The following is a 54,616-nucleotide window of genomic DNA, read 5'->3' as shown; positions in this document are numbered from 1 at the left end:
CCTTGTATCCTGCTCGGAACGCGGCAGCAGTAAATCACGCGCCTGTGAAAAGCGGAGCAACAGATCAGCCTTCACGCACCAGCCGCAGGCCCAGATGGGTCGGCGGCTGCCCCACCGAGCAGGCGCCGCTGGAAGGGTTGCGCTCGAAGTCGGACAAAGCCGAAGGGTGGCGTCCGGCAGCCACGCGTATGCCGCAGAACTCGCTGTCGGTGCGTGAAAAGCAGGTGTCAGTCCATTCCCAGACATTTCCAGCCGCATCCAACAGGCCGTGCTCGTTGCGGCCATGGCCGCCGAAGGGTTTGAGCACTTCCGACAGGCGCTCGCGGTTGGCATTCTGCGCATACTCGGCGAGCCAGCGGCGCGCCGGGTTGCGTGGATCATCCACCATGGGCTCCTCTTCGACATAGGCCGAGGCTGCGGCCAGTATCCACTCGCCGTGCTGCGGCAACCGATAGCGACGCCCGCTGCGATGCGACAACCAGGCAGCATAAGCCTGGGCGTCCTGCCAACTCAGCCCTACTACCGGCAGTTGCGCCGCAGCCTCGTCCAGCGCCATATCCAGAGCAGGACAGCCTCCGTCATCGATGCAGGCCGCGTATTCGGCCTGGCTGACCTGCCGGCTCATGATGGCAAAGCCAGTCAGGCGCTCTTCGTGTACCTCGCTGCTGCCCGGCAAGTAGTAGCGCGCCAGGCCCGCTGGAACCTCCACCAACTCCGGCTCAATCAGCCCTTTCGTCGACTCGCCACAGGCAGCCAGCAAAGCAGCCAATAGCAGAGGTGCCGCTCGGTACACGAAGCCTTGCATGGCCTTACTCCTGCGAGGTAATCGGGCCTGGAGCCTTGACCTGTGTCATCAGCCCATCATCCCACTCGCCATCGACGACGATGTGGCCGGCGGCACCCATTTCCGCTTCGATCAGGTTGTGGTTGAGGTAGGCATAAACCCCCGGCTGGCGGAAGGTGTAGAGCGCCACCCCGGCCGAGCCACCCCGCACGAACCAGGTTTCGAGGTTCTTCAGCGGCGGGTTGTCGAACTTGCCGGTTTCCCATACCCAGTCCCCGTGGCCACCAATCAGGTGCGGACGGGAGTCACGGTTGGCTTGCGAATGGATCAACAGGACCGACTCGCCGACGCTGGCAGTCAGGGCGTTCTTGCCGGTCAGGGCACCGACCCGGCCGTTGAAGACCACGTGGCTCGGGATCAGGCCGCGCATGGTTTCCTTGCTGTCGGCATAGCTGTCGAGCAGGGTGTTGTAGTCCTTGAACTTGCCGTTCTTGTCCTTCGGTATGTACAGATCGAACTCGCCAATGGTGTAGGCGCGGTCATAGCGCAACGAATTGCCGGCCGGGTCCTTCAGGCCTTCGCGCGGCAGCACCATCAGCGTACCGCTCATGCCGGCCAGCACATGCCAGGCGACCATCCCTTCCGGTGCACAGTGATAGACGAAGGTACCGGCGCGATCGGCCTTGAAACGCAGCACCGCCTCTTCACCCGGTGCCACCAGAGTCAGCGCCGCCCCGCCCAACGCGCCGGTGGCAGCATGCAGATCGATGTTGTGCGGCATGGTGTTGGTGGCCGGGTTGACCAGGGTCAGCTCCACGAAGTCACCCTCGTGGACCACCATGGTCGGGCCAGGCATCGAGCCATTGAAAGTCATCGCCTGGAGCGTGGTGCCCTGGTCGTCAATGACCACTTTCTTTTCCTCGATGACGATACGGAACTGGACTACGCGCGGCTCCTTGGGTGCGACCTGCTCATGTGCATGCACATGTGGCGGAGGCACCAGGCCAACCTTGACGCGTTGCAGCCCATCGGTCACGTCCGCCAGAGCCTGACCGCTGACCGCCAGTGCGATGGATAGCGCCAGGTATTTGACTGTGTTCATAACTAAGCTCCTGCTGTGTTTTGTTGCGTTCATTACGCTCCAAAAGCCCGCAGGCGAACTTGAGTATCGACAAGAAATAACCGCAATTTCGGCCAAAGCGGCAATTTGCCACGCCTGGATCCTCAATTACTTGTTTGCTATTGCGCGGAGTCGGTAACGGACACCCAACTCCAGCAGCCAGTCGGGTGGCGAGTCGGGCAAGGCAATTCCTACGGACTAGCCAACTCGCTTTCGCTACAATGCCGCCCTCTTTTCGAGCTACCCCAGACACCACCGTGAGCCACGAGTCAGATCGCTTGTTCGCCAAGCCCCTCGCCCAGCCCCAGGACTTCGTTTTCAACGAGGACGTAGTGCGGGTGTTCCCCGACATGATCAAACGCTCGGTGCCGGGCTACCCCACCATCGTCGAGAACATCGGCGTGCTGGCGGCGCAATTCGCCCAGCCCAATACGCATCTGTATGACCTGGGTTGCTCGCTGGGTGCCGTGACGCAGGCGCTGCGCCGGCACGTCAGGGCTGATAATTGCCAGGTGATCGCCGTGGACAACTCCGCGGCCATGGTCGAACGCTGCCGCGAATACCTGCATGGGCAGGATTCGATGTTCCAGGAGCTGTTGCCGGTCGAGGTAGTCGAGGCGGACATTCTCAAGCTGCAGTTTCAGCCCACCTCCCTGGTGGCGCTGAACTTCACGCTGCAGTTCATTCCCCGCGAACAGCGTCCCGCCCTGTTGGCCAATATCCGCCAGGCGCTGGTTCCGGGTGGCGCGCTGATCCTCTCGGAAAAACTGCGTTTCGAGGACGAGCAGGAGCAGGATCTGCTCACCGACCTGCATATCGCCTTCAAGCGTGCCAATGGCTATAGCGAACTGGAGATCGCCCAGAAGCGCAGCGCCATTGAAAATGTGATGAAGCCCGACAGTTTGGAAACCCATCGCCAGCGCCTGCTGGACGCCGGCTTTACCAAAGTGCTGCCCTGGTTCCAGTGCCTGAATTTCGCCTCACTGATCGCCCTGCCATGAATCTCGACCTCACCCCTCTTGCCTGGCGTTTGGCCGGCACCCCGCTGGCTGCCTGGGCCAACGGCCTGCAACAGCAGCTCGACGCCAAACTTGCCATTGGCCATGGTGACCTGCCGCGCTGGCGGCGCGCGGTCGACGCGCTGCCGGATATCCAGCCGAGCGCCGTGGAGCTGCGCGACGCCTTTCGGCTGCAGGCAGACTGCGACGAGACGACACGCGCCATCACCCATGACGCATTGTTCGGCCTTTCGCCCTGGCGCAAGGGGCCGTTCGATGTGTTCGGCGTGCATGTGGACACCGAGTGGCGTTCGGACTGGAAATGGGCGCGCGTAGCGCCGCACCTGGACCTGGCCGGCAAGCGCATCCTTGATGTCGGTTGCGGCAATGGCTACTACATGTGGCGCATGCTCGGCGCCGGGGCCGACTCGGTGGTGGGCATCGACCCAAACTGGCTGTTCTTCTGCCAGTTCCATGCGCTGAAGCGCTATCTGCCTGACCTGCCCGCCTGGCATCTGCCGATGGCACTGGAGGAACTGCCGGCGAAGCTCGAAGGTTTCGACACGGTGTTTTCCATGGGTGTGCTGTACCACCGCCGCTCGCCAATCGATCACCTGCTGGAATTGAAAGATTGCCTGCTCAAGGGCGGTGAGCTGGTCCTGGAAACCCTGGTGGTCGAGGGCAATGAACACACCGCGCTGGTTCCGGAAGATCGCTACGCGCAGATGCGCAATGTCTGGTTTCTGCCTTCGGTGGCAGCCCTGGAATGCTGGCTGCGCCGAGCCGGTTTCGTCGACGTGCGCTGCGTCGACGTCAGTATTACCAGCGTTGAGGAGCAGCGCAGCACGGACTGGATGCGCTACCAGTCGCTACCCGAATTTCTCGACCCGCAGGACCACAGCAAGACCATCGAAGGGCTGCCGGCGCCCATGCGTGCGGTGATCACCGCACGCAAGCCCTGATACCGGGCCAACTCGTCCAGGCTATCAGCCCAGCTGGCAGGTCTTGTGAGCGCGCTGCCTGCGCTGTTCGGCGATGACCTGCCGCAGCGGCCGTTCGGCCTTTTCGACGATCCGTGCTCGGCTTAAATCCCGCTGTCGCAACTGCAGGTCGGTGAGCCTGAGCAGACGCTGATAAAGCCGCCTTTTACGCCAGGCGACGACCCAGTCGACTATCCGCTGCTGAAGGCCTACCGGCCACGTTGCCGGCATGTAGAGCTCCGGTATCACAGGCCGATCGGAGCTACTGGTTCCGCATATCTGCTGCCGTTTGGAATGCTGCATCATCGTCTCCCCGCCGCACGCGAGTGCATCGGCGCACCCTGGCCTGCCGACCGACTGTTGGTCGGCAAATTCAGGATGTGCCGGCTTGACGATTCAGACAAACGACTAAAATAAAACGCCCTGTTAAGCGAAATTGAAGGGTGCATCATGACCGCGATTCCCCAAGCGCTCCCGACCTGCGCAACACCCCTGCTTGAGATCGATGTATTGCGCACCTTCGTCTGCATCGCCGAAAGCGGCAGTTTCACAAGGGCAGCACAACAGATATTCCGTACCACCTCAGCCGTCAGCATGCAGATCAAACGGCTGGAAGGCCTGCTCGGCTGCAGTCTGTTTATCCGTGAGGCCCGCCACATCGCGCTGACCGATGATGGTGAGCGGTTGCTCGGCTACGCCAGGAGACTGCTCAAGTTGCACGAGGAAGCGGTCGGCGCATTCATAGCACCACGCCTGAACGGGCGGGTTCGCTTCGGCACACCGGCCGATATCGGTACGCATATCCTGCCCGGGCTGCTGTCGCAGTTTGCTCGCAGCCATCCGGGTGTCGAGGTTAACGTGTCGGTGGGTCGCACGATCGAACTGATCCAGCGCGTCGATGCCGGCGAGCTGGACGTTGCACTGTTAAGCGTCGGCAATGCGGGGCAGGACGATACGCGCGGTGAGGTTGTGCACAGCGAGCCGCTGGTATGGGCCGGTCGAGCGGGCGGTGTCGCGGTTGAGCGCAACCCACTGCCGCTGGCCCTGGCTACCCCTGACTGCGCTTGGCGACGCCTGGCACTGCAGGCGCTCGACCGCGCAGGCCGGCCATATCGTATCGCCTACTCCAGCGAGCAGTGCGCCGGGCAGGAAGCTGCGATGATTGCCGACCTGGCAATAGCACCCTACCCCTTGAGCCTGGTCAAACCACCATTGAAGCGGCTGGAGGAAGGTCCCGACCTGCCGGCGCTTGGTGAGTATCAGATCAAGCTGTTGCGCGCCGTCGAGCGCAGCGAGCCTGCGGAGGAGCTATCCCGCCAGGTCATCGCGGCACTGGCCGCCTATCGCAAATAGCGACGCAACCCGACCGGATAACCTGAACATCGGGAGACAGAATGGCGAAATGGCTGATGGCAGCAGGCGCACTGCTGCTCCTGCTGGGTGTGGCGCTGCACTACGCGCCGTGGCTGCTGAATTGGTTTGGCAAACTGCCGGGTGATATCCGCATCGAGTCGGAGCGCAGCCGCACCTTCATCCCGATTACCTCGATGATCATCCTGAGTCTGGTACTCACTGTCCTGGTAAATCTATTTCGGCGCTGAGTTCTTTCGAGGGCGACCTGCCAAAGCTGGTCGCCCCCATGTGTTAGCCCCGTGCCGCGGCGCTGAGGATAAGGTGCTTCATTTCCTTGACGGCCTGCTTGAAGCCGACAAACAGCGCATGGGCGACGATTGCATGTCCGATGTTTAGCTCGTTGATACCGGGGATCGCCGCAATCGCGTCGGCATTGTGGTAGTGCAAGCCGTGGCCAGCATTGACGATCAGGCCATGGGCCAACCCCGCCTCCACACCCTGGCGAATGCGCGCCAGCTCGACTACGCGCTCGGCAGTGCTCTGGGCATCGGCGTAACGCCCGGTATGCAGCTCGATGGCGGGCGCGCCAAGGCGCGCGGCCGCTTCGATCTGGCGCGGTTCGGCATCGATAAACAGCGAGACCTGCGCGCCGCAAGCGGCCATCCGCTCAAGGGCATCGCGAATACGCGATTCCTGCCCCGCCACATCCAATCCGCCCTCGGTGGTCAGCTCCTCGCGGGTCTCGGGAACCAGACAGACATGCTCCGGCCGCAACCGCTCAGCGAAGGACAGCATGGCCTCGGTAACGCCCATCTCGAAGTTCATGCGCGTTTGCAGCGTGTCCTTCATCAACAGGACATCGCGCTCCTGGATATGCCGGCGATCCTCGCGCAGGTGCACGGTAATGCCGTCGGCGCCGGCTTCTTCAGCATCCAGGGCAGCTTTGACCGGGTCGGGATAACGGGTACCACGCGCCTGGCGCAGAGTCGCAACGTGATCAACATTGACGCCGAGCAGAATTCGATTGGCTTCAGTCACGCTTGGGCTCCTTCATGTTCATGAACAATTCACGGCTGACCAGAGGTCGACCGCCCAGATGAGGCGCCAGTGCCTGGCGCATAAGTCGTTTGGCCGCGGCCAGGGCGCCGGGAATGCTCCAATCGGCCTCGGCCATCGCCAGCAGTTCAGCGCCGTTGAACAGACCCGGCTGAAACTGGCCTACGGGCTCCAGCCCAGTGTCGGGGACGAGCCGATAAAGGCCTGAAGGGGCGATGGGCTGGTCACTAACGTCCCGATCAAGCGCAAAACCATAGCCCAGTTCGCTCAGCAAACGCCATTCGAACGAGCGCAGCAGCGGCTCCAGCGGCCGTTTCGCCGCCAGCGCCGGCAAGGTTTGCAGGTAGTGCTCGAACAGCGCGGCCTGTGCATCTTCGGCAGGCAGCAGCCGGATCAGCAATTCGTTGAGGTACATGCCGCCGAACAGGGCGTTGCCTTCCAACCAATGGGACGGGCCGTTGGCCTCCAGCCGGGCCACGCTCTTAAGCTCGCCACGCCCACGGAACTCGACGTCCAGCGGGACGAAGGGCCTTGCCAGCGTACCGGCCTTGCCTCGCGCGCCCCGCAACACGGCGCGCAACCGTCCCTGGGGCGTAAAGAAATCCACCAGCGCACTGCTCTCGCGATAGGGCCGACTATGCAGGACGAAGGCGGATTGGACTGGGGAGGAATCCATAGCTAGCACTGGCAGAGGCTGATGTAGGGTGGCTGTCGCTCTTCACATCCACCGTCGCGCAGCTGGGTGGGGCGCCAGCAGGTGGATCGCCACCCGATGGATTGGTAAAGCATGAGCCACCCTACGCTAGAACATGCCTCGGGTATGCCCGCTCCCGACCTTCTCGCTTACTGGTAGCCCAGCGAGTGCAGCGCGCGCTCATCGTCGGACCAGCCGCCTTTGACCTTCACCCAGAGGTTGAGCATGACCTTGGAGTCGAACAGCACTTCCATGTCCTTGCGGGCTTCCTGGCCGATGCGTTTGATGCGCTCGCCCTTGTCGCCAATGATGATCTTCTTCTGCCCGTCACGCTCTACCAGAATCAGTGCGTGTATATGCAGCACATGGCCCTGCTGCTTGAAATCCTCGATCTCGACCGTGATCTGGTACGGCACTTCCGCGCCCAGCTGGCGCATGATCTTCTCGCGCACCAGTTCGGCGGCCAGAAAACGGCTGCTGCGATCGGTGATCTGGTCTTCCGGAAAAAAATGCTCGCTTTCAGGCAGATGAGACGCCACCAGCTTCTCGAACAGATCGAGGTTCTGCCCGTGCTGCGCGGAAATCGGCACGATCTCGGCGTTGGGCAGCTGCTGCGACAGCCACTCGAAGTGCGGCAGCAGCTCGCTCTTGTCCTCGACGCGATCGGTCTTGTTCACCGCCACGATCACCGGACCTTCTACATACTGAACTCGCTCAAGCACCAACTGGTCTTCTTCGGTCCAGCGCGTGCGATCGACGACGAATACCACCACGTCGACATCCTTGAGTGCCGACGCCGCCGTACGGTTCATATAGCGGTTCAGAGCAGTCTCGCCGCCCGTGTGTATGCCAGGGGTGTCGACATAGACAGCCTGAACGGCACCCTCGGTCTTGATCCCGAGCATGTTGTGGCGAGTGGTCTGCGGCTTGCGCGAGGTAATGGCGAGCTTCTGCCCGAGGACATGGTTGAGCAGCGTCGATTTGCCGACATTGGGTCGGCCCACGATGGCCACATAGCCACAGCGGCTGACTGCATCTTCTGTCTGTTGCTCAATCATTACCATTCTCCACACCCAAGGCGATCAGGGCCGATGCGGCCGCAACCTGTTCTGCAATGCGCCGGCTGGCGCCCTGCCCTTGCGTCTTCTCGTTAAGCAGCGCCACCTGACATTCGACGAAGAAGGTGCGGCAATGCGGTTCGCCTTCGATAGCCACCACTTCATAGCGCGGCAGCTCGCAGGCACGTGATTGCAGAAACTCCTGCAAACGGGTCTTCGGATCCTTGTTGGTGTCGACCAGCGTCAACCCTTGCAGTTCGTTGGCCAGCCAGGCCAGCACGCGATCACGTGCCGCTTCCATGCCGGAGTCAAGATAGATGGCGCCAATCAGCGCTTCCAGCGTGTCGGCCAGGATCGATTCGCGGCGAAAGCCACCGCTCTTCAACTCGCCCGAGCCCAGGCGCAGATAGTCGCCCAGCTCAAAGCCGCGGGCCAGCACCGCCAGCGTTTCACCTTTGACCAGGCGCGAGCGCAATCGGGACAGCTGCCCTTCTTTGGCTTGGGGAAAATGCGTGAACAACGCCTCCCCGGCGACGAAATTGAGAATGGCATCGCCAAGAAACTCCAGACGCTCATTGTTGCGTCCGGCATAGCTGCGATGTGTAAGAGCCAGGAGCATCAGCTCCTGATCCTTGAATTGATAACCGAGCTTGCGCTCGAGACGGGCTAACGAAGTGCTCACGGCATCCTTAGACGATATTCTTTGTCGAAGTTAGCCACCAGATCCAGGTTGCGGATCAGCGGCTCGCGCTTTTCGTAATTCAGATGAACCCTGAATTCGTTGTTTTCAATCTCGACCTTCAGCGCCTCTTCCAGGTCCAGGCCGCGAATGCCGTTGACGTCCATGCCTCGACTGACATGAGTATAGAAGTCGCGCACGCTACGCACTTCAGTAGCCTTGTCACTTTCCACCCCGGAAATGATCTTGTCCATGGACATATAGTCAAAATAATGCGGCAGCATCTTGAATGCCGTGCTGGCGACAAACGCCACCAATGCAAGCATCACGATCCAGCTCAGCATGGACAAGCCTTTTTGCGAACGAGCGAAACTCATGTCGACCTCTATGTCGTGCGTTACCCACCGATCGGGGCTGGACAAATATAGCGGGACGGGCCGCAGGAACCGGGCCGTGATTCACAGACTCAGTGAATCAGGCCGACTCGGGAAAAGTTTGGCAGATTGCTGAGTTTCGGATCAGGCCAGCTCATCCAGATCGCAAATGCCTTGCCGACGATATTGCGGTCGGGAACCATGCCCGCCAGCTCAGCAGGAATCACTGAGTCCTGCCAGTAGCGGCTGTCATTGGAGTTGTCGCGGTTGTCACCCATCATGAAATAGTGACCTTCCGGCACACGCCACTCGCGGCCAGGCTCAACCTGATAACGGCGCATTTCCTTGCGGATCATGTGTTCGGTTTCGCCCAATTTTTCCTGATACATCTTGGCGCTGCCCAAGCTGCCAGGCTCATCGCCCACCAACATCTCGGGCACCAGCTGGCCGTTGATGGTCAGACGGCGGTCGCTGCTATAGCGCACCACATCTCCCGGCAGGCCTATGACACGCTTGATGTAATTGATATTCGGGTCGTTGGGATAGCGGAACACCATGACGTCGCCACGCTTGGGATCGCTGACGTCGATGATCTTGGTGTCCACCACCGGCAGACGGATGCCGTAGGCGAACTTGTTCACCAGGATGAAATCGCCCACTTCCAGCGTCGGAATCATCGAGCCGGATGGAATCTGAAATGGTTCGATCAGAAAGGAACGCAGCACCAGCACGATGGCCAGTACCGGAAAGAAGGATTTGCCGTACTCGATCAGCACCGGCTCCCGGCTCAAGGCTTCCAGCGTGCTTGGATCGGGCTCGCCAGCGCGGCTCTCGTAGCTGGCTATCGCGCCGCGTCGACGCGGCGCGAAAAACACCACGTCGAGCAGCACGAGAAAACCGCATACCGCAACGGCAATCACCAGCAACAGCGGGAAATTGATCGACATATCAACTATCTACCTTGAGCACTGCAAGGAACGCTTCCTGCGGGATTTCCACGTTGCCCACCTGCTTCATGCGCTTCTTGCCGGCCTTCTGCTTTTCCAGCAATTTGCGCTTGCGGCTCACGTCGCCGCCATAACACTTGGCCAGAACGTTCTTGCGCAATGCCTTGACGGTGCTCCGGGCAACGATCTGACCACCAAGGGCGGCCTGAATCGCGACGTCGAACATCTGCCGAGGGATGAGCTCCTTCATCTTCTCGACCAGAATCCGGCCCTTATAGTGAGCATTGTCGCGGTGCACGATCAACGCCAGCGCATCGACCTTGTCGCCATTGATCAAGATGTCCAAACGGGTCAGGTTGGCCGACTGGAAGCACTCGAAGCTGTAATCCAGCGAAGCGTAGCCACGGCTGACCGACTTCAGGCGGTCGAAGAAATCCAGCACCACTTCACTCATTGGCAGGTCGTAACGAACCTGTACCTGGGAACCGAGGAACTGCAGATCGCGCTGCACGCCTCGCTTTTCGATACACAGCGTGATGACGCTACCCAGATGCTCCTGCGGCACCAGAATATTGGCCCGCACGATGGGCTCGCGCATGTCTTCGATGGCGGACAGGTCCGGCAGCTTCGATGGGCTGTCGACGTAGAGCGTTTCGCCGTTCTTCAGCGCCAGCTCATAGACCACGGTCGGGGCGGTAGTGATCAGGTCCAGGTTGTATTCGCGCTCAAGACGCTCCTGGATGATCTCCATATGCAGCATGCCGAGGAAGCCGATGCGGAAGCCGAAGCCAAGGGCATCGGAGCTTTCCGGCTCGTACTGCAGCGCAGCATCGTTGAGGGTCAGCTTCTGCAGTGCATCGCGGAAATCTTCGAAGTCATCCGAGCTGACCGGGAACAGGCCGGCATAGACCTGTGGCTTGACCCGCTGGAAGCCCGGCAGCATTTCGACATCTGGAGTAGCGGCCAGGGTCAGGGTGTCGCCTACCGGCGCCCCGTGAATGTCCTTGATGCCGGCGATGATGAAGCCCACCTCGCCGGCCTTGAGGTCGGCGGTACTGGTGTGCTTGGGGTTGAACACGCCTACGCTGTCGACCTGGTGCGTCTTGCCAGTGGATTTCACCAGCACCTTGTCGCCTTTCTTGATCCGCCCGTGGCGGACCCGTACCAGCGAGACGACGCCCAGATAGTTGTCGAACCAAGAGTCGATGATCAGCGCCTGCAACGGCGCATCGATCTCGCCAGTGGGCGGCGGAATCGTGGCTACCAGGCGCTCCAGAACATCGTCTACGCCCATGCCGCTCTTGGCGCTGCAGGCTACGGCATCGGTGGCATCGATCCCGATGATGTGTTCGATTTCGGCCTTGACCTTTTCCGGGTCGGCCTGGGGCAGGTCCATCTTGTTCAGCACCGGCATGACTTCAAGGCCCTGCTCGATGGCTGTGTAGCAGTTGGCAACCGACTGCGCCTCGACACCCTGTCCGGCATCCACCACCAAGAGCGCGCCTTCACAGGCGGCCAGCGAACGGCTTACCTCGTAGGTGAAATCCACGTGGCCGGGGGTATCGATGAAATTGAGCTGATAAGTCTTACCGTCGCGTGCCGTGTAATGAAGGGTCACGCTGTGGGCTTTGATGGTGATGCCGCGCTCGCGCTCAAGGTCCATGGAGTCGAGGACCTGAGAAGCCATTTCACGCTCTGTCAGGCCACCACACATCTGGATAAAGCGGTCGGCCAGGGTCGACTTGCCATGATCAATGTGCGCGATGATGGAAAAATTGCGGATATGACTCAGGTCACTCACAGCTAAACACCCGAATATGCCGCAGGCTGATTGCCTGCCGAAAAATAGCCGCGGATTGTACCTGATCGCCTTTTCCCGCGCCACGCTGAGTCAGAGCCTCTTGGGCTGCCCAGCGAGAGCGCATCACAGGGCGACCAAGTCGCCCTGTGATCGGATGTAGCGTGCTACTCGGCAAGCTTGAAGGTAATGAAGCTGGCGCGACCCTGTCGCAAGACGCGCATGGAGACCGAGCGATTTTTCGGCAACTGGTCGGCCACGCGAGCGAAGGTCGCAGCGGAGTCAATGGCCTGGTTGTTCAGATGCGTTATCACATCACCAGGACGCAGGCCGATCATCGCGGCCGGCCCATTGAGCACCTCTGAGATGACCACGCCGCCTGAAAGGTCGAGGCTGCGCTTCTGCTCTTCACTGAGTTCTGAAACCTTGACGCCCAGGCGGTTACTGCTTTTTTCCGTGCGACTGCCCGCTGTCGCGACTTCCTCGCCTTCTTCGGGCAAGGCGCCAATGGTTACCGTCAGCGTTTCGCGATTGCCTTCGCGCACGATGCCCAGCTGCGCCTTGGTATCCGGTTTGATGGTACCGATCAAATGCGGCAGGTCGGCAGACATGTCGATGGCATTGCCATTGACACTGAGGATCACGTCACCCACTCGCAAACCTCCCTTCGCTGCCGGGCCGCCGTCCATGACCTGCGCAACCAGTGCACCGGTCGGACGCTCAAGCCCGAAGGACTCGGCCAGATCGCGGTTCACCTCCTGAATGACAACACCCAGCCAGCCTCTGCTGACTTTGCCCTCGGTGCGCAATTGCTCGGAGATATCCATCGCGACATCAATCGGGATGGCGAACGACAACCCCATAAAGCCGCCAGAGCGGGTAAATATCTGCGAGTTGATGCCAATGACCTCGCCCTGCAGGTTGAACAACGGCCCGCCCGAGTTGCCCGGGTTGATCGCAACATCAGTCTGAATGAAGGGCACATAGCTCTCATTGGGCAGGTTGCGCCCGGTGGCGCTGACTATGCCCGCCGTTACCGTATGGTCAAAGCCGAACGGCGAGCCGATGGCTAGCACCCACTCACCCGCCTTGAGCGTGCTGGATTGGCCAAGTTTGACTGTGGGCAAATCGCTGCCCTGAATCTTCAGCAGCGCCACATCAGTGCGCGGATCGGCGCCAACCAGCGTCGCTTCCAGCTCGCTGCGGTCCGGCAGACGCACGATGATCTCGTCTGCATCCGCCACCACGTGATTATTGGTCAGTACATAGCCATCGGCGGAAATGATGAAGCCCGAGCCCAGAGACTGCGCCTCGCGCTGCTGCCCCCCTCCGGGAAAGCCAGGGATACTGTGCTCGAAGAATTCGCGAAAGATAGGCGGCAGGCCTTCCAGATCGGGCAGCTGAGGATGAGCGCCACGAGTCTGCACTTTCTGCTTGGTGCTGATGTTGACGACTGCCGGCGAAGCACTTTCAACCAGAGGCCTGAAATCAGGTAGCTGAGCCTGAGCGAGCGCTGCGTGTCCAAGAACAAGTAGTGCAGCGACAAACGCGAAGAAGCTAGTGCGTTGAACCTTCAAGATCATTCCCTCTTGGCGAAAACGAACCGACTGCGCCATCAGCACCAGCCACACCCAGCATGACGCGCAGTACAACCGGCCGCAGTGCACAATCCCCTGCCGCACGCCGGCCGCGCGCGCGCACAACCAACCACGAGGACAGGAAACCGCCGAGCCCGGCCAATATCACATACGGTTCAGGCGCCGACAGCCAGGAGGCCAGCAGCGCAGCTGCAAACAGTACGATGAGCGGGAAAAGATAAACTAGCGCTGCACCACGCAGCAATGCATCTTCGCGAATACCAATGACGACCGAATCACCCACCTGCAGGCGGCCATCGGCAACGGCTCTTATCAAGCCGCGCCGCTCACGAACGCCCAGTTGATCCATCAGCCCCTGGCCACAGCCGTTTCGGACCGAGCAACCGGAACAGGTGCTTTTGCGCTGCGTCTCAACCCAGACCGCGCCAGGTTCTACTGCAACAACCCGTCCCGGTTCTTCGATCATCGTAGTGCCTGGTCCGCACCGGCGCGCATCGACAAGGCAACACGCTCGGCAGTGCCAAGCGGAACTTCGCCGACAACTGTAACCATCACGTCACCGTCGGCGGTGGTGAGGCGCTTGGAAACTGCAACCGTAGGCCCCATCTGGCTGCGTGCGTCCTCGACAACCGCGCCGCGCAAGGGCTCGAGAAATACGGAGAAGTGCGCCAATCCGTCACCGTAGATCAACCACGCCACGCGCTCATCCGAAGCGGGGCTGGGTCGCACACTGGAGTCAAGCAGTTGAAAGCCATCAGGTAGCCAATCGGAACGCCACTGCGGCGCCGTATCACCGGCCTCTTCGGCGGCCAGCGAAACGGGCTGGCAGGCTGCACCTACCTCGATATCTGCAGGCTGGACAGCATCAGGTGAAAACTGGATGAACTGGAAGCGTTCGAGCAACTGTCCGCTTTCATTGAGCAGCAACGACTTGAGCGGCAGCGCCGTCTCACGGTCAAGATGTAGTTCGTATCCGTAGCGGTGCTGGTCCTTGGGCCGAACACCAAGAGCCATAGTCGGCCGTCCTGCTACCCGCGACTCGCCAAGCAGCTGAAAGTCATACCACTGACCGAGCACCTGTGGATCGAGCTGCGCCTGCTGCCAAGGTTTCATATCCCTGACTTGGGAGGCCAGCTGCTCGCTGGCGCACTGCACTCGACCATCCACCAACAGAACTTCTGCCGCAGGCCCGTCCAGCTGTAGTAGGCGTTCATGAACTTGGTTATTTTCAGCCAGTTGCCAGACGGCATGGCTGGAGAAGCTGCCGTTGCGCTCGTACATGAAGGTGCCGTGGTAGCTCTGTCCTTCCTCAGCGGTTGCAAGTCGCTGCAACCAGGCACCAGCATCAGCAGCAAAGGCCGGCATCGATAGCCAGCCCCCGAGCACCACATAAAGCGGTATTACACGCATGTTGTTCCTTAACGATCTTCCATGCTGGCGGCGCGCGCATAGGGCAACGCACTCTCAGACTCGCTACCAAAGGCAGCCTGTTGCGCATGCTGGCGCACATACGCCGGCAGTCGCTGCTCATGCCAACCTTCAGCTGAAGCCTGGACGGAGGCCGTTTCGGCACCCACGGAACCAGCATTGTCGCTGCCATTGTAGCCTGCCAGTACTGCCGGGCCTTGAGTGGCTTGCGGTACGGCGATGCTTGGCTGCGGTGCCTGCTGTGCCATCTGCGGCCCAGCAACCTCGCTCTGATTATACAGGCGAACACCAGCCAGCACGGCCACCGTTACCGAGGCAGCGACCGCGATGCGACCCAAGTTTCGCCAGGCAGACTTACGCTGCGGCTTGGCAGCGGCAGGACTGACATTCAAGGCTGGTTCATCAGCCAGCGCGGCAGATACCGCCGAGGCAATATCCAGGCGAGGCTCGATCAACTCGCGGTGCATAGCAGCCCGCGCAAGCTGGTAACGCGACCATGTCGCACGTGTCTCACTTTCGCCGCCTGCTGCGAGCACTCGACGTAATTCTAACTCGTCCGCTTCGTTATCCATCACTGCGGACAGCGATTCATGCAGGGCTTCACGACTCATGGCGGTTCCTCTCTTGGCTGACGCCGCTGTCTCAGGACTCATGCAACAAGGGTTGCAACGATTTATCTATAGCTTCCCGCGCCCGGAATATCCGAGAGCGGACTGTACCCACCGGACATTGCATAACGTTTGCAATGTCTTCATAACTGAGACCATCAAATTCGCGCAGTGTTAGAGCGGTGCGCAAATCTTCTGGTAATTGTTGGATGGTGCGGTGGACCGTGTCTTCAATTTCATCCCTGAGAAGAGCTCGCTCCGGTGACTCGATATCCTTTAGGGCGTGATCGCCATCATAGAACTCGGCATCTTCGGAACTGACATCACTGTCTGGCGGCCGTCTCCCTCGAGCCACCAAATGATTCTTCGCCGTGTTGATTGCAATGCGATACAGCCAGGTATAAAAGGCACTGTCGCCGCGAAAATTCGCCAGCGCCCGATAGGCCTTGATGAAAGCTTCCTGCGCGACATCCTGCGCCTCATGGGAGTCATGTACGAATCGCACGATCAACCCAAGAATCTTGTGCTGGTATTTCAACACCAGCAGATCGAAAGCCCGCTTGTCGCCTCGCTGTACTCGTTCGACCAGTTGCTGGTCCTGCTCCTGGGTTAGCATAAACACTCCTTCATGGTCGGGAAGGGGTGCTGTTCCTGCCAGCGAGCTGACCTGCCAGAATAGACCCGGGCTTTACGCAAAAGTTCTCCCCCTTCCTCGAAAGCTGTACTGCACACGCCAAACGGCATGGACAGGTTACGCGACATACCTGATCGACTGACGCTTTCCTGCCCGGTAATTCACAGCAAAAACCCTCCGCCCAGTTCTTTGATGAGCGTCCGGCCTCCACAACTATGTATAGAGAGAGTCGGTAATAAAAAGTTCCTCTACGAAGGAAGAAAATGCCTAAGCGCTTTTTTGCCGCCTTAAGCACTCTATATACTGCTCGCGCCTCAAACGCGAGATATCAAAATGAGCCAGCATCCTCAATACGACGTTCTAGTCATCGGCAGCGGCGCCGCCGGCCTTACGCTGGCTCTGAACCTGCCAACCACGCTACGTGTCGCCATACTGAGCAAAGGCGATCTGGCCAACGGCTCGACCTACTGGGCCCAGGGCGGTGTTGCAGCCGTGCTGGACACTACCGACACCGTGGAATCCCATGTCGCCGATACCCTTGTCGCTGGCGCCGGACTCTGCAGCGAGGACGCCGTCCGCTTTACCGTCGAGCACAGCCGCGAAGCCATCCAGTGGCTCATTGAGCAGGGCGTGCCCTTCACCCGTGATGAGGCCGATCCCGAAGCGGGCAGCTTCGAGTATCACCTGACGCGTGAGGGCGGCCACAGCCATCGGCGCATCATCCATGCGGCCGACGCTACCGGTGCGGCGATTTTCAATACCCTGCTCGCCCGCGCCCAGGACAGAACCAATATCGACCTGTTGCAGCAGCGCGTGGCGGTCGATCTGATCACTGAACACAAGCTGGGACTGAGCGGCAGGCGCTGCCTGGGTGCCTACGTACTGAATCGCGCCTCCGGCGAAGTTGAAACCTTCCAAGCCAAGTTCGTGGTACTGGCGACCGGCGGTGCAGCCAAGGTCTACCTGTATACCAGCAACCCTGACGGCGCCTGCGGAGACGGCATCGCCATGGCCTGGCGCGCCGGCTGCCGGGTGGGCAATCTGGAGTTCAACCAGTTCCACCCAACCTGCCTTTACCATCCCCAAGCCAAGAGCTTCCTGATCACCGAAGCACTGCGCGGCGAAGGCGCCGTGCTCAAGCTACCCAACGGCGAACGCTTTATGCCGCGCTTCGATGAGCGCGCCGAACTGGCGCCTCGAGACATCGTCGCACGCGCCATCGACCATGAAATGAAACGCCTGGGTATCGACTGCGTTTACCTGGACATCAGCCATAAGCCGGCGGCGTTCATTCGGGAGCACTTCCCTACTGTCTACGAACGCTGCCTGGAGTTCGGCATCGACATCACGCGCGAGCCCATCCCCGTCGTACCCGCCGCGCACTACACCTGCGGCGGCATCGTCGTCGACCAGTCCGGCAGGACCGACATTCCCGGTCTCTATGCCATCGGTGAAACCAGCTTTACCGGCCTGCACGGAGCCAACCGCATGGCCAGCAACTCACTTCTGGAGTGTTTCGTCTATGCTCGCTCCGCCGCACAGGACATGCTCGCCGAACTACCAGACGTCGAGCAGGCGCACGCGCTGCCAGACTGGGACGCAAGCCAGGTGACCGATTCGGATGAAGACGTGATCATCGCGCACAACTGGGACGAACTACGACGCTTCATGTGGGACTACGTCGGGATTGTTCGCACCAGTAAGCGCTTGATGCGTGCGCAGCACCGGGTGCGCATGCTGCTGGGCGAGATCGACGAGTTCTACTCCAACTACAAGGTCAGCCGCGATCTGATCGAACTGCGCAACCTGGCCCTGGTGGCCGACCTGATGATCCGCTCCGCGATGCAGCGCAAGGAAAGTCGCGGCCTGCATTACACCCTGGACTACCCCGACATGCTGACCGAAGCCGTCGACACTATTCTGGTGCCGCCCACCTTCGACGACTGAATTTCAGCCGCACCCGCAGGCGCCGATGCTGCTCTGGCGGCATCGCGTCCCGCGCAATGCAAACACCGCGCGCGAACCATTGCCCAGGCACCTTGAAACGCAAGACGACCATAACCGGCAGCGCCAGGCTGTCGGGGCGCAACTGCACAGGCACCCAGCCGCTACGCCGATTCCACAGAGACCATCCCAGATGATCCCGGCGCAGCCCCCGCCAGGACCAGTCGCCCGATAGCAGAATGCGCGACGGGATCACCCAGAGCGCATGCAACAGACACAACAGCAGGCCTAGCGCCTGCAGCCACTGCGGAACCGGGACTGCCAGCAGCGTGAAGACCACCAGCATCAGGACCGCGAGATAAAGTGCCAACAACAGGCGCGATGCCTGCCAGTGGCACTCGAACTGCTGGTTATTTGGGCTGGACACGATCGAGGATCATACGAACGATAAGGCGCAGCTCCTCATCTTCAGGCTCGTTACGCTCCATAAACCAACCGAACATGTCCTGATCTTCGCAATTAAGCAGCTTGCGATAGCGTCGCTGATTTTCTTCATCCAGCTGTGGATAGATTTCCTGAGTGAAAGGCACCAGCAGGACGTCCAGCTCGAGCATGCCACGACGGCTCTGCCAGAAAAGACGGTTAAGTTCGGATTGTTCGACCATGCCATGCTCCTCGATTCAAGCGCGGCATTATAGCCACAGGCGCAGCGCCCGACACGCCTGGGCACCAGGGTCTGTTGCACGCTGTGTTTTCAAACGGTCCTGCTATGATGCTCGTCCGTTCAGCACGGTTGACCAAAGATGACCGACACTGCTTATTTCTGTGCCCTGTCGCACGAGGGCATTCTGGCCGTACGTGGTCCGGATGCCGGCAAGTTTCTGCAGGGACAACTGACCTGCAATCTCAACTACCTCGACGGCCAACGCTCGAGCCTGGGCGCGCGCTGTACGCCAAAAGGCCGCATGCAGTCGAGCTTTCGCATTGTTCCGCAAGGTGATGACTACCTGCTGGCGATGGCCAGGGAGCTGGTGGAGCCGCAACGTGCCGACCTCGCCCGTTTCGCGGTGTTTTCCAAATCCAAACTGCATGACGAAAGCGCGGAGTGGGTGCGTTTCGGTCTGTGCGGAGGCGACGGCGCTCTGGTCAGTCTGGGCCTTGATCTGTCGCAGACGGCAGACCAGGTAGCAACCGCCCACAACCTGATTGCCATCCGCCTACCCGACGGTCGCGCCGAGCTTTGGGTGCCTGCAGCAGAAGCTGAAACCATCCAGCAACGACTCGCCGCGCAACTGGCCGAAGCCTCGCTAGAGCACTGGCAGCTTGCACAGATCCGCGCCGGGATCGGTCAGGTGTTCGGCGAAACCCGCGAGCTGTTCATACCCCAGATGATCAACCTGCAAGCCCTGGGTGGCGTCAGCTTCAAGAAGGGCTGCTATACCGGGCAGGAAATCGTCGCGCGTATGCAGTACCTGGGCAAACTCAAGCGCCGTCTGCATCGCCTGGCCATCGAAAATACAGACTCACCAGTACCCGGCAGGGGAATGGAGCTCTTCTCACCGGTTCACAACTCCAGCGTCGGCGAGGTCGTTTTGGCGGCTCGCGCTGATGGAGTTTTGGAGCTTCTCGCCGTACTGCTGGAAGACGCCGCCGCCGATGGCCGCATCTTCCTCGGCTCTATCGATGGCGAGCCTCTGACCCTTCTCGACCTGCCGTACACACTGAATCCAGACCAGGAAATCCAGCGCTGACAGGCTGTGATGACTGCCAGCCTTCGTAGCCGTTTATAGGGAATAAAAGGGAAACACATGAGCACCCTTGCCGATAAAGTCCAGCGGGAACTGACCAAGGCCATTGAAGATGATCAATTGGTACTGCCGACCCTTCCGGAAGTGGCCCTGCGCGTGCGCGAAGCGGCGGAGGATCCCGACGTCAGCATCCCCACTCTGGCGAGAGTGATCGGCAACGATACCGCGCTAACCGCACGCATCATCAAGGTGGTCAACAGCCCCCTGCTACGCACCAATCGGGAAATCAACGACCTGCAAACGGCGATCAGCCGCCTGGGAATCAACTACACGTCCAACCTGGCTACCGGGCTGGCCATGGAGCAGATGTTCCAGGCGACCACCGACGCGGTTGACCGCAAGATGCGCGAAGTCTGGAACAAGAGCACCGAAATCGCGGCGATCAGCCATGTTGTATGCCGCAACTTCACCCGCCTGCCGGCCGACCAGGCGACCCTTGCTGGTCTGGTCCACCAGATCGGCGTCCTGCCGATTCTCACCTACGCGGAGGAGCACGGCGCACTGCTCGGCGACTCCATCAGCCTCAATCATGTGATCGACCGGATTCATCCGATCATTGGCGAGAAGATCCTGCGTACCTGGGAATTCCCCGAGCCGATCGCTGCCGTACCGGGCCAATACCTGAACTTCTCGCGGGCCGCCGACAAGGCCGACTACGTCGATATAGTCCAGGTCGCCACCTTGCAGAGCCATATCGGCAGCACCCATCCCTATACCCAGCTCGACTGGAATCAGATCCCGGCGTTCGCCCGACTGGGGCTCGATCCAAGCACCCTGCTGGAGGAAGACGAGGATCTGTCAGCGGCGATGGATGCTGCCATGAGCATGCTGCAGTAGCGGCTGCCAACCGACCGCTCAGCCCCTACCAGGAACCGCTTCCACGCCCTCCAGTCTCAAACTGGGACGGCATCCTGCCGTTCGGATGACTGGAGGAAATATCGTGAACAGCACAACCAAAGCATTTCTGTCAGGCACTACCGCAATCTTATTTGGCATGGCTGCAAATCTTGCCCTGGCGGCTGATGGTGAGAACTTCGTTGACGAAGCCTCTGCCAAGGGTATCGCGGAAATCGAAACCGCCAAGCTGGCGCTGGACAAGAGCGACTCTGAAGACGTCCGGTCCTTTGCCCAGAAAATGATCGATGACCACACCCAGGCCAATCAGAAACTGGCCGAAATCGCCGGCCAGCAAGAGGATCTGGAGATATCCGACAATGCCACGCTGATGGACAAGGCAAAAGCCATGATCCTCCAGTTCCGTGAAGGTGAGAATTTTGACAAGGCCTATGCAAACAACCAGGTCATGGCTCACGAGCAGACTATCAAGCTGTTTCGCGAATACGCCCAGAACGGCGAAAACGCCGAGCTGAAGCAGTTTGCCGAAACGACGCTGCCCAAGCTTGAACAGCATCTCAAGCACGCCCAGGAACTAGCCTCGACGCACGGCGCCAAACAGTAACTTCCTGCGGCGCCAACTCTGGCGCCGCTTCACACTTCTGCCGGCAGCTGCCAGTCGATAGGCTCCAAGCCGTGCTGGCGGAGAAACTGATTGGCACGACTGAAATGTCCGTTGCCGATAAACCCCCTATGGGCCGACAGCGGTGAAGGATGCACCGACTTGAGCAACAGATGGCGAGTTGGATCGATCAACTTGGCCTTGCTCTGCGCATGGGCGCCCCACAGCATGAAAACAATATTCGCTCTCTGCTCGCTGACAATCTCGATGATTCTGTCCGTCAGTCGCTGCCAGCCCATTTTTGCGTGTGACCCAGCCCGCCCCTGCTCCACCGTGAGCGAGGTGTTGAGCATCAGAACGCCCTGATCCGCCCAATGCTGCAGATAGCCGTGCCGCGGAATATCCAGATTCAGGTCGCGCTTGAGTTCCTTGTAAATATTTTGCAGCGAGGGCGGAGGTGCCACGCCCGGCTGAACCGAAAAACACAAACCGTGGGCCTGCCCCGGGCCGTGATAGGGGTCCTGGCCGAGAATCACCACCCGCACCTGATCCAGGGGCGTGGAGTCCAGCGCATTGAAAATCAGCGGACCGGGCGGATAGATGACCTTGCCGACGGCTTTCTCCCGCCGAAGAAAATCGCCGAGTTCACGCATGTACGGTTGGGCGAACTCATCGCGCAGTGCCGCCTTCCAGCTCTCTTCGAGCTTCAACCGATGATCCTGACTCATTTGTCGCTCCTGCGGAATTTACGAAACAAAGTGTCAAACCTCAAAGCATGCCGGACTGCAAAGAGCTTGATCCAGTGCACTACTAAGCCTGGGAAGGTTCCGCTAATGTTGACCAGCGCACACCTGAGGTTTCTACGACCTTAGAAAGGGTGACGGGTTGGCGCAGGCCACTGTACAAAAGCGACTCTGCCAAACAAAAAAAACATATAAAGGATCCCCCGCGATGAAACGGACTACCCTCTTGGCTCTGGGGCTGGGTTTCTGTCTTACTGCCCAAGCTGCGGACCCCATCAAGCTAGGACTCAACTATCCGCGAACCGGCCCCTACAAAGAGGAAGGCCTGTCGCAAATGCGCGGCGCTCTGCTGGCAATAGACGAGATCAACCAGCGCGGTGGCGTCCTCGGAAGGCCTCTGGAGCTGATCAGCCGCAACACAGCTTCACGCCCAGAGAAGGCGGTGGTCAACGTTGACAGACTGGCCGACGAGGGTGCGGCTATGCTCTTTGGCGGCGTCTCCAGTGCCGTGGCCATCTCCGCAGGCAAGCGTGCAAGGGAGCGTGGGCTACTGTACTTCGGCACCATCACCTATTCCAACGACACCACTGGCAGGGATGGCCACCGATACATGTTCCGCGAAAGTACCAGTGCGTGGATGAGCGCGCGGGTGCTGGGGCAATATCTGAATAAAACCATGCCTGGCAAGAACTACTTCTATATCACCGCCGACTACACCTGGGGCCACACCAGTGAAAGCTCGCTGCGCCAGGCAACCAACACCATGGACCAGTCGAAGCACCCTGGCGTCAAGACCCCCTTCCCCAACGCTCGCCTCTCCGACTTCCGCCAGGCCCTGAAACAAGCTGAGCAAAGCGGTGCCGACGTGTTGGCGCTGGTGCTTTACGGCGAGGACATGGTGCGCGCGATGCGCATTGCCGATGAGCTGGGTCTGAACAAGAAGATGCAGATAGCCGTACCCAACCTGAGCACAACCATGGTCGAATCCGCCGGCCCTGACATCATGCGTGGCGTGCTGGGTAGCGAGCCCTGGACCTGGCGAGTGCCGGAGGTCGAGGGGTCCGAGCGAGGCAAGGCCTTCGTGAAAAGCTTCAGTGAAACCTATCAGGTTCGGCCTTCCAGCTCGGCAGCAATTGCTTACACCATTGTGAACCAGTGGGCCGATGCAGTAGAGCGTGCTCGTAGCCTCGATAGCGAAAAGCTGATCGCCGCGCTGGAAAATCACCGTTACACACTGCTCAAGGATGAACAGTACTGGCGTGATTTCGACCACCAGAGCGTGCAGACGGTCTACGCTTTACGAGTCAAGCAGCGTGAAGAGGTCCTGAAGGACAAATACAGGCAGGACTATTTTGAGATCGTCCACCGGCTGTCCGGCGATGTCGCGGCGCCGTCCCTGGCGGAGTGGCAGGAAGAACGACGTTCGGCCAACCAACCGCTGCAACTGCAATAGCAACACCGCGGGAATGGTCGAACAGCCATTCCCGTTTCGGCAGGGTCATTGCACCCCGGCGCCTCGATGAACTCTGAATGCAGAGTCCTGACCACCCACGAGGATCAAGCCCATGAGCAACGCACTCGAACCCTACAAGCCCGGCATCTTCGACCTGACCCACAAGCTGACCGTCGAAAAGCACGGCCACACGGCGCTGATCACCATCAACCACCCCCCCGCCAACACATGGGATAGGGAGTCGCTGATTGGCCTCAAGCTAGTAATCGAGCATCTCAATCACGACGACGATATCTATGCTCTGGTGATTTGTGGGCAGGGCGAAAAGTTTTTCAGTGCTGGCGCTGACTTGAAGCTCTTCGCCGACGGCGATCGACTGCGGGCGCGGGAAATGGCACGCCGCTTCGGCGAAGCCTTCGAGGCCCTGCGTGATTTTCGTGGTGTTTCCATCGCAGCCATCAACGGCTTCGCCCTGGGCGGCGGCCTGGAGTGTGCACTGGCCTGCGACATTCGCATTGCCGAACGCCAGGCTCAACTGGGCCTGCCGGAAGCCTCGGTGGGACTGCTACCCTGCGCTGGCGGAACCCAAGCGCTGGCTTGGCTGGTTGGTGAAGGCTGGGCCAAGCGCATGATCCTGTGCGGTGAACGCCTCGACAGCGAAACCGCACTGCGCATTGGCCTTATCGAACAGATAGTCGAGCCCGGCGAGTCGCGTGGTCATGCGCTGCTGCTCGCCTCAAGAGTCGCCCGACAAAGCCCGGTGGCGGTCCGCGCCATCAAGCCTTTGATCGATAGTGTCCGCAGTCGCGGCCCCGACACTCTGGGCGCCGCCGAACGTGAGGCTTTCCTGGGCCTGTTCGAGGCTCAGGACACTCTGGAAGGTGTCAATGCCTTCTTGGAAAAGCGCGAGCCACAGTGGAAAAATCGCTGAACCTCAGGGGCGTCGATAACCGCGCTGCGGATTGAAATCACGCCGCTGTGGTGGCCGATAATCGCGCCCCTGCCGCGGGCCGTAATCGCGACTATAGTTCCCTGATCGCCGCTCATGCTGCCAGCGCGGCGGGTGATTGATTCCGGGTCGGCGACCGTCGTTCCAGCGTTGCGGACGATCGACGTTGCGATGGCGATCGTAATACTGCGGCGGCAACTGCCCTTGATAGCGAGGCGGCAAATTCTGCTGGTACTGACGGTGCTGTGGATAAGGGCTGCGTGGATCGTACCGATACGAACCACTGCCGATGCGATAGCTGTTGCCGTCCGGCTGGTAAACCCAGATGCGCCCTGACCTATCGGCCTGCACCGGCAGCGTCAGGGTCAAACCCAGCCCAAGCAGCAACAAAAGGCTTCTGGTGTTCATCGGATACCTCCGCAAGCGAAGCCGCGACAATTGCCGCGGCGTCTTTCATCAGACCATAGCCAGGGCCGATATGAACAGCCAACAGACGGCCGGCACAGCCTGCGACAGGCAGTCGCGGCTTGTATGGCCGCGACCGCTTGCCGATAATGGCGCCCTTTTAGCCTCGGGCTCTTACAGAGCACCACAGGAACCTGCATGACCGAACTCGCCCTGATCATGGTTAGCGCCATCCTGGTCAACAATTTCGTGCTGGTACAGTTTCTTGGTCTGTGCCCGTTTATGGGCGTTTCGAAGAAGATCGAAACCGCCATCGGCCTCTCTCTGGCCACGACCTTCGTGCTGACATTGGCCGCGATGTGCAGCTATCTGCTGCAGCAATACGTATTGAAGCCACTGGATCTGGAATTTCTCCGCACCATCAGTTTCATCCTGGTGATCGCTGTGGTGGTGCAGTTCACCGAGATGGTGGTGAACAAGACCAGCCCCCTGCTGTACCGCGTACTGGGCATCTTTCTGCCGCTGATCACAACCAACTGCATCGTGCTCGGTGTTGCCCTGCTCAATGCCAACAAGTCGGAATTCACCTTTATTACCGCGACCGCCAACGGCTTTGCCGCCGGTCTGGGCTTCTCCCTGGTGCTGGTGCTGTTTGCCGCCATGCGCGAGCGCATCGCCATCGCCGACGTTCCCCGCTCATTTCAGGGTGCGGCTATCGGGATGATCACCGCCGGCATGATGTCTTTGGCGTTCATGGGCTTCACCGGGCTGATCAAACTATGAGCCTGGTGCTGATTGCGGTTCTCGCCCTGTTGGCGCTGTGCCTGGCTTGCGGAGCGATCCTGGGTTTTGCGGCGGTACGCTTTCGGGTTGAGGGTGACCCTATTGCCGAGCAGATCAACTCTCTGCTGCCGCAGACACAATGCGGCCAGTGCGGCTACCCGGGCTGCAAACCCTACGCCGAGGCCATCGCGGCCGGCGACAAGATCAACAAGTGCCCCCCAGGCGGTGAGTCCACAATCCAGGCGCTGGCCGACTTGCTGGACGTCGAACCCGAGCCGCTGGACGCAGTAGAGGGCGAAGTGCCTCCGCGTGTCGCCTACATCCGCGAGGCCGAATGCATCGGCTGCACCAAGTGCATCCAGGCCTGTCCGGTGGACGCTATTGTCGGTGCAGCGAAGCAGATGCATACCGTGATCGTGTCCGAATGCACCGGCTGCGACCTCTGCGTCGAGCCCTGCCCGGTGGACTGCATCGATATGATCGAAGTGGGCAGCAACCTGCAAAGCTGGAAGTGGAGTCAGCCATTGGCGCCAGGACAGCTCATCGCCAGTGACCGGGAGCAAGCCGCATGACTTCACTGACCGTATGGGACATCCACGGCGGCATTCACCCGCCCGAGCGCAAGGAGCTTTCCAACCGCACGCCGGTCCGGCAGATGCCCCTTCCCAAGCGCCTTGTCCTGCCGCTTTCGCAGCACCTGGGCGCGTCCGCCGAGCCCTGCGTCGCCGTGGGCGAGCAGGTGCTCAAGGGCCAGTTGCTCGCCGAGGCTGCCGGATTCGTCAGCGCGCCGGTACACGCTCCCACCTCAGGCATCGTAAGTTTCATCGGCCCGCAGCCTTACCCCCACCCGTCGGGCATGCTGAGCAACGCAATCGTCATCGACAGCGATGGTCGCGATCAGTGGATCGAACTGCACCCGCATACCGACTATCGCCAGCTGCCACCGGAGCAACTGCTGGACCTGATTCACCAGGCCGGTATCAGTGGTCTCGGCGGTGCCGGCTTTCCGACTGCCGTAAAGCTCACTGCGCCACCGACCCAGACCATTCACACCCTGGTCATCAACGGCACCGAGTGCGAGCCCTATATCACCGCCGATGACCTTTTGATGCGCGAGAAGGCAGCAGAACTGGTCGCCGGCATCGAGATCCTCGAATACCTGATCAAGCCGCAGCAGGTTCTGATCGGCATCGAGGACAACAAGCCCGAAGCCATCGAAGCCGTGCGTGCTGCAATCGGCGACCGCCCTTACGTACTCAAGGTGTTTCCTACCAAGTACCCATCCGGCGGTGAAAAGCAGCTGATCCAGATTCTCACCGGCGAAGAAGTGCCGAGCGGCGGGCTGCCCGCCGATATTGGCATGCTCTGCCAGAACGTCGGCACCTGCGTCGCAGTCCACGATACGGTATTGCTGGGCAAGCCACTGATCTCACGCATAACCACGCTCACCGGTGAAGCGCTTGCGCAGCCGATGAACGTCGAAGCGCTGATCGGCACGCCGGTGTCCGAACTCCTGGCCTTCGCCGGGCTCGACAGCGGCAAGCTCAATCGCCTGATCATGGGCGGCCCGATGATGGGCTTTACACTGCCCTCGCTGGATGTGCCGCTGATCAAGACTACCAACTGTCTTTTGGCCAGCACCGCACAAGAGCTGCCGCCGCCACCACCTGCGTTGCCCTGCATCCGCTGCGGCGAATGTGCCGAGGTCTGCCCGGCCAGTCTGCTGCCGCAACAGCTGCATTTCTTTGCGCTGGGCCAGGAACACGATCAGCTCAAGGCCTACAACCTGTTCGACTGTATCGAGTGCGGTGCCTGTGCCTACGTCTGCCCATCGAGCATTCCTCTGGTGCAGTACTACCGGGCCGCCAAAGGCGAGATCCGCGCGTTGGAGCAGAAGCAGCAGAAAGCCGAACACTCCCGGCAGCGCTTTGAAATGCGCCAGGAACGCCTGCGCCGTGCCGAAGAGCAAAAGGAAGCCGACCGCAAGGCCCGCGCCGAACGCGCGGCACGAGCCAAGGAAGCTCAGTCACAGGCTGCCAGCCAGGACGACCCTGTAGCCCGCGTCCAGGCCCAGAAAGCTGGGCTTACCGAGGAGCAGAAGAAGCTCAAGATCGAAGCCAGCATGGCTCAGGTCGCCCTGAAGAAAGCCGAGAAGCAGCTCGCCGCACACGCTACGCCCGAGCTGGAGGCCCAGGTCGCCGAGCTGCGTATTGCCGCCAGCGAAGCGCAGCGGGCGCTGGATGCCGCCAACGCCGCCGCACCGGCTGTAGAGGCTGCCGCAGCTCCGGCCAATGACGAAGCGCTAAAAAAAGCCAAGATCGAAGCCGCCATGCTCCGTGCCCAGCTACGCAAGCTGGAGAAGCTGGCAACACGCGACGACGAGCAACAGGCCGAGCTGACGCGTCTGCAAACCCAGTTGGCCGAGGCTGAGCAGGCTCTCGCCGACGCACAGCAAAACGCACCGGTCGCACCGAAGAAGGCAGCCGATGACGAAGCGCTGAAAAAGGCCAAGATCGAAGCCGCCATGCTCCGCGCCCAGCTTCGCAAACTGGAAAAGCTGGAAACACGCGACGACGAGCAACAAGCCGAGTTGACGCGTCTGCAAACCCAGTTGGCCGTAGCTGAGCAGGCTCTCGCCGACGCACAACAAAACGCACCGGCGGCACCGAAGAAGGCAGCCGATGACGAAGCGCTGAAAAAGGCCAAGATCGAAGCCGCCATGCTTCGTGCCCAGCTGCGCAAGCTGGAGAAGCTGGAAACACGCGACGACGAGCAGCAGGCCGAGTTGACACGCCTGCAAGCCCAACTGGCCCAAGCTGAACAGACGCTGGCCGAGGCACAACAAAACGCACCAGCTGCGCCGAGGAAAGCAGCCGGCGACGATGCGCTGAAGAAGGCCAAGATCGAACTGGCCATGAAGCGCGCCGAGCTGAAGAAAGCCGAAAAGGCCGGGGCTGACGAGATCGAGCTTTGCCAGCTGCGTGACGCTCTGAGGACTGTCGAAGAGGCACTGCATGCCGCAGAAGAACAATCTGCCAAGCCCGCACCAGAGCTGGTTCGCACCGACAAGCGGCCGATCGACGAGCAGGCACGCGCACTGAAGACTGAGGTGGCCTTTGCCCGCGCTGACCTGCGCAAGCTGGAGCGTGATGCCGGCAGCGACAGCGCTGCAATCGAAGCCGCTCGTGAGCGCTTGCACGAAGCCGAACGCAAGCTGCAGGAACACACTGATTTGTAAGGAGCGGCCTGCCGCCACTTCCGGGTAACGCGCTCTGATAGCGCAGCCCGTAGCACATTCGACCGGAGCGCCAATGGCACTGCCACGTATCACTTCACCGCACAGCACCGGCAGCAACCGCACCCAACGGGTCATGCTGCTGGTACTGGCCGCAACACTGCCGGGTATCGTCGCCCTCACCTGGCTCTACGGCCCCGGCACGCTGATCAATCTGTGCTGGGCCAGCGCCGTCGCGCTGGGTTTCGAGGCGTTGCTGCTCAAGGTTCGGCAACGCCCGGTGCAATTCTTTCTGCGCGATGGCAGCGCCCTGGTTACCGCCGTGCTACTGGCGTTGGCGCTGCCGCCCTACTCGCCTTGGTGGTTGACCCTGATCGCCACCGCTAGCGCCATCGTCTTCGGCAAACAGCTCTATGGTGGGCTGGGGCAGAATCCCTTCAACCCGGCCATGGTCGGCTATGTTGTGGTACTGATTTCCTTTCCGGTAGAGATGACTTCCTGGCCAGTGCCTCACGGCGTAGGGCTTGGTGCCGGCCTGCAGCATATCCTTGGTATTGCCTCGATGCCCGATGGCTGGAGCCAGGCCACCGCACTGGACGCGATGAAGCTGAACAAAAGTCTGACGATAGAAGAGCTCTGGGCCAATCCAGCCTTCGGGCATTTCGGCGGGATCGGCTCGGAGGTGGTCAACCTGGCGTTCCTTGCCGGCGGTCTGTTCCTGCTGCACAAGCGCCTGTTCAGCTGGCACGCCCCGGTGGGCATGCTCGCTGCGCTGACACTGATGAGCCTGGTGTTCTGGAATGGTTCGGGCTCCGACAGCAACGGCTCGCCGCTATTTCACCTGCTCAGCGGCGCCACCATGCTCGGCGCGTTCTTCATCGTCACCGACCCGGTCAGCAGCGCCACCAGCAACCTGGGCCGGCTGATCTTCGGCGCTGGCGTCGGCATTCTCGTCTACGTGATTCGCGCCTGGGGCGGTTATCCGGATGGCGTCGCATTCGCCGTACTGCTGATGAACCTGTCCGCGCCAACCATCGACTATTACACCCGTCCGCGCACCTACGGCCACCGCAAGGCCGAGCGCGGCTTCAAGATGGGCGAATGACATGATCCTCCCCGAACTCAGTCGCTCGATGTTCAAGAACGCCCTGGTACTGGGGCTGTTCGCTGTGGTCACCGTTGGCGGGGTGACCGTGCTGCAGCAATTCACCGCCGAGCGCATCCAGGCTGCCGAGCGTGCCGCACAGCTACGGGCACTCAACGAAATTCTGCCGCGCAGCAGTTACGACAACCAATTGCTCGACAGCAGCATTGAAGTCCAGCACCCACTGCTCGGCAACAGACGGCCCGCGCCGGCATACATCGCCCGCGCCAATGGCAAGCCAAGCGCGGTGATCCTCCCGGCCGTCGCGCCGGACGGCTACAGCGGCGCCATCGATCTGCTGATCGGAATATTTTCCGACGGTCGCATCGCCGGTGTGCGCATAGTCCGCCACCGCGAAACACCGGGCCTGGGCGACAAGATCGAGCTGGCCAAGGACCGCTGGATCCTCAGTTTCGACGGCAAATCTCTGGATGCCCCAGAAGCCAGCGGCTGGGCTGTAAAGAAGGATCGCGGCGATTTCGACCAGTTCGCCGGAGCCACCATCACGCCACGTGCGGTTGTGGCGGCTGTCCACCGGGCCCTGCAGTACTTCGAGGCCCACCGCGAAGAGCTATTCAGCGCCACCACCCAGCCGGTCGAGCCTTCACAGGCGCTGCCGGAATTGAGCGAACCCGACGAAGCCACTCACTCCCGCGCTGGCAGCGCTGCAACCCGTGACGAGCTGCAGATCACTGATCCGCAATCCGAGCAGAGAGGTGACACGCCATGAGCACACCCAGCTACCGCGAACTGACCCTTAACGGCCTGTGGAAGAACAACCCGGCGCTGGTTCAGCTGTTGGGCCTTTGTCCACTGCTGGGGGTCAGCAACTCATCGGTCAACGCCCTGGGCCTGGGTCTGGCCACAGCACTGGTACTGACCTGCTCCAACCTCAGCGTTTCCCTGGTACGTGGCGTGGTCCACACTGCCGTTCGCCTGCCGGCGTTCGTCATGATCATTGCCGCACTGACTACCTGCATTGAGCTGCTGATGCAGGCCTACACCTACGAGCTGTTTCAGATACTGGGCATCTTCATCCCGCTGATCACCACCAACTGCGTGATCCTCGGCCGCGCCGACGGCTTCGCGGCCAAGCAGAAGCCACTGGTCGCAAGCTACGACGGATTCATCATGGGAATGGGCTTCGCACTGGTGCTGCTGGTGTTGGGCAGCCTGCGCGAGCTGTTCGGCACCGGCACGCTATTCGCCAACATGCACCTGCTGTTCGGCCCCATCGCGGCGGACTGGCAGATCACCGTATTCAGCGACTACAAAGGCTTCCTGCTAGCGATTCTGCCGCCGGGCGCGTTTATCGTGCTCGGTCTGTTGATCGCCCTGAAGAACCGCATCGATGAGCAGCTGGCCGAACGCGCCAAGGCGGAGCAACCGGAAGCGCCGGTACAGAGCCGCCGGGTACGGGTAACCGGAGTTATCGAGTAACCATGAATGCGGAAAAACGCCGGGAGATATTTCGTCGCTTCCATGAGGACAACCCCGAGCCCAAGACAGAGTTGGCCTACAACACTCCATTCGAGCTGCTGATTGCAGTGATCCTCTCTGCGCAAGCCACCGATGTCGGCGTCAACAAGGCCACCGCCAAGCTGTACCCGGTCGCCAACACGCCGGAAGCGATCTATGCGCTGGGCGTCGAGGGGCTGTCGGAGTACATCAAGACCATCGGCCTGTACCGAGGCAAGGCGAAGAACGTCATCGAGACCTGCCGCATCCTGATCGAGAAGCACGGCAGTCAGGTCCCGGACAACCGCGAAGACCTTGAAGCCCTGCCCGGCGTCGGCCGCAAGACCGCCAACGTGGTACTCAACACGGCGTTTCGACAGCTCGCCATGGCGGTGGATACCCATATCTTTCGCGTCGCCAATCGCACCAATATCGCGCCTGGCAAGAACGTGCTGGAGGTCGAGCGCAAGCTGTTGCGCTTCGTGCCCAAGGAGTACCTGCTGGACGCCCACCACTGGCTGATCCTGCATGGGCGCTACGTTTGCAAGGCGCGCCGCCCCCAATGTGGCAGCTGCCGCATCGAAGATCTGTGCGAATACAAGCACAAGACTTCCGACGATTAGGTTTTAGTGAAAAAACCTATCAATCGATTGAAAAAATCTTTTTTACGACCTTGTTTTTTGTCGCTATAAGGTGCGCCAACAGCGCGCCTTAAGCCGTGGAGTAAAGACAAGTGTCCGAGAAAGAAGATATCGAGATTGAAGACGACTTCGTCGGTGAGGACGAGGACGATACCCCAGAAGCACCCATTGAAGTGGCCAAGACCAACCTGACCAAGCGCCGCATCATCGACAACCTGCTCGAAGAACGCAGACTGCGCAAGCAACTCAACGAATACGACTTCGACCTGTAACGAAAAAAGCCCCGAAAATCGGGGCTTTTTCAGTTTTGGCGAAGCTCGGAATCAGTCGCCGCGGTTGGGCGACAACAGCTCGATCTTGTAGCCATCCGGATCTTCGACGAACGCCAGGATGCTGCTACCGTGCATCATCGGCCCCGGCTCGCGGGTGATCTTGCCGCCACGGCTGCGAATGTCCTCGCAGGCCTTGTAGACATCCTCAACTTCCAGGGCGATATGCCCGTAGCCGTTGCCCAGCTCGTAGCTGTCGACGCCCCAGTTGTGGGTCAGCTCGATGACGCTGTTGTGGGCCTCGTCACCGTAGCCGACGAACGCCAGGGTGAATTTGCCGTCCGGATAGTCCTTGCGGCGCAGCAGGGTCATGCCCAGCACTTCGGTGTAGAAGGCGATGGATTTCTCCATATCGCCGACGCGGAGCATGGTGTGAAGTAGCCTCATTGCGTTCCCCTCAACGAACGGTAAATGAAAAACCCCAACCAGGGTTGGGGTTCTCGGTTCAGCAAGAGTTTACCAGAGCGACTCTCGCAACTTCGCCTGCCAGCCACTGCATACCGGCCTCCGCCATTGCAGCGGAGGCCAGCAGACTTACAGCGGGCTGCGACCCTTGCCAGCAGCGATGCGTAGGCGCAGGGCGTTGAGCTTGATGAAACCGGCTGCATCGGCCTGGTCGTAGGCGCCGGCATCGTCCTCGAAGGTGGCGATGTTGGCGTCGAACAGGGAGTCGTCGGACTTGCGCCCAGCAATGATGATGTTGCCCTTGTACAGCTTCAGGCGTACCACGCCGTTCACCGTAGCCTGGGAAGCGTCGATCATCTGCTGCAGCATCAGACGCTCCGGGCTCCACCAGTAGCCGTTGTAGATCAGGCTGGCGTACTTGGGCATCAGCTCGTCTTTCAGGTGGGCGACTTCACGGTCCAGGGTGATGGACTCGATGGCGCGGTGAGCCTTGAGCATGATGGTGCCGCCGGGGGTTTCGTAGCAGCCGCGGGACTTCATGCCCACGTAGCGGTTCTCCACGATATCCAGGCGACCGATGCCGTTCTCGCCGCCAACCTTGTTCAGGTAAGTCAGCACTTCGGCCGGGCTCATCTCCTTGCCATCAATGGCGACGATGTCGCCCTTGCGGTAGGTCAGCTCGATGTAGGTTGGAGTGTCCGGCGCGGCTTCCGGAGACTTGGTCCAGCGCCACATGTCCTCTTCGTGCTCGGTCCAGGTGTCTTCCAGCACGCCACCTTCATAGGAGATATGCAACAGGTTGGCATCCATGGAGTACGGCGATTTCTTCTTGCCGTGGCGCTCGATCGGGATCTCGTGCTTGGCGGCATAGTCCATCAGCTTCTCGCGCGACAGCAGGTCCCATTCGCGCCAGGGAGCGATGACTTTGACGCCCGGCTTGAGCGCATAGGCGCCCAGTTCGAAACGCACCTGGTCGTTACCCTTGCCGGTGGCGCCGTGGGAAATGGCGTCAGCGCCGGTTTCGTTGGCGATTTCGATCAGACGCTTGGCGATCAGCGGACGGGCAATCGAAGTGCCCAGCAGGTATTCGCCTTCGTAGACGGTGTTGGCGCGGAACATCGGATAGACGAAATCACGCACGAACTCTTCGCGCAGGTCGTCGATGTAGATTTCCTTGACACCCATGGCCTGAGCCTTGGCGCGGGCCGGCTCGACCTCTTCGCCCTGACCGAGGTCAGCGGTGAAGGTCACCACTTCACAGTTGTAGGTGTCTTGCAGCCACTTGAGAATCACCGAGGTATCCAGGCCACCGGAATAGGCCAGAACCACCTTCTTAACGTCCGACATGCCATCAGCTCCACGGGTAGTACGGGAAAGCCGGTAATTCTACTGCTCGCGACGTTTGTTTTACAGGGGCACGGCCTTGTCTGGCCCTGGATCTCGCCTCAAGAAGACGAATCGACACGCTCAACCGCGGCGGTGGTGCTGGCCGGCTCACGATACAGGCTCAAACCTACCCGTCGGTTCTTGGCACGACTGGCCGCATCCCGGTTCGGCACCAGCGGGTAGCGTTCGCCATGAAAGCGCAGGGTGATCTGCTCCTTCGGCACGCCGTTGGCGAGCAGGTATTCCTCCACGGCCAGGGCGCGGCGGCGTGAAAGGTCGCGGTTGGACAAGCGATTGCCGCTGTTGTCGGAATGGCCGTCGAGCTGGATGCGATTGACCGTTGGATCGGCCTTCAGGTACTGCAGGATGATGTCGAGCTTGGCCTGGCCCCGCGCATCGAGCGTGACGTCGCTGCTGGGAAAGCCGATCTGCGTTTTGCGGATCTGGTCGAAATTCACTGGCAACAGCTTGGCCGTGCAGCCACGAAAATCTTCATAGGCCTTGCCGAAACGCGCCGGCAACAGACGCACCTCCAGCGCTTCGCCGCCGTGCAGGGTGCGATGGCGCACCACCGGGCTGCGGCCGTCGAGCAGGCCACTGAGCAGGCGTCCGGCCTGAAGATACGAGCTGTTGAAGGGAATATCCCCATCGCCCACGGTCACCACGCCCAGGTTGATATCGCTGCGCGCCGGCTGCCAGGGTGCCGCGGCTGCCAGCAGTGTCGCTGAACCGGCGCCCAACCAGCGCTCTGGCGAGTTGAGGCGGAAAATCGGTTCTTCACCGGCGCGGCGCACAAACTCGCCACGGCCAAAACCGGCAATGGGCTGCACCAGCCTGCACTCGAACTGATCACCTTCGACCTGCCACTCCACCCGCTCCAGACGCGTCTGGAAAGTCAGGGCATTGGCCGGCGAAGCCAGTAGGCAAGCCAGGATTAAAGGGCGCAGGCGCACGGTGAACTCCAGGAGCAAAGCGGTCTAACGGGCTATCGGGCCAGGCCGGAAAAACTTGAGTGCAGGAAGTCCGATGCCTGCCTCATCATGGCCCTGTTGAGTGTCACCATGCGGCAGCCATTGAGCGATCTGCGCTAGCATTTACATCGCCGGCTGCGACTCTCACAACCGAACCGGGCCTAATGATTGAAAGTCCAAACATGGCGGCCGCGATCGAACAGCGTTCCCGAGAAGGCTTATGAAATGGTGTTTACCCAATCCGGCGAATGCCAAGGACCAGACCAGCGGGAAGACCGGCTGGTACGCCCTGATACCAAGCCACGAACCAGCTTCAGGAAAAGGACCAGCGTGTCGTTCATGTCGACTCTCCCCATCGAGTGGATGCCTTGAACCCCGGCACTCCATTACGGCCAACCGCCGATACCGGCTCGTCAGTGCCCGTCACGCCGAACGAGCAGTCGCTGATCATCTGTGAGCACTGCGACTCGGTATATCGACGCCTTGCCCTGGCACGCCGACAGAGCGCCCACTGCCTGCGCTGCGGCGCGCTGCTGGAGCGAGGCCGTCATCTGAACAGCGACCAGCTGCTGGCGCTGACTCTGGCCGCCGCGATCCTGTTCCTGTTCGCCAATGCCTTCCCCATCATGCAGATAGGCCTGCAGGGGCTAAGCAACGAGGCGACGCTGTGGGGCACCGTCGAAGCCTTGGCCTACGGGCGGATAACCCCGATTGCACTGGTCGCCGGGCTCAGCATCATCTTTGCGCCGGGCCTGCAGATCATCCTGCTGGCCTGGGTGCTGGTGCATGCGCGCAGCGGCCGGATCGCGCCGGGCTTTCGCACCTGTATGCGTGCCTTGGAGCACCTGCGTCCCTGGAGCATGCTGGAGGTCTGCCTGCTGGGCATTCTGGTCGCCATCATCAAACTCGCCGGCATGCTCGACGTGCATCCAGGCATCGGCCTTTGGGCCATGGCCATACTCACCATTCTGATTCTGCTGATCGCCGGGCGCGATGTACGCGATCTGTGGGACGACCTGGGGGTGAAGCCGCGATGAGCCAGCCACCTTATGCCTCAGAGCTGGGGCTGCAGCTATGCCACGATTGCGGCCTCACCTGCCGCCTGACGGACCGCGATTGCCCACGCTGCGAAGCCCCGCTCCACCAGCGCAAACCGAACAGCATCGCCCGCACCTGGGCCTTGCTGATCGCTGCGCTGATTTTATATCTACCGGCCAACACGCTGCCGGTGATGTACACCGACATGTTCGGCAGCGGCAGCGAGAACACTATCCTGAGCGGTGTGGTCGAGTTCTGGAAGGAAGGTGCCTGGGACATTGCGCTGTTGATCTTCATCGCCAGCGTAGTGGTGCCCTGCATGAAATTCTTCGTCCTCGGGCTGCTGCTGATCTGCGCTCAGCGCCGCAGCCGCTGGGCCATGCGCGAACGTGCGCAGCTGTATCGTTTTATCGAAACCATCGGCTACTGGTCGATGCTTGATGTACTGGTGGTGGCCCTGGTGGCGGCACTGGTGCAGTTCCGTGCATTGAGCACCATCGAGCCGCGCCTGGGCATTCTATTCTTCGGCCTGGTGGTGGTGCTGACGATGCTAGCCTCGATGAGTTTCGATCCGCGACTGACCTGGGATGCAGAGAACGACGATGTCAGATAACCCGTACAGCCCCGAAACATCTGCCGGCACTCCCGAGGTGAGACAGCGGCGCGTGCGCGTCTCGCTGGTCTGGCTGGTCCCCATCGCCGCTGCCTTGGTGGGCTTTTCGATGATCGTGCAGAACTGGCTGTCGGCCGGCCCGCAGATCACCGTGAGCTTCGAGACCGCCGAGGGCCTGGAAGCCAACAAGACCCAGGTCAAGTACAAGAACGTGGTCATCGGCCAGGTGACTGACATCGGTCTCAGCGAGGATCACACCCGCGTTATCGCCACCATTGAGCTGGATCAGAACGCCGAGCCCTTCACTCGCGAAGACACCAAGTTCTGGGTGGTACGCCCGCGCATCGGCGCCAGCGGTGTATCCGGCGTCGACACGCTGCTGTCCGGGGCCTTCATCGGTGCGGACGCCGGGCGCGCCGAGGAAACCCGGCGCAAGTTTGTCGGCCTGGAAGCACCGCCGCCCGTGACCTTTGGCGCCAAAGGCAAGCAGTTCACCCTCAACACCGATGACCTGGGCTCCCTGGGCATTGGTTCGCCGGTGTACTTTCGCCGCCTTCAGGTCGGCCAGGTGATTTCGCTCGGCCTGGCAGACGACGGCAAAGGCGTCCAGGTACAGATCTTCGTAAACGCCCCTTACGACAAGTTCGTCACCGACGACACGCGCTTCTGGAACGCCAGCGGCATCGACGTCTCGGTTGCTGCCGACGGCCTCACCGTCAACGCCGAATCGGTCTCGGCGATCCTGGCCGGCGGCATCGCCTTTCGTGCCCCAAATTACAGCCCCGACGCCAAGCTCGCCGAGCAGGACCACGAGTTCACCCTGTTCCCCGACATACGCAAGGCCATGGCGCCGTCCGACGGCCCGCCGCGTTATGTGCAAATGCGCTTTGATCAGCCCCTGCGCGGCTTGAACAGCGATGCGCCTGTGGAGTTTCTCGGCGTACCCATCGGTCGCGTGGTATCGGTCAAGCTCGACTATGACGAACAGACCCAGCGCTTTCCCGTGGTGGTCGGCGCACTGATCTACCCCAACCGTCTGGGCGCCGCACACGACAAACTGTCCCAGGCTCTGGGCGGCGATTCCGAAGAGCACGCCGCTCGACTGATGCAGATGTTCGTCGAGCGTGGCCTGCGAGCGCAGGCGAGAACCGGCAACCTGCTGACCGGCCAGCTGTACATCTCGCTGGATTTCGACCCGCGCGCCCCCGAGGTAGCCTTCGATCAGCATGCTCGCCCAATGACGATCCCGACCATCGCCGGCAGCTTCGACAAGCTGCAGGAACAGCTGCAGGCCATCGTCGACAAACTCGGCAAGCTGCCGATCGACTCCCTGGCTGACAACCTGAACGGCAGCCTTGATGAATTGCGCCAGACGCTCAAGCAGGTCAACGGCGACGTACTTCCGCAACTGCAGCGCACCCTGGAGCGATCGGAGCAGACCCTTGAGAACGCCAATCAGGCGCTGGCCGATGGCTCGCCGCAGCGCCAGCAACTGGGCGACACGCTTGGCGAAGTCCAGCGCGCCGTGCGCTCGGTGCGAGTGCTATCCGATTACCTCAGCCGCCATCCTGAATCCTTGATTCGCGGCCGGGACGGCGCCGATGCGCCCGCCAGCTTCAAGGGCCAAGCCACCTCTCGCGAACTCAATTCGGAGCCCCAACCATGACCCTGCGCCCTTCTTTGCTGATGCTTGCCGGGGCGCTCGTGCTGAGCGCCTGCAGCTCGGCCCCGACCAATTACCACACGCTAATCGCCACGCAGCCGCAAGCCACGGCGGGAAGTCCGGTAGATTTCCAGCTGCAGGTGCTGCCAGTGCGCATACCGGTACAGGTCGACCAGCCCAGCCTGGTGGTGCGCCAGAGCGACGGCCGCCTGGCGATTCTGGAAACCGCGCTCTGGGCCTCGCCGCCAGCCGATGAGTTTCATGACGCCTTGGCGATCGAACTGGAACAGCGCCTTGGCGTGCGGGATCTGGCCGGTCTACCTGGAAAGTCCGATAAGCCTCTGCTCAGCCTGCGCACCGACGTACGGCGTTTCGATTCGCTGCCCGGTCACCACGCCGCGCTGGACGTCGTCTGGAGTCTGGAGCTCAGCGGGCGCAATCAGCAGCAACGTGCGCTGACCTGCGCCAGCGTGATCCACGAGCAGGCCGGCAACGAGGTGGACAGTCTGGTGCTGGCACACCAGCGGGCAATCAGCACACTGGCCGATCGCATTGCCGAAACCGCCCGACAGTGGGCACGCGACCCCCAGCGCGATTGTCCCGCGCAGTGACTTCCCTGCACCGAACCCGCCGGTCTTTTCCGTCGCACCGTCCGCGGCGGCTTATAGCTGCCTGCCAGGCTTGAGCTTTAAGGCAGGCTGGCGGATTTTCCGGTAGCATTCCAGCACGTTTGATCCGCTTGGAAACCCGCATGTCCGATCGCATTACCCTCCTTCGTCCCGACGACTGGCATATCCACCTGCGCGATGGCGCGGCACTGGCCCACACCGTTGCAGACGCCGCGCGCCAGTTCGCCCGCGCAATCGTCATGCCTAACCTGGTGCCGCCGGTGCGCAATGCCGCCGAAGCGAACGAGTATCGCCAGCGGATCATCGCTGCCCGCCCCGCAGGCAATGCCTTCGAGCCGCTGATGGTGCTCTACCTCACCGATGGCACGCAGCCCGAAGAGATTCGCGCAGCCAAGGACAGCGGCCTGGTTTTCGCAGCCAAACTCTATCCGGCCGGCGCCACCACCAACTCGGCCTCCGGCGTGACGAAGATCGACAACATCTTCCCGGTGCTGGAAACCATGGCTGAGGTTGGCCTGCCGCTGCTGGTACACGGCGAGGTGACCCGCGCGGAGATCGATATCTTCGATCGCGAGAAATACTTCATTGACGAGCAGCTGAGCCGGATCACCGAGCGCTTCCCGGCGCTGAAAGTCGTTTTCGAGCACATCACCACCCGCGACGCTGTGCAGTTCGTCGAGGCTGCCAGCAGTAACGTGGGCGCGACCATCACCGCGCATCACCTGCTCTACAACCGAAACCACATGCTGGTGGGCGGCATCCGTCCGCATTTCTTCTGCCTGCCGATCCTCAAGCGCAACGTCCACCAGGAAGCCTTGCTGGACGCCGCCACCAACGGCAACCCGAGCTTCTTCCTCGGCACCGACTCGGCACCCCACGCCCAGCACGCCAAGGAAAACGCCTGCGGTTGCGCCGGCTGCTACACCGCCTATGCAGCCATCGAGCTGTATGCCGAGGCCTTTGAGCAGCGCAACGCCCTGGATCGTCTGGAAGCCTTTGCCAGCCACTTCGGCGCAGACTTCTACGGCCTGCCACGCAACACCGAGCAGATCACCCTGGTACGCGAACCCTGGAGCGTGCCCAGCCACCTGCCCTTCGGCGAACACAATCTGGTGCCCCTGCGCGCCGGCGAAACCCTGCAATGGCGACTGGAGACGCACGCATGAGCGAGGAGTCGTTCGACGACGAACAGGACAACAGCCTTTCCGGCAAACCCCGCTCACCCATGGCACGCCGCTTCCGCGGCTTCCTGCCGGTAGTGGTCGACGTCGAGTGCGGCGGTTTCAACTGCGCCACCGATGCCCTGCTGGAAATCGCCGCGGTAACCATCGGCATGGATGAACAGGGCCTGCTCTATCCGCAGGACACCCTGTTCTATCGTGTGGAGCCCTTCCCCGGCGCCAATATCGAAGCCGCCGCGCTGGAGTTCACCGGCATCAAGCTGGACCACCCGCTGCGCATGGCCGTCCCTGAAGCCCAGGCGATGGGCGACATCACCCGTGGCGTACGCAAGGCGGTGAAATCCGCAGGCTGCAAGCGCGCCATTCTGGTCGGGCACAACAGCAGCTTCGACCTGGGCTTTCTCAACGCGGCAATTGCCCGCTGCGATATCAAGCGCAATCCCTTCCACCCCTTCTCCAGCTTCGATACGGCGACCCTCGCCGGCCTCGCCTACGGCCAGACCGTACTGGCCAAGGCCTGTCAGGCGGCCGGCATCGACTTCGATGGACGCGAAGCTCACTCGGCCCGCTACGACACGGAAAAAACCGCCGAGCTGTTCTGCGGCATCGTCAACCGCTGGAAGGAAATGGGCGGCTGGGAAGAGTTCGACGAGTAGCAACTGCCGGCGCGTAGGGTGGATGTCGCTTTCCACATCCACCATGCCCCACGCGGTAAATCGGTCATCCGAGCAAAAACCCAGCACAAATAAAAAGGCCAGTCTCTCGACTGGCCTTTTTGCATCAACGCCGGCTTACAGCGGCTTGCCGCGGTTCCCATGTTCGCTGACGAAAGCCTGCACGGCCTTCAGATCGTTGGCCAACACTGTGCAGCGCTCCGGACGCTCGAACAGATCAGCCAGGTGCGCCGGCAGCTCCAAGGCGCGACCAACACCGGCCTTCTCCACCGCTTCGGGGAATTTCACCGGGTGTGCAGTGCCCAGGGTCACCATGGGTGTCGAGAGGCTGCGGCGGCATTCACGAGCGGCATGCACGCCAATCGCGGTATGCGGGTCGAGCACCTCACCGGTGGCGGCGAATACATCGGCGATGGTCTTGCAGGTCTGCTCGTCATCCACGGCCAGGGAATCGAACAGCTTGCGCGCCTCGGTCCAGCGCCCCTCCTCGACCGACAGCTTGCCGGTGGCCTTGAACGAGTTCATCAGCTCAGCCACGGCAGCGCCGTTGCGGCCATGCAGATCGAACAGCAGACGCTCGAAGTTGGACGACACCATGATGTCCATGGATGGCGAAAGCGACGGATGCAGGGTGTCCTTATCGTAACGATTGCCGCTCATAAAGCGGTGCAGAATGTCGTTACGGTTGGTGGCGACCACCAGCTGACTGATCGGCAGGCCCATGTTGCGCGCCAGGTAGCCGGCGAAGATATCGCCGAAGTTGCCGGTCGGGACCGAGAACGCCACCGAACGCGCCGGGCCGCCCAGCTGCAGCGCCGCATGGAAGTAGTAAACGATCTGGGCCATGATCCGCGCCCAGTTGATCGAGTTCACCGCCACCAGACGGGTGCCCTTGAGGAAGCCCTGGTCAGCGAAGCTGTCCTTGACCATCTCCTGGCAGTCATCGAAGTTACCTTCGATGGCGATGTTATGGATGTTGTCGCCGAAGATGGTGGTCATCTGGCGGCGCTGCACCTCGGACACGCGCTGGTGCGGATGCAGAATGAAGATGTCGACATTCTCGCAGCGGCGGCAGCCTTCGATGGCCGCCGAGCCTGTATCACCGGAAGTGGCACCGATGATCACCACACGCTCGCCGCGCTTGGCCAGCACATAGTCAAGCAGGCGACCCAGCAGCTGCAGGGCGAAATCCTTGAAGGCCAGGGTCGGGCCGTGGAACAGCTCCATCACCCACTCGTTGCCGTCCAGCTGACGCAGGGGCGCGACCGCGCTATGGGCGAAAACGCCGTAGGTTTCTTCGAGAATCTGCTTGAAGTCGGCATCGGGAATGCTGCCGGCCACGAAGGGGCGCATGACCTTGAATGCCAGCTCGTGATACGGCAGGCCGGCCCAGGAGGCGATTTCCTCGATGGTAAAGCGCGGCAGGTTTTCCGGCACATACAGGCCGCCGTCGCTGGCCAGGCCAGCCAGCAGCACGTCTTCGAAATTCAGGGCCGGTGCCTGGCCACGGGTGCTGATATAGCGCATTTGTTCAAACCTTCGGTTTGAGCCGCAAGCCGAGCGATTCGCCAGGGCTCGCGACTCCAAGTTAATTCAGCTGTTCCACACGAATCCGTACGACCTTGCCGATCACGTCATCCAAGGTTTCCAGCGCGGAGATGGCGTTGTCGATACGCTCTTCCACCACCCGATGCGTAACCAGAATGACCGGCACCAGGCCGTCATGCTCTTCGGCTTCCTTCTGCATGATCGACTCTATATTGATGCCATGCTGGGAAAGAATGGTCGCGACCTGAGCCAGCACGCCGGGATGATCCTTGGCCTGGATACGCAGATAGTAGGCGCTCTCGCAGTCGCTCACCGGCAGGATCGGATGAGCTGACAGCGCGTCGTGCTGGAAGGCCAAAGGCGGTACGTGATTGCTCGGGTCGGCGCTCAGCGCGCGTGCCACATCAACCAGGTCGGCAACCACTGCCGATGCGGTCGGCTCCATGCCGGCGCCGGCGCCGTAATAAAGGGTGCTGCCCACGGCATCGCCATTGACCATCACCGCGTTCATCACGCCATTGACGTTGGCGATCAGACGGTCGGCGGGGATCAGCGTCGGATGCACACGCAGCTCGATACCTGCTTCGGTGCGGCGCGCCACACCCAGGTGCTTGATGCGATAACCCAGCGCCTCGGCGTAATTCACATCCGCCGTGGTCAGTTGGGAAATGCCTTCGGTGTAGGCCTTGTCGAACTGCAGCGGGATGCCAAATGCAATGGACGCAAGGATGGTCAGTTTGTGCGCAGCATCGATGCCTTCGACGTCGAAGGTCGGATCGGCCTCGGCATAACCCAGCTCCTGGGCTTCTTTGAGCACGTCCTCAAAGGTGCGACCCTTCTCGCGCATCTCGGTGAGGATGAAGTTGCCAGTGCCGTTGATGATGCCGGCCAGCCAGTTGATACGGTTGCCCGCCAGGCCTTCACGGATAGCCTTGATCACCGGAATGCCGCCTGCAACCGAGGCCTCGAAGGCGACGATGACGCCTTTTTCACGGGCCCGGGCGAAGATTTCGTTACCGTGCACGGCGATCAGCGCCTTGTTGGCGGTGACCACGTGCTTACCGTTCTCGATGGCCTTGAGCACCAGCTCCAGCGCCAGGGTATAGCCACCGATCAGCTCGACGACAATATCGATATCGGGGTTGCTGACAACGGCGAAAACGTCGTCGGTAATGGTGATGCTACCGGTGTCACAACGTGGGTTTGGTTGACGAGTCGCGATCTGCACGACTTCGATACCACGCCCGATGCGACGGGCAATTTCCTCGGCATTGCGTTGCAGCACATTGAAGGTTCCGCCACCGACGGTACCCAGCCCACAGATGCCAACTTTCACCGGTTTCAAGCTGCACTCCCCATACCTGCGAACGGCCCTACGCAGCGGCCGAACAAAAGAGTCGCACATTACGAAGCGCACGGGATTTAGTCAAATCGGCTGGGCGTACGGCAGGGCCGTTTTATCCCCGCCGTGCCGAACTGTAGGGACGATTTTATTCGGCCATTGTCATCATTTTTGCCGGCGGCAAGTTCAGCCTCCGAGCCAGTGAGTTGCGAGTGAAGCTTCGGTTCGGACTTAGCTTTGCGCCCCGCCCAAACCCAAGCGCTGATGCCACTGCGCCAGAGACTCGTCCGGATATTCAGCAAAGCATTTATCGCCATCCTGAACCTGCCGCTCGACCCAACTTGCCTTGGAGTCGAGCATCAGATGCGTATGTTCGGGCGGCACCGGCAGCTCGGTATCGATGGCCGAAGCGTGAGGGTGGACCAGATCCGGCCAACTGGGGTCCCAGAGCCAGAGCGCACTACCGCAGTGTTTGCAGAAATGGCGCTGCCCTTCGCTGACGTTGACCTCGCCGGTTTCCGGGTCGGCCATACGGGCGCGATAGACGCTCAGATGCTCCCGCCCTTCGACCGCCAGCGTGCGGTAGTCACCGCCGAGGTTGATCGCATAGCCGCCGCCACCGGCCGTCTTGCGGCAAATGGAGCAGTAGCAGCGCATAAAAGGATAAGGCTCAGCCGACTCCAGCGAGAATCGTACGGCCTTGCAGTGGCAGGAACCTTCGAGTTTCATGATCACCCCTCGCGTGTCTTCAGACATTGACCGCGAGGAGCGAGACAGTTCAACCGGGCGCCTGTGGATGACGCCCGCGGTATTACTTGGCCTGCAGAGCAAGCTCCGCCAACTGCGGCGCCGGCTGATAGCCCGGAATGATCTGGCCGTCGGCAAGGACGATCGCCGGCGTGCCCTGCACGCCGATCATCTGGCCCAGCTCATATTGCTTGGCGACCGGGCTGTCACAGGTAGCAGCCGGCACTTCTTGGCGAGTTTTGGCCTTGTTCATGGCCGCCTGCTGGTCCTTGGCGCACCAGACACTGGTCAGCGTAGTGCCACCGTGGCTCGCCAGCCCCTGACGCGGGAACGCCATATAGCGCACTTCGACGCCCAGGCGATTGAGCTCCGGCACTTCACTGTGCAGCTTCTGGCAATAAACGCAGTCCGTGTCGGTGAACACGGTGATATGGGCCTTGGGGTTCTTCGGAGCGAAAACCACCATCTCGCTGGTCGGCACCGCCGCGATGGTCTGCGCCACGGCACGGCTCTGGGCTTCGTCGGTCAGGTTGATCGCCTGGCCATCCTTGAACTGGAACATATAGCCCTGGATCACAAACTGGCCATCGGCACTGGCATAGAGCTGACGCCCGCCCTTGATCTGTACCTGGTACACGCCAGGCATCGGGCTTTCGGAAATGGCCTCGATGGGCATATCGGGCTGGATCGACTGCAGCGCATCACGAATAGCCTTGTCGGCATCGGCGGCCATGGCAACGGAGCCGAGCAGACCGAGGGTCGCGGCTGCAAACAAACGAATCACGCGCATGGAATCTCCTGGCGACTACGGTCTGAAAAAGAGACGCAGACTAACACAGGCAATCCCCCAGGCCGATGGCCCCACACCGCGACCTATGGCCCGGCGTGATCTGATGCACAGCTGCCAGCTCCCGCATAAAAGAGCGCTCAGCATTCTCTTCACCCGCTATAAGCGTTTGAAAAAGCAGGTAGAAAAAGCACTGCTCAAGGGTTGACACGCACCCACGCGACGCGAATAATGCGCGCCACTTGGCTACGTAGCTCAGTTGGTTAGAGCATAGCATTCATAATGCTGGGGTCCGGGGTTCAAGTCCCTGCGTAGCCACCAAGTTCAAAAAAGGGTTCAGCGAAAGCTGAACCCTTTTTTTGTGCCTACCATTCAGCCAACCGCCCCGGGAGCACGCCATGAGAGACGACGACTTCGACAATATTCGCGCCGAACGGGAAATGCCTTACCGCCCTGCTCCCAGCTCAGCCAACAAGTACGCCGGTCTCTGGAAACAGATCGCGCTGGGGATTGTGGTTGGGCATCTGTCGCTGGGGCTGATTGGCTTTGTGCTCTGGTTGATCGCGACCCACTTCTTCATGGGCAATCTGCAGCTAAGCGTGCCTTGATAGACAAACCAGCATCAGCCCAGCAGGGAAATGTCCGTTACCTCTTCAAGTCGCTGGCTGCGGTACGTGGTACGGCCGGAGCACTTGCCGCTTACCGCCCGTCTCGGAGTAATCGAATACGACGGCCGGGACGAACAGACCCTGACCGAGGCCATCGAACTGACAAGTCGCTTCAAGACGAAAACCAGCCGTGCATCCTCGGCTAGGACATTGCCGGCATGTCACATCGGTCGGTTCCGACGTAACGCTGCTGAAAGGATCACCCTTCATGAACAACGCCATCGGCTATGCTGCCCTAGACCCGAACACACCGCTCGCGCCCTATTCATTCACACGCCGCGCGGTAGGCTTGAACGACGTCAAAATCGAGATTCTCTATTGCGGCGTCTGCCATTCGGATCTGCATACGGTCCGCAACGAATGGAACAACACGCTTTACCCCTCCGTCCCAGGCCATGAAATCGTCGGACGCGTTACCGCTGTAGGCGACGCGGTCAAAGCCTTCAATGTCGGCGATCTGGCCGGCGTCGGCTGTATGATCGATAGCTGCCAGAACTGCCCGTCCTGCGGCGAAGGCTTGGAGCAATACTGCGAAAACGGTTTCATCGGGACCTACAACGGCCATGCATTTGGCGGCAGTGAAAACACGTTCGGTGGTTATTCGGACCACATTGTGGTGAATGAGAAGTTCGCGTTGCGCATTTCTCATGCCGAAGGCGACCTCGCCGCCGTGGCGCCACTGCTGTGCGCGGGTATCACAACGTATTCACCACTGCGCGAATGGAAGGTCGGACCCGGCCAGAAGGTCGGCGTGGTCGGCCTCGGCGGCCTGGGTCACATGGCCGTTAAGATCGCCCGCGCCATGGGCGCCCATGTGGTGCTTTTCACCACCTCGCCGGGTAAAAAGGAAGATGCCCTGCGCCTGGGTGCGAGCGAAGTCGTGGTATCGAAAAACAAGGAGGAGATGGCTGCCCACCTAAACAGCTTCGATTTCATCCTGAATACCGTTGCGGCGCCGCACGATCTCGACGCGTTTCTATCCCTGCTCAAGCGAGACGCAACCATGACCTTGGTGGGCGCGCCCGAAACCCCGCACCCATCGCCAAGCGTTTTCAACCTCATTTTCAAGCGTCGCCGTCTGGCTGGCTCGCTCATTGGCGGTATCGCAGAGACTCAAGAGATGCTCGATTTCTGCGCCGAGCACGACATCGTCTCGGACATCGAAATGATCGATATCCAGGACATCAACGAAGCCTTCGAGCGCATGCTCAAGAGCGACGTGAAGTACCGTTTCGTCATCGACATGGCCTCGCTTAAGTCCGCCTGACCGCGATAGCGGAGAGGCCATGGGCATCCATGCCTCTCCGTAGATGCCGAACCGGTAGCGTTCGATTTCGAGCCAATGGCCACCCACGCCAATGCCATACCTGCATACGCTGAGTTCAGCTAAATCGCTGCCCCGACACCGCCGGATGATAGAGCGGCTGCACGGTATTCCCTGCAGGATCGAGCACATGGAAGCTGTGGGCGCCGTCGCGGTGGGCGAAGGGGCGGTCGAGCATGGTGACGCCCTGGGCTTTGAGGTATTCGTACCAGGCGTGGAGTTCTTCGATGCTGTCGACGATAAAGCCGTAGTGGTCCATCGCCTGGACGCCGCTGCTTTTTTCCGAGGCGCGGCCTAGGGAGAGGTTGTCGTTGCCGCACGTCAGGTAGACGAGGTCCTTGCTGGCGCGGTTGAGCACTTCCATGCCGAGCACATCGACGTAGAACCGCTCGCATTCTTCGAGGTTCGGCACGGTGAGCGCCAGATGACGCAGGCCGTTAAGGCGACCGGGACGCTGTGGCATCTTGTTTCCCCTTGTATACAATCGGGCGATCCACCTTAAAACAAAACGGAGCGCTTATGTACTGCCTGATTCTGAAAACCCAGCTCGCACCGGGCTCGTTCGATAAGTTCATGGAAGCCATGCGCATCAACGCCGCCGCCTCGGTGCAGGACGAGCCGGATTGTCTGGTATTCGATGTGATTCAGGATGTGGCAGACCCGGATCTGGTCTATCTCTATGAGCTGTACCGCGACGAAGCGGCCTTAGCGCATCACAAAACCACCGAGCACTATCTGCAGAGCCGCCCGCTGCTGGCCGAGTGCATCGTCAAACAGGAGGTCATGAAAGGCCATATGGTCTGCGGCAATAACAAGCGCTGAATCATCTGCAGCGCTGCGTCAGCCATTCCGTGCAGCCCCCAGCCTGCACGGTTCCATATCCCCTCTCGCCCGCTTTAGCGTGCCGTGTTTTGCACGCTGCTGCGGGTCGCCAGCAACAGTCCGGCGAATATCAGCCCGCCACCAATCCAGTGGAAGACCTGCAGTGCTTCGCCCAGCACCAGCCAGCCGATGATGGCGGTAAAGACCGGCATCAGGTAGGTGGTTATGCTCGCCTTCGCTGCGCCGACAATGCGCACGCCGTGGTTCCAGGCGAGATACGCCACCAGTGAGGCGAAGACGGCGGTATAGGCAACGGCAGCGAGGTTGCTGGGAGTGGGTGCAAAACCGCCGACCTGGCTGAATTCGTAGAGGTAGAACGGCGTGATCAGCGGCAGGCCGATCATCATCAGCACACCGAGCAGGGTCAGCGCCGGCATGACCAGGAACTTCGCCCAGCGCCGCAGCAGCAGGGTGTAGAGCGTCCAGGCCAGCACCGCAGCGAGCATCAGCAGGTCGCCCTTCTGGAACGACAGGCTGATAAAGACCTCCCAGCTGCCCCTACTGATCAGGTAGAGCAGGCCGGCCGCGGCAATCGCCATGCCGAACCAGGCGCTTCGGGCCGGCCACTCGCCCAGCAACAGCCCCCCTCCGATAAAGGCGAATAACGGCAGGCAGGTGTTGAGCAGCGTGAGGTTGATGGCTTCGGTGCTTTGCGCAGCGGAATACAGCAGCGTGTTATAGCTGGCGATCCCCAGCGCGGCGACGATGGGCAGTCGCCAGCCGGCCGCGCGCAGGGTCTGGCGATGCTGCCAGATCGAGCGCGCAACGAAGGGCAGCAACAGGCTGGTAGCCAACGTCCAACGCCAGAACGACAGGCTCAGCGGCGGAATATCTTCATGAAAGGCGCGCGCCACCAGGGCGTTGCCACTCCACAGAAGCACGGCGAGCAGCAGGCCGGCGAAGGCCCACTTTCGGGAATCAGGCATCACTCTGGACGACGCGGACGCAGGCGATACTGCGGCGGCAGCTGTTCGGGGCCACTGATGGTGACGTTAAGGTCCTTCCAGATACCGTCCTTGATGCCGTAGATGCAGCCATGAATCGACAGCGGCTGCCCGCGGTGCCAGGCGTTCTGGACAATGGCGGTGTGGCTGACGTTGGCGACCTGCTGGATGACGTTGAGCTCGCACATGCGGTCGAGCTGGGCCTCTTCGCTAGGGAAACTGGCGACGTGGTCGCGGTATTCGTAGTACAGGTCGCGAATGGTGCGCAGCCAGCCGTCAATCAGGCCCAGCTGGTCGTCACGCATCGCTGCACGCACGCCGCCGCAACCGTAGTGGCCGGTGACCAGAATGTGTTTGACCTTGAGGACATCGACGGCGTACTGGATCACCGACAGGCAGTTGAGGTCGGTGTGCAGCACCACGTTGGCGACGTTACGGTGGACGAACAGGTCGCCGGGCAGCATGCCCACGATCTCGTTGGCCGGCACGCGGGCATCGGAGCAGCCGATCCAGAGATACTCGGGCTCCTGCTGCTTGGCCAGCTTGCTGAAGAAGTTCGGGTCTTCTTGGAGGATGGCCTCGGCCCAGCGCGCGTTGTTTTCGATTAACTGTTGAAGATCGTCGCTCATTGGCTGCTCTGCTTTTTCATTCCGACACGCACGTTACGAACCGGTCGGCGGTTTGACAAGCACGCGGAGTGTTGCGTCACACACTGAACAGCGGGCTCGCTTGCACCTGCGCCTTGGGCCGGGAAGAAAACGCCCGCAGATCACGCAGGAACGTATCACGCCAAGCATCGAGGTCGGCGCTGCGGATGATGCTCATCATGTGCTCGTAGCGGTCCCGGCGCTCCGCCAGCGGCATGCGCAGGGCGCGGTCGAGAGCTTCAGCCATGCCGATGCAGTCATAGGGGTTGACGATCAGAGCCGAGGTCAGCTCGTGGGCGGCGCCGGCAAAGCGCGACAGCACCAGCACGCCGGGGTCGTCCGGGTCCTGCGAGGCCACATATTCCTTGGCGACGAGGTTCATGCCGTCACGCAGAGGTGTGACAAAGCCAATATCGGCGTCGCGAAACAGCCCCGTCAGCACGCGCCGATCATGGCTCTTGTTGAGGTAATGCAGGGGCGTCCAGTCGAGATCGGAAAGCCGTCCGTTGATATGCCCTGCCTCGCTCTCCAGCTGCTGGCGGATGTGCTGATAGGTCTTGACGTCGGAACGCGACGTGGGCGCGATCTGAATGAATTCGACCCCCCGACGATGCTCGGGGAAGCGGTCGAACAGCGCCTCATAGGCCTTGAAGCGCTCCACCAGGCCCTTGGAATAATCCAGCCGGTCCACGCTGATGATCTTCTTGCGCTCGACATCGGTGATCCGTCGCATGGGCCGGCGGCGGCGCTGGGATGATTCGGCCAGCTCCTGGATTTCATCCGGCACCACGCCGATGGGGTAAACCCCGGCACGGAAATTCTGCCCGTAAGCCGTCAGGCTGCCGTCTTTTTCGAGGATGCCGCGTACTTCGCGGGTCATATAGTCCTGAAAGGCCAGGCGATCGGTTTCGGTCTGGAAGCCGATGAGATCGTAAAAGCAAAGGGTTTTCAGCAGGTCATTGTGCGGTGGAATGACGGTGAGAATTTCCGGCGGTGGAAACGGAATATGGAGGAAAAAGCCGATGCGATTGCGGATGCCCAGCCGCCGGCATTCTTCGGCAAATGGGATCAGATGGTAGTCATGAACCCAGATGATGTCGTCGGGCTTGAGCAGCGGCTTGAGCTGTGCCGCAAGCATGCCGTTGACGCGTCGGTAGCCATCGTATTCCTGGCGATTGTAGCGCGCCAGGTCGATGCGGTAGTGGAAGATCGGCCAGAGCGTGGCGTTGGAGAAGCCGCGGTAATACTGGTCATAATCCTGCCGAGTCAGGCCCATGGTGACATAGGTGATTTCGCCGACGGTTTCGGTGTTGGTCTGCGGCGTGCTGCTGACCTCCCCGCTCCAGCCAAACCAGATGCCGCCGCTCTGGCGCAGTGCATCGTATACGCCAACCGCAAGCCCGCCGGCTGCGACCTTGCCCGGCTTGATCGGTGCCACTCGGTTGGAAACCACTATCAATCGGCTCATGGGGCGCACTCGCTTCGGTCTGATTTATCGTTGTCTTCCGGCCTGACGCCGATTCCTTCGAGCAGGCGGCCAAGCCAGGCACCTACGGCGTCCACCGAAGCCAGGCGCAGTGTCGCCTGCGTCGGCCCCTCGCCTACCTTGATGCTCAGCCCGCCCAACTGGTTGACCACCTCAAAACCGGCCTCGTCGGTCCTGTCGTCGCCAAGGAACACCGGCACTCGTCCTACAAAGGGCGCTTCCTGCATGAAGGTGCGAATCACCTCGCCCTTGCTGGCGCCGCGCGGTTTGAGTTCGAACACGCACTTGCCTGGCTGCAGCACCAGCACCTCGCGGTAACGCTCGGCAAAGGCTTCGGCAAGGGTTCGCGCCGTCTCTTCCAACACAGGTACCTGGCGGAAATGCAGGGCAAAGGCGATGCCCTTGTTTTCAAAGCGCAGGCCCGGATGCTCGGCGCATGCCTGGGCCAGCTCCTGTTGGATTTCGGCGAACACGCGGCTATCCAGCGCCAGCCGCCGCACCTGCCCATCGGCGCCGCGGCGCTCCGCGCCGTGAATCCCGGCGGCCGGTAACTGCAGCGGCGCAATCAGCGCATCGATCTGTTCCAGCGGCCGGCCCGAAACCAGTGCCACGGGGACATCGGCGGCGTGCAGCTGCTGCAACGCCTCCTGAGCAGGGGCAGGAATGAATACAAGTTCGGGGCTGGGCTGTATTTGCGCCAGCGTTCCATCCAGATCGAAGAAGTAGGCACAGCGCCGAACGTCTGTTGCGAGTCGATCAATTGGTTTGTCCATGTTTCCTAGACTGCCGATTGACCAAGGTGGTTCGCTTGTCGTGCCACAAGCTTTACCAGCCGGCGGCCAGGCGGAATCTTCACCCGGCGCTCCAGTCACAACCTGCAAGACCGCGCATTTACGCAGGAGGTTGTCATGAACGATCAGAAGCCCTATACGCCCACGGAAATCGACGACACCGAAGACCGCTTGGGCTCTATGGAGCAGCTCGATTTCGACCAGCGCCGGGACGAGCGCAAGGGCCGCATCGGTGACGAGGTACCGCAGGAGCAATTGGACAATGAATTCACGCCGGAGCGTGTCGCTGAAGCGGGCATGACCGCTGGCGAAGTGCCCGACGGCGATACCACCATGGATGACATGGCTCCGGAGACGCTGATCCCAGATGACGGCGCCCGCTCGCCACGCGAGCGTGGCCAAGGCGGCCCTGCCGATCAGGACTTGAGCGTGGTATCCGGGCACGAAATCGGGGCCGATGTGGGCCTGGACGAAGCCGAGTTGGCGCGCCGCCATCCCCTTGATGGAAAGCCCTGGGACGGCCCAGCCGATGGCGAGCCGGACACCGGAGTCAGCGGCGGCACGGCAGTGCTGCAGGAAGACGAGAGCCTGCTGGAAGAAAATCCGGACATTCTCTCTGACGATGAACTGGAGGGCGATGCACCGCTGGATTCGGGAAGGGACAAGCCGGCCGGGACCTAAGCAGGCTGGAGATAGGGCCTACCAATGGGCGAATTTATTCGCGAGCGTTTTGAGGGCTGCCGAAAGCTTCGCGGGCATGGCCCGCTCCCACAGAGGGAGTAGGCTGGATTTAGCCGAAAGCGGGATTAGCTGTCCGATTCATCCAGTAGGGTGCAGGCCATCACCAACGCATCCTCGCGACCATCGGCTGCCGGGTAATAATCCCGGCGCCTGCCGATTTCATTGAAGCCGTAGCGCTCGTATAGGCGATAGGCCGAGCCGTTGCTGGCGCGGACTTCAAGGAAACACTCGCGCCCGCCGCGCTCGTAGGCGCGCGCCATCAAGTGTTCCAGCAGACGCAGGCCCAGCCCGCGACCCTGGCTCTGCGGCTTGACGGTGATATTGAGCAGGTGCGCCTCATCGATGATGACGTTGATCACCCCGTGGCCGACCTGTTGCTCGCCCTCGAACATCACCCAGCACTCATAGGCAGACAGGGCGTCGGTATAGGTGCCGCGCGTCCAGGGATGGCTAAAGGCGGCGTATTCGATCTTCAACACGTTATCGAGATCCGCCGCCGTCATCCGGCGGAAGCTGACGTCTTCACTCATAAGCCAATATTCCAGCGTGACATGCTGCGGCGCAGGGCCTTCCACAGCTCGGCCTTGGCGGTCGGCTGCTCCATCAGATATTCCAGACCGGGGATGGCCAGGGCATGGCCGATCCCGTCGATGGCCAGCTCTCGGTAGCAGGCATCCTCTTCCACCTCGCCGGCATACTGCAGCGCCGGCAGGCCGATCAGCCAGATGCAGTCGCAGCCCATCTCTTCCAGCTCGGCAGCCAGAACGCCCTGCACATAATCACGCGCAGCCTCGGCACCCTGCTCCAGATTGCCGCCGCTGAGCAGCGGCCAGCGGATCGGCTCGCCGTCACCGACCTGCTGCGGCTTGTCCGGCAGGCGCGCGGCGCGCAGCAGATCCTTGAGCAGAATGTAGGCCGGATCGCGGCTCTGGAAAGGCTCACCCGTGGGCAGCTCGACCAATAGCAACACGCTGCCGGCACGTAGCAGCTGCAGCGCGAAGCGTGGCGGCGGCGCGACGGGCCTGGCTTTCGCGGGGGTGCTTTCCTCAACAACCGGCGCCGGCTCAGGCTTTTTCGGCTCCGGCATGGCAATACGCGGACGCGGCACCTCGGCTCGTACTACGGGCGCTGCAACAGGAGCTTCGGCCTGTACAGGTTTGGCAACCTCAACCGCTTCCATCTCTGGGCGAGACGGTTCCGGCTCGGTTTCAGGCAGCAGCAGCTCCAGCCGCGAAGGCGCCGCAAAAGGCAACTCGGTACGCGGCAGCCAGCTGACAATCTGCATGGCGTCGAGATAGCTGCGACGCCGGATTTCGCTGATCAAACTCCCTCCACCTGCGGATGCGCCTTGGCGCCTACCTGCATCAGGTTCAGCGCATTGAGATAGGCCTTGGCCGAGGCGACGACGATATCGGTGTCGGCGCCATTACCGTTGACGATGCGCCCACCTTTCTCGAGGCGCACGGTCACTTCGCCCTGGGAGTCGGTGCCCTGGGTGATGGCGTTGACTGAATAAAGCTGCAGGGTGGCATCGGACGCGGCGATGGCTTCGATGGCCTTGAAGGTCGCATCCACCGGGCCGGAACCCTGGGCAGCGGCGTCACGCTGGGCACCATCGATGCTCAGCACCAGCCTGGCTTCTGGCGTGGTGCCGGTCTTGCTCGCCACTTCCAGGCTGACCAGCTTGTAATG

62 protein-coding genes, 1 tRNA gene and 1 pseudogene (1 of these 64 only partly in view) are annotated in these 54,616 nt (G+C 61.1%); 30 read left to right on the top strand and 34 right to left on the bottom strand.

Annotated elements, in window-relative coordinates; genetic code table 11:
* Window positions 1-64: 64 nt before the first annotated feature.
* Window positions 65-805 (bottom strand): formylglycine-generating enzyme family protein, encoded by a 741-nt coding sequence (locus BN1079_RS16380; RefSeq protein ID WP_037026275.1) that lies wholly within the window; start codon window positions 803-805, stop codon window positions 65-67.
* A 4-nt stretch (window positions 806-809) separates the two neighbouring features.
* The gene (nirK, locus tag BN1079_RS16375) at window positions 810-1,886 is read right to left on the bottom strand and encodes a copper-containing nitrite reductase (RefSeq protein WP_037026273.1); all 1,077 of its coding nucleotides are present in this window, start codon (window positions 1,884-1,886) and stop codon (window positions 810-812) included.
* A gap of 239 nt (window positions 1,887-2,125) precedes the next feature.
* Here nirK and cmoA point away from each other — a divergent pair, with 239 nt between their 5' ends.
* Window positions 2,126-2,905 carry a carboxy-S-adenosyl-L-methionine synthase CmoA gene (gene cmoA / locus BN1079_RS16370; protein ID WP_171819310.1) on the top strand — a complete coding sequence of 260 codons (780 nt, stop codon included), beginning with the start codon at window positions 2,126-2,128 and terminating at the stop codon, window positions 2,903-2,905.
* Window positions 2,902-3,864: a tRNA 5-methoxyuridine(34)/uridine 5-oxyacetic acid(34) synthase CmoB gene (cmoB, locus tag BN1079_RS16365; protein ID WP_037026270.1), complete on the top strand. Its 963-nt coding sequence runs from the start codon at window positions 2,902-2,904 to the stop codon at window positions 3,862-3,864. Before cmoA ends, cmoB begins: the two co-directional genes overlap by 4 nt.
* Before the next feature lie 24 nt (window positions 3,865-3,888).
* On the opposite strand, the gene BN1079_RS16360 is transcribed toward cmoB, so the two are convergent.
* Window positions 3,889-4,113 carry a hypothetical protein gene (locus BN1079_RS16360; RefSeq protein ID WP_037026268.1) on the bottom strand — a complete coding sequence of 75 codons (225 nt, stop codon included), beginning with the start codon at window positions 4,111-4,113 and terminating at the stop codon, window positions 3,889-3,891.
* Between the two features lie 219 nt (window positions 4,114-4,332).
* Between BN1079_RS16360 and BN1079_RS16355 the strand changes: the two genes are divergently transcribed.
* Both BN1079_RS16355 and BN1079_RS16350 read left to right on the top strand, forming a co-directional pair.
* Window positions 4,333-5,235: a LysR substrate-binding domain-containing protein gene (locus BN1079_RS16355; protein ID WP_037026266.1), complete on the top strand. Its 903-nt coding sequence runs from the start codon at window positions 4,333-4,335 to the stop codon at window positions 5,233-5,235.
* A gap of 41 nt (window positions 5,236-5,276) precedes the next feature.
* Window positions 5,277-5,483 carry a DUF2905 domain-containing protein gene (locus BN1079_RS16350; protein ID WP_037026263.1) on the top strand — a complete coding sequence of 69 codons (207 nt, stop codon included), beginning with the start codon at window positions 5,277-5,279 and terminating at the stop codon, window positions 5,481-5,483.
* A 43-nt stretch (window positions 5,484-5,526) separates the two neighbouring features.
* On the opposite strand, the gene pdxJ is transcribed toward BN1079_RS16350, so the two are convergent.
* From pdxJ to rpoE, 12 genes are all read right to left on the bottom strand, one after another.
* Window positions 5,527-6,273, bottom strand: a complete 747-nt coding sequence (pdxJ, locus tag BN1079_RS16345) for a pyridoxine 5'-phosphate synthase (protein WP_037026261.1) — start codon at window positions 6,271-6,273, stop codon at window positions 5,527-5,529.
* Complete coding sequence (recO, locus tag BN1079_RS16340; RefSeq protein ID WP_037026259.1) at window positions 6,266-6,967, bottom strand: DNA repair protein RecO; 702 nt, start codon at window positions 6,965-6,967, stop codon at window positions 6,266-6,268. The genes pdxJ and recO overlap by 8 nt, the downstream gene beginning before the upstream one ends.
* Before the next feature lie 167 nt (window positions 6,968-7,134).
* Window positions 7,135-8,043, bottom strand: a complete 909-nt coding sequence (era, locus tag BN1079_RS16335; RefSeq protein WP_037026257.1) for a GTPase Era — start codon at window positions 8,041-8,043, stop codon at window positions 7,135-7,137.
* On the bottom strand, window positions 8,036-8,725 hold the full coding sequence (rnc, locus tag BN1079_RS16330; protein WP_037026256.1) for a ribonuclease III: 690 nt from the start codon (window positions 8,723-8,725) through the stop codon (window positions 8,036-8,038). Before rnc ends, era begins: the two co-directional genes overlap by 8 nt.
* Complete coding sequence (locus BN1079_RS16325) at window positions 8,722-9,099, bottom strand: DUF4845 domain-containing protein (protein ID WP_037026254.1); 378 nt, start codon at window positions 9,097-9,099, stop codon at window positions 8,722-8,724. The genes rnc and BN1079_RS16325 overlap by 4 nt, the downstream gene beginning before the upstream one ends.
* An 89-nt stretch (window positions 9,100-9,188) precedes the next feature.
* The gene (gene lepB / locus BN1079_RS16320; protein ID WP_037026252.1) at window positions 9,189-10,043 is read right to left on the bottom strand and encodes a signal peptidase I; all 855 of its coding nucleotides are present in this window, start codon (window positions 10,041-10,043) and stop codon (window positions 9,189-9,191) included.
* 1 nt (window position 10,044) lies between these two features.
* Window positions 10,045-11,844 (bottom strand): translation elongation factor 4, encoded by a 1,800-nt coding sequence (lepA, locus tag BN1079_RS16315; RefSeq protein ID WP_037026250.1) that lies wholly within the window; start codon window positions 11,842-11,844, stop codon window positions 10,045-10,047.
* 164 nt (window positions 11,845-12,008) lie between these two features.
* Window positions 12,009-13,418: a DegQ family serine endoprotease gene (locus BN1079_RS16310; RefSeq protein ID WP_231850790.1), complete on the bottom strand. Its 1,410-nt coding sequence runs from the start codon at window positions 13,416-13,418 to the stop codon at window positions 12,009-12,011.
* A complete protein-coding gene (locus tag BN1079_RS16305; protein WP_052114505.1) occupies window positions 13,399-13,905 on the bottom strand; it encodes a SoxR reducing system RseC family protein in 507 nt (168 codons plus the stop codon). The genes BN1079_RS16310 and BN1079_RS16305 overlap by 20 nt, the downstream gene beginning before the upstream one ends.
* A complete protein-coding gene (locus tag BN1079_RS16300; protein WP_037026248.1) occupies window positions 13,902-14,849 on the bottom strand; it encodes a MucB/RseB C-terminal domain-containing protein in 948 nt (315 codons plus the stop codon). The genes BN1079_RS16305 and BN1079_RS16300 overlap by 4 nt, the downstream gene beginning before the upstream one ends.
* A gap of 8 nt (window positions 14,850-14,857) precedes the next feature.
* Complete coding sequence (locus BN1079_RS16295; protein ID WP_037026247.1) at window positions 14,858-15,478, bottom strand: sigma-E factor negative regulatory protein; 621 nt, start codon at window positions 15,476-15,478, stop codon at window positions 14,858-14,860.
* Between the two features lie 31 nt (window positions 15,479-15,509).
* Window positions 15,510-16,091 (bottom strand): RNA polymerase sigma factor RpoE/AlgU, encoded by a 582-nt coding sequence (rpoE, locus tag BN1079_RS16290; protein ID WP_014851841.1) that lies wholly within the window; start codon window positions 16,089-16,091, stop codon window positions 15,510-15,512.
* 351 nt (window positions 16,092-16,442) lie between these two features.
* On the opposite strand from rpoE, the gene nadB reads away from it, so the two are divergent.
* Window positions 16,443-18,056: an L-aspartate oxidase gene (nadB, locus tag BN1079_RS16285; RefSeq protein ID WP_037026245.1), complete on the top strand. Its 1,614-nt coding sequence runs from the start codon at window positions 16,443-16,445 to the stop codon at window positions 18,054-18,056.
* Here nadB and BN1079_RS16280 read toward each other — a convergent pair.
* Both BN1079_RS16280 and BN1079_RS16275 read right to left on the bottom strand, forming a co-directional pair.
* The gene (locus BN1079_RS16280) at window positions 18,025-18,480 is read right to left on the bottom strand and encodes a protein YgfX (protein WP_037026244.1); all 456 of its coding nucleotides are present in this window, start codon (window positions 18,478-18,480) and stop codon (window positions 18,025-18,027) included. The two genes, nadB and BN1079_RS16280, sit on opposite strands and share 32 nt — an antisense overlap.
* Window positions 18,464-18,718, bottom strand: coding sequence for an FAD assembly factor SdhE (locus BN1079_RS16275; RefSeq protein ID WP_037026242.1), 255 nt, complete (start codon window positions 18,716-18,718; stop codon window positions 18,464-18,466). Before BN1079_RS16275 ends, BN1079_RS16280 begins: the two co-directional genes overlap by 17 nt.
* Window positions 18,719-18,856: 138 nt before the next feature.
* Here BN1079_RS16275 and ygfZ point away from each other — a divergent pair, with 138 nt between their 5' ends.
* The 3 genes from ygfZ to BN1079_RS16260 all read left to right on the top strand — a co-directional run bounded on the left by ygfZ (window position 18,857) and on the right by BN1079_RS16260 (window position 21,320).
* On the top strand, window positions 18,857-19,804 hold the full coding sequence (ygfZ, locus tag BN1079_RS16270) for a CAF17-like 4Fe-4S cluster assembly/insertion protein YgfZ (RefSeq protein ID WP_037026238.1): 948 nt from the start codon (window positions 18,857-18,859) through the stop codon (window positions 19,802-19,804).
* A gap of 57 nt (window positions 19,805-19,861) precedes the next feature.
* Entirely contained in the window at window positions 19,862-20,698 is an 837-nt protein-coding gene (locus BN1079_RS16265; protein ID WP_037026236.1) for an HDOD domain-containing protein, read from the top strand.
* A gap of 103 nt (window positions 20,699-20,801) precedes the next feature.
* Window positions 20,802-21,320 carry a DUF4142 domain-containing protein gene (locus BN1079_RS16260; RefSeq protein WP_037026233.1) on the top strand — a complete coding sequence of 173 codons (519 nt, stop codon included), beginning with the start codon at window positions 20,802-20,804 and terminating at the stop codon, window positions 21,318-21,320.
* A gap of 29 nt (window positions 21,321-21,349) precedes the next feature.
* On the opposite strand, the gene ung is transcribed toward BN1079_RS16260, so the two are convergent.
* Window positions 21,350-22,045, bottom strand: coding sequence for a uracil-DNA glycosylase (gene ung / locus BN1079_RS16255; protein ID WP_037026230.1), 696 nt, complete (start codon window positions 22,043-22,045; stop codon window positions 21,350-21,352).
* 223 nt (window positions 22,046-22,268) lie between these two features.
* On the opposite strand from ung, the gene BN1079_RS16250 reads away from it, so the two are divergent.
* A complete protein-coding gene (locus BN1079_RS16250) occupies window positions 22,269-23,513 on the top strand; it encodes a substrate-binding protein (RefSeq protein WP_037026226.1) in 1,245 nt (414 codons plus the stop codon).
* A 112-nt stretch (window positions 23,514-23,625) separates the two neighbouring features.
* On the top strand, window positions 23,626-24,444 hold the full coding sequence (locus tag BN1079_RS16245; RefSeq protein ID WP_037026225.1) for an enoyl-CoA hydratase: 819 nt from the start codon (window positions 23,626-23,628) through the stop codon (window positions 24,442-24,444).
* Window positions 24,445-24,447: 3 nt separating this feature from the next.
* Here BN1079_RS16245 and BN1079_RS16240 read toward each other — a convergent pair whose 3' ends face one another.
* A complete protein-coding gene (locus BN1079_RS16240; protein ID WP_037026223.1) occupies window positions 24,448-24,870 on the bottom strand; it encodes a hypothetical protein in 423 nt (140 codons plus the stop codon).
* 195 nt (window positions 24,871-25,065) lie between these two features.
* Between BN1079_RS16240 and rsxA the strand changes: the two genes are divergently transcribed.
* The 8 genes from rsxA (at window position 25,066) to BN1079_RS16200 (ending at window position 32,400) form a co-directional block, all read left to right on the top strand.
* Window positions 25,066-25,650 carry an electron transport complex subunit RsxA gene (gene rsxA / locus BN1079_RS16235; RefSeq protein WP_037026220.1) on the top strand — a complete coding sequence of 195 codons (585 nt, stop codon included), beginning with the start codon at window positions 25,066-25,068 and terminating at the stop codon, window positions 25,648-25,650.
* A complete protein-coding gene (gene rsxB, locus BN1079_RS16230; RefSeq protein ID WP_037026216.1) occupies window positions 25,647-26,222 on the top strand; it encodes an electron transport complex subunit RsxB in 576 nt (191 codons plus the stop codon). The genes rsxA and rsxB overlap by 4 nt, the downstream gene beginning before the upstream one ends.
* Window positions 26,219-28,888 carry an electron transport complex subunit RsxC gene (gene rsxC, locus BN1079_RS16225; RefSeq protein WP_037026215.1) on the top strand — a complete coding sequence of 890 codons (2,670 nt, stop codon included), beginning with the start codon at window positions 26,219-26,221 and terminating at the stop codon, window positions 28,886-28,888. The genes rsxB and rsxC overlap by 4 nt, the downstream gene beginning before the upstream one ends.
* A gap of 73 nt (window positions 28,889-28,961) precedes the next feature.
* Window positions 28,962-29,990 carry an RnfABCDGE type electron transport complex subunit D gene (locus tag BN1079_RS16220; RefSeq protein WP_037026213.1) on the top strand — a complete coding sequence of 343 codons (1,029 nt, stop codon included), beginning with the start codon at window positions 28,962-28,964 and terminating at the stop codon, window positions 29,988-29,990.
* Window position 29,991: 1 nt separating this feature from the next.
* Window positions 29,992-30,759 carry an electron transport complex subunit RsxG gene (gene rsxG / locus BN1079_RS16215; protein WP_037026212.1) on the top strand — a complete coding sequence of 256 codons (768 nt, stop codon included), beginning with the start codon at window positions 29,992-29,994 and terminating at the stop codon, window positions 30,757-30,759.
* Window positions 30,756-31,469, top strand: a complete 714-nt coding sequence (locus BN1079_RS16210) for an electron transport complex subunit E (protein ID WP_037026211.1) — start codon at window positions 30,756-30,758, stop codon at window positions 31,467-31,469. Before rsxG ends, BN1079_RS16210 begins: the two co-directional genes overlap by 4 nt.
* Before the next feature lie 2 nt (window positions 31,470-31,471).
* On the top strand, window positions 31,472-32,110 hold the full coding sequence (nth, locus tag BN1079_RS16205) for an endonuclease III (protein ID WP_037026209.1): 639 nt from the start codon (window positions 31,472-31,474) through the stop codon (window positions 32,108-32,110).
* 110 nt (window positions 32,111-32,220) lie between these two features.
* Complete coding sequence (locus BN1079_RS16200; protein WP_037026207.1) at window positions 32,221-32,400, top strand: PA3496 family putative envelope integrity protein; 180 nt, start codon at window positions 32,221-32,223, stop codon at window positions 32,398-32,400.
* Window positions 32,401-32,451: 51 nt separating this feature from the next.
* On the opposite strand, the gene gloA is transcribed toward BN1079_RS16200, so the two are convergent.
* The 3 genes from gloA to BN1079_RS16185 all read right to left on the bottom strand — a co-directional run bounded on the left by gloA (window position 32,452) and on the right by BN1079_RS16185 (window position 35,201).
* Window positions 32,452-32,844: a lactoylglutathione lyase gene (gene gloA / locus BN1079_RS16195; protein WP_037026204.1), complete on the bottom strand. Its 393-nt coding sequence runs from the start codon at window positions 32,842-32,844 to the stop codon at window positions 32,452-32,454.
* A gap of 147 nt (window positions 32,845-32,991) precedes the next feature.
* The gene (locus BN1079_RS16190) at window positions 32,992-34,209 is read right to left on the bottom strand and encodes an argininosuccinate synthase (RefSeq protein WP_037026202.1); all 1,218 of its coding nucleotides are present in this window, start codon (window positions 34,207-34,209) and stop codon (window positions 32,992-32,994) included.
* A gap of 98 nt (window positions 34,210-34,307) precedes the next feature.
* Window positions 34,308-35,201: a flagellar protein MotY gene (locus BN1079_RS16185; RefSeq protein ID WP_037026201.1), complete on the bottom strand. Its 894-nt coding sequence runs from the start codon at window positions 35,199-35,201 to the stop codon at window positions 34,308-34,310.
* Between the two features lie 434 nt (window positions 35,202-35,635).
* Between BN1079_RS16185 and BN1079_RS16180 the strand changes: the two genes are divergently transcribed.
* The 6 genes from BN1079_RS16180 (at window position 35,636) to rnt (ending at window position 40,999) form a co-directional block, all read left to right on the top strand.
* Window positions 35,636-36,256: a paraquat-inducible protein A gene (locus BN1079_RS16180; protein ID WP_037026200.1), complete on the top strand. Its 621-nt coding sequence runs from the start codon at window positions 35,636-35,638 to the stop codon at window positions 36,254-36,256.
* A complete protein-coding gene (locus BN1079_RS16175; protein WP_037026199.1) occupies window positions 36,253-36,870 on the top strand; it encodes a paraquat-inducible protein A in 618 nt (205 codons plus the stop codon). Before BN1079_RS16180 ends, BN1079_RS16175 begins: the two co-directional genes overlap by 4 nt.
* Window positions 36,860-38,536, top strand: a complete 1,677-nt coding sequence (locus tag BN1079_RS16170) for a PqiB family protein (protein WP_037026197.1) — start codon at window positions 36,860-36,862, stop codon at window positions 38,534-38,536. The genes BN1079_RS16175 and BN1079_RS16170 overlap by 11 nt, the downstream gene beginning before the upstream one ends.
* Window positions 38,533-39,144 (top strand): PqiC family protein, encoded by a 612-nt coding sequence (locus tag BN1079_RS16165; protein ID WP_037026195.1) that lies wholly within the window; start codon window positions 38,533-38,535, stop codon window positions 39,142-39,144. Before BN1079_RS16170 ends, BN1079_RS16165 begins: the two co-directional genes overlap by 4 nt.
* A 140-nt stretch (window positions 39,145-39,284) precedes the next feature.
* A complete protein-coding gene (gene pyrC / locus BN1079_RS16160) occupies window positions 39,285-40,328 on the top strand; it encodes a dihydroorotase (protein ID WP_037026192.1) in 1,044 nt (347 codons plus the stop codon).
* Window positions 40,325-40,999 carry a ribonuclease T gene (rnt, locus tag BN1079_RS16155; protein WP_037026190.1) on the top strand — a complete coding sequence of 225 codons (675 nt, stop codon included), beginning with the start codon at window positions 40,325-40,327 and terminating at the stop codon, window positions 40,997-40,999. The genes pyrC and rnt overlap by 4 nt, the downstream gene beginning before the upstream one ends.
* A 135-nt stretch (window positions 41,000-41,134) precedes the next feature.
* Here the strand turns inward: rnt and thrC are convergent, their stop codons facing one another.
* The 4 genes from thrC to BN1079_RS16135 form a co-directional block, all read right to left on the bottom strand.
* Window positions 41,135-42,544 (bottom strand): threonine synthase, encoded by a 1,410-nt coding sequence (gene thrC, locus BN1079_RS16150; protein WP_037026187.1) that lies wholly within the window; start codon window positions 42,542-42,544, stop codon window positions 41,135-41,137.
* A 61-nt stretch (window positions 42,545-42,605) separates the two neighbouring features.
* Window positions 42,606-43,910, bottom strand: a complete 1,305-nt coding sequence (locus BN1079_RS16145) for a homoserine dehydrogenase (protein ID WP_037026185.1) — start codon at window positions 43,908-43,910, stop codon at window positions 42,606-42,608.
* Window positions 43,911-44,138: 228 nt separating this feature from the next.
* Window positions 44,139-44,636: a GFA family protein gene (locus tag BN1079_RS16140; RefSeq protein ID WP_037026184.1), complete on the bottom strand. Its 498-nt coding sequence runs from the start codon at window positions 44,634-44,636 to the stop codon at window positions 44,139-44,141.
* An 82-nt stretch (window positions 44,637-44,718) separates the two neighbouring features.
* Entirely contained in the window at window positions 44,719-45,444 is a 726-nt protein-coding gene (locus BN1079_RS16135; protein ID WP_037026183.1) for a DsbC family protein, read from the bottom strand.
* A gap of 241 nt (window positions 45,445-45,685) precedes the next feature.
* Between BN1079_RS16135 and BN1079_RS16125 the strand changes: the two genes are divergently transcribed.
* From BN1079_RS16125 to BN1079_RS16115, 4 genes and pseudogenes are all read left to right on the top strand, one after another.
* Window positions 45,686-45,762, top strand: a tRNA-Met gene (locus BN1079_RS16125).
* 77 nt (window positions 45,763-45,839) lie between these two features.
* On the top strand, window positions 45,840-46,049 hold the full coding sequence (locus BN1079_RS16120) for a hypothetical protein (RefSeq protein ID WP_037026181.1): 210 nt from the start codon (window positions 45,840-45,842) through the stop codon (window positions 46,047-46,049).
* A 35-nt stretch (window positions 46,050-46,084) separates the two neighbouring features.
* Window positions 46,085-46,226 (top strand): annotated as a pseudogene (locus BN1079_RS17650) (NADH:flavin oxidoreductase/NADH oxidase); the annotation flags it as partial.
* Window positions 46,227-46,317: 91 nt separating this feature from the next.
* Window positions 46,318-47,376, top strand: a complete 1,059-nt coding sequence (locus BN1079_RS16115; protein ID WP_037026180.1) for an NAD(P)-dependent alcohol dehydrogenase — start codon at window positions 46,318-46,320, stop codon at window positions 47,374-47,376.
* 115 nt (window positions 47,377-47,491) lie between these two features.
* Here the strand turns inward: BN1079_RS16115 and BN1079_RS16110 are convergent, their stop codons facing one another.
* On the bottom strand, window positions 47,492-47,896 hold the full coding sequence (locus BN1079_RS16110) for a VOC family protein (protein WP_037026179.1): 405 nt from the start codon (window positions 47,894-47,896) through the stop codon (window positions 47,492-47,494).
* A 56-nt stretch (window positions 47,897-47,952) separates the two neighbouring features.
* Between BN1079_RS16110 and BN1079_RS16105 the strand changes: the two genes are divergently transcribed.
* A complete protein-coding gene (locus BN1079_RS16105; protein ID WP_037026178.1) occupies window positions 47,953-48,255 on the top strand; it encodes a putative quinol monooxygenase in 303 nt (100 codons plus the stop codon).
* 74 nt (window positions 48,256-48,329) lie between these two features.
* On the opposite strand, the gene BN1079_RS16100 is transcribed toward BN1079_RS16105, so the two are convergent.
* The 4 genes from BN1079_RS16100 to otsB form a co-directional block, all read right to left on the bottom strand.
* Window positions 48,330-49,241: a DMT family transporter gene (locus BN1079_RS16100; RefSeq protein WP_037026175.1), complete on the bottom strand. Its 912-nt coding sequence runs from the start codon at window positions 49,239-49,241 to the stop codon at window positions 48,330-48,332.
* Window positions 49,241-49,888 (bottom strand): carbonate dehydratase, encoded by a 648-nt coding sequence (gene can, locus BN1079_RS16095; RefSeq protein ID WP_037026174.1) that lies wholly within the window; start codon window positions 49,886-49,888, stop codon window positions 49,241-49,243. Before can ends, BN1079_RS16100 begins: the two co-directional genes overlap by 1 nt.
* 76 nt (window positions 49,889-49,964) lie before the next feature.
* Window positions 49,965-51,374, bottom strand: coding sequence for an alpha,alpha-trehalose-phosphate synthase (UDP-forming) (gene otsA / locus BN1079_RS16090; protein WP_037026173.1), 1,410 nt, complete (start codon window positions 51,372-51,374; stop codon window positions 49,965-49,967).
* Window positions 51,371-52,165 (bottom strand): trehalose-phosphatase, encoded by a 795-nt coding sequence (gene otsB, locus BN1079_RS16085; RefSeq protein WP_052114503.1) that lies wholly within the window; start codon window positions 52,163-52,165, stop codon window positions 51,371-51,373. Before otsB ends, otsA begins: the two co-directional genes overlap by 4 nt.
* Window positions 52,166-52,300: 135 nt before the next feature.
* On the opposite strand from otsB, the gene BN1079_RS16080 reads away from it, so the two are divergent.
* Window positions 52,301-52,864, top strand: a complete 564-nt coding sequence (locus BN1079_RS16080; RefSeq protein WP_037026171.1) for a hypothetical protein — start codon at window positions 52,301-52,303, stop codon at window positions 52,862-52,864.
* Between the two features lie 125 nt (window positions 52,865-52,989).
* On the opposite strand, the gene rimI is transcribed toward BN1079_RS16080, so the two are convergent.
* The 3 genes in view from rimI to BN1079_RS16065 are tightly spaced (each overlapping or abutting the next) and all read right to left on the bottom strand, a layout consistent with a single transcriptional unit that may run on beyond the window.
* On the bottom strand, window positions 52,990-53,454 hold the full coding sequence (gene rimI / locus BN1079_RS16075; protein ID WP_037026169.1) for a ribosomal protein S18-alanine N-acetyltransferase: 465 nt from the start codon (window positions 53,452-53,454) through the stop codon (window positions 52,990-52,992).
* Window positions 53,451-54,248 carry a hypothetical protein gene (locus BN1079_RS16070; protein ID WP_037026167.1) on the bottom strand — a complete coding sequence of 266 codons (798 nt, stop codon included), beginning with the start codon at window positions 54,246-54,248 and terminating at the stop codon, window positions 53,451-53,453. Before BN1079_RS16070 ends, rimI begins: the two co-directional genes overlap by 4 nt.
* Window positions 54,245-54,616, bottom strand: the end of a protein-coding gene (locus BN1079_RS16065) for a 2-isopropylmalate synthase (RefSeq protein WP_037026165.1). 1,173 nt of this gene lie beyond the right edge of the window; the window shows 372 of its 1,545 coding nt (coding positions 1,174-1,545); its start codon lies beyond the right edge, outside the window — the gene reads right to left on this strand; it ends in the stop codon at window positions 54,245-54,247. The genes BN1079_RS16070 and BN1079_RS16065 overlap by 4 nt, the downstream gene beginning before the upstream one ends.

It is taken from the genome of Pseudomonas saudiphocaensis (assembly GCF_000756775.1).
Lineage (GTDB): Bacteria > Pseudomonadota > Gammaproteobacteria > Pseudomonadales > Pseudomonadaceae > Stutzerimonas > Stutzerimonas saudiphocaensis.
The sequence above is the reverse complement of the archived record's forward strand: the minus strand, read 5'-3'. Positions and strand labels throughout refer to the sequence as shown.

Excerpts from the sequence above, each read along its gene's own strand:
- BN1079_RS16380 (WP_037026275.1), bottom strand. The coding sequence starts at position 805 with ATGCAAGGCTTCGTGTACCGAGCGGCACCTCTGCTATTGGCTGCTTTG.
- nirK (WP_037026273.1), bottom strand. The coding sequence starts at position 1,886 with ATGAACACAGTCAAATACCTGGCGCTATCCATCGCACTGGCGGTCAGC.
- cmoA (WP_171819310.1), top strand. The coding sequence starts at position 2,126 with ATGCCGCCCTCTTTTCGAGCTACCCCAGACACCACCGTGAGCCACGAG.
- cmoB (WP_037026270.1), top strand. The coding sequence starts at position 2,902 with ATGAATCTCGACCTCACCCCTCTTGCCTGGCGTTTGGCCGGCACCCCG.
- BN1079_RS16360 (WP_037026268.1), bottom strand. The coding sequence starts at position 4,113 with ATGCCGGCAACGTGGCCGGTAGGCCTTCAGCAGCGGATAGTCGACTGG.
- BN1079_RS16355 (WP_037026266.1), top strand. The coding sequence starts at position 4,333 with ATGACCGCGATTCCCCAAGCGCTCCCGACCTGCGCAACACCCCTGCTT.
- BN1079_RS16350 (WP_037026263.1), top strand. The coding sequence starts at position 5,277 with ATGGCGAAATGGCTGATGGCAGCAGGCGCACTGCTGCTCCTGCTGGGT.
- recO (WP_037026259.1), bottom strand. The coding sequence starts at position 6,967 with ATGGATTCCTCCCCAGTCCAATCCGCCTTCGTCCTGCATAGTCGGCCC.
- era (WP_037026257.1), bottom strand. The coding sequence starts at position 8,043 with ATGATTGAGCAACAGACAGAAGATGCAGTCAGCCGCTGTGGCTATGTG.
- BN1079_RS16325 (WP_037026254.1), bottom strand. The coding sequence starts at position 9,099 with ATGAGTTTCGCTCGTTCGCAAAAAGGCTTGTCCATGCTGAGCTGGATC.
- lepB (WP_037026252.1), bottom strand. The coding sequence starts at position 10,043 with ATGTCGATCAATTTCCCGCTGTTGCTGGTGATTGCCGTTGCGGTATGC.
- BN1079_RS16305 (WP_052114505.1), bottom strand. The coding sequence starts at position 13,905 with ATGATCGAAGAACCGGGACGGGTTGTTGCAGTAGAACCTGGCGCGGTC.
- BN1079_RS16300 (WP_037026248.1), bottom strand. The coding sequence starts at position 14,849 with ATGCGTGTAATACCGCTTTATGTGGTGCTCGGGGGCTGGCTATCGATG.
- BN1079_RS16295 (WP_037026247.1), bottom strand. The coding sequence starts at position 15,478 with ATGAGTCGTGAAGCCCTGCATGAATCGCTGTCCGCAGTGATGGATAAC.
- rpoE (WP_014851841.1), bottom strand. The coding sequence starts at position 16,091 with ATGCTAACCCAGGAGCAGGACCAGCAACTGGTCGAACGAGTACAGCGA.
- nadB (WP_037026245.1), top strand. The coding sequence starts at position 16,443 with ATGAGCCAGCATCCTCAATACGACGTTCTAGTCATCGGCAGCGGCGCC.
- BN1079_RS16275 (WP_037026242.1), bottom strand. The coding sequence starts at position 18,718 with ATGGTCGAACAATCCGAACTTAACCGTCTTTTCTGGCAGAGCCGTCGT.
- ygfZ (WP_037026238.1), top strand. The coding sequence starts at position 18,857 with ATGACCGACACTGCTTATTTCTGTGCCCTGTCGCACGAGGGCATTCTG.
- BN1079_RS16265 (WP_037026236.1), top strand. The coding sequence starts at position 19,862 with ATGAGCACCCTTGCCGATAAAGTCCAGCGGGAACTGACCAAGGCCATT.
- ung (WP_037026230.1), bottom strand. The coding sequence starts at position 22,045 with ATGAGTCAGGATCATCGGTTGAAGCTCGAAGAGAGCTGGAAGGCGGCA.
- BN1079_RS16250 (WP_037026226.1), top strand. The coding sequence starts at position 22,269 with ATGAAACGGACTACCCTCTTGGCTCTGGGGCTGGGTTTCTGTCTTACT.
- BN1079_RS16245 (WP_037026225.1), top strand. The coding sequence starts at position 23,626 with ATGAGCAACGCACTCGAACCCTACAAGCCCGGCATCTTCGACCTGACC.
- BN1079_RS16240 (WP_037026223.1), bottom strand. The coding sequence starts at position 24,870 with ATGAACACCAGAAGCCTTTTGTTGCTGCTTGGGCTGGGTTTGACCCTG.
- rsxA (WP_037026220.1), top strand. The coding sequence starts at position 25,066 with ATGACCGAACTCGCCCTGATCATGGTTAGCGCCATCCTGGTCAACAAT.
- rsxB (WP_037026216.1), top strand. The coding sequence starts at position 25,647 with ATGAGCCTGGTGCTGATTGCGGTTCTCGCCCTGTTGGCGCTGTGCCTG.
- rsxC (WP_037026215.1), top strand. The coding sequence starts at position 26,219 with ATGACTTCACTGACCGTATGGGACATCCACGGCGGCATTCACCCGCCC.
- BN1079_RS16220 (WP_037026213.1), top strand. The coding sequence starts at position 28,962 with ATGGCACTGCCACGTATCACTTCACCGCACAGCACCGGCAGCAACCGC.
- rsxG (WP_037026212.1), top strand. The coding sequence starts at position 29,992 with ATGATCCTCCCCGAACTCAGTCGCTCGATGTTCAAGAACGCCCTGGTA.
- BN1079_RS16210 (WP_037026211.1), top strand. The coding sequence starts at position 30,756 with ATGAGCACACCCAGCTACCGCGAACTGACCCTTAACGGCCTGTGGAAG.
- nth (WP_037026209.1), top strand. The coding sequence starts at position 31,472 with ATGAATGCGGAAAAACGCCGGGAGATATTTCGTCGCTTCCATGAGGAC.
- gloA (WP_037026204.1), bottom strand. The coding sequence starts at position 32,844 with ATGAGGCTACTTCACACCATGCTCCGCGTCGGCGATATGGAGAAATCC.
- BN1079_RS16190 (WP_037026202.1), bottom strand. The coding sequence starts at position 34,209 with ATGTCGGACGTTAAGAAGGTGGTTCTGGCCTATTCCGGTGGCCTGGAT.
- BN1079_RS16175 (WP_037026199.1), top strand. The coding sequence starts at position 36,253 with ATGAGCCAGCCACCTTATGCCTCAGAGCTGGGGCTGCAGCTATGCCAC.
- BN1079_RS16170 (WP_037026197.1), top strand. The coding sequence starts at position 36,860 with ATGTCAGATAACCCGTACAGCCCCGAAACATCTGCCGGCACTCCCGAG.
- BN1079_RS16165 (WP_037026195.1), top strand. The coding sequence starts at position 38,533 with ATGACCCTGCGCCCTTCTTTGCTGATGCTTGCCGGGGCGCTCGTGCTG.
- pyrC (WP_037026192.1), top strand. The coding sequence starts at position 39,285 with ATGTCCGATCGCATTACCCTCCTTCGTCCCGACGACTGGCATATCCAC.
- rnt (WP_037026190.1), top strand. The coding sequence starts at position 40,325 with ATGAGCGAGGAGTCGTTCGACGACGAACAGGACAACAGCCTTTCCGGC.
- thrC (WP_037026187.1), bottom strand. The coding sequence starts at position 42,544 with ATGCGCTATATCAGCACCCGTGGCCAGGCACCGGCCCTGAATTTCGAA.
- BN1079_RS16140 (WP_037026184.1), bottom strand. The coding sequence starts at position 44,636 with ATGAAACTCGAAGGTTCCTGCCACTGCAAGGCCGTACGATTCTCGCTG.
- BN1079_RS16135 (WP_037026183.1), bottom strand. The coding sequence starts at position 45,444 with ATGCGCGTGATTCGTTTGTTTGCAGCCGCGACCCTCGGTCTGCTCGGC.
- BN1079_RS16120 (WP_037026181.1), top strand. The coding sequence starts at position 45,840 with ATGAGAGACGACGACTTCGACAATATTCGCGCCGAACGGGAAATGCCT.
- BN1079_RS16115 (WP_037026180.1), top strand. The coding sequence starts at position 46,318 with ATGAACAACGCCATCGGCTATGCTGCCCTAGACCCGAACACACCGCTC.
- BN1079_RS16110 (WP_037026179.1), bottom strand. The coding sequence starts at position 47,896 with ATGCCACAGCGTCCCGGTCGCCTTAACGGCCTGCGTCATCTGGCGCTC.
- BN1079_RS16105 (WP_037026178.1), top strand. The coding sequence starts at position 47,953 with ATGTACTGCCTGATTCTGAAAACCCAGCTCGCACCGGGCTCGTTCGAT.
- BN1079_RS16100 (WP_037026175.1), bottom strand. The coding sequence starts at position 49,241 with ATGCCTGATTCCCGAAAGTGGGCCTTCGCCGGCCTGCTGCTCGCCGTG.
- can (WP_037026174.1), bottom strand. The coding sequence starts at position 49,888 with ATGAGCGACGATCTTCAACAGTTAATCGAAAACAACGCGCGCTGGGCC.
- otsA (WP_037026173.1), bottom strand. The coding sequence starts at position 51,374 with ATGAGCCGATTGATAGTGGTTTCCAACCGAGTGGCACCGATCAAGCCG.
- otsB (WP_052114503.1), bottom strand. The coding sequence starts at position 52,165 with ATGGACAAACCAATTGATCGACTCGCAACAGACGTTCGGCGCTGTGCC.
- BN1079_RS16080 (WP_037026171.1), top strand. The coding sequence starts at position 52,301 with ATGAACGATCAGAAGCCCTATACGCCCACGGAAATCGACGACACCGAA.
- rimI (WP_037026169.1), bottom strand. The coding sequence starts at position 53,454 with ATGAGTGAAGACGTCAGCTTCCGCCGGATGACGGCGGCGGATCTCGAT.